The sequence below is a fragment of the Cohnella yongneupensis genome, from assembly GCF_042655785.1.
Lineage (GTDB): Bacteria > Bacillota > Bacilli > Paenibacillales > Paenibacillaceae > Cohnella > Cohnella yongneupensis.
Genome location: NZ_JBHSNC010000024.1, coordinates 1 through 57,671, shown reverse-complemented (window position 1 = coordinate 57,671; position 57,671 = coordinate 1). Strand labels below are relative to the sequence as shown.

Sequence of the window (57,671 nt, the reverse complement as noted above, 5' to 3'; positions counted from 1 at the left end):
ACAATTCAATTCCCACCTGTATATGTACGAAGACGATCGGTCGGTCGAGCATTTGTTCCGCGTCGCTTGCGGGCTGGATTCCATGGTCATCGGCGAGACGCAGATTTTGGGCCAAGTGCGTGACGCGTTCTTGCTCGCGCAAGAAGAACGCGCGACGGGCACGCTGTTCAACAGGTTGTTCAAGCAGGCGATTACGTTGGCCAAACGGGCGCATTCCGACACTTCGATCGGCGAGAGCGCGGTATCCGTCAGCTATGCGGCCGTAGAGCTGGGCAAACGGATCTTCGGACGGTTCGACGATAAGACTGTCATGATCGTCGGCGCCGGGAAGATGAGCGAGCTGACCGCGCAGCACCTGAGCGCGAACGGCGCCAAGGAAGTACTCGTCGTTAACCGCACGATCGAGAACGCGCAAGAGCTTGCGGAGAAGTTCCAAGGCACCGCGCTTGGGCTAGACGAAGCGATGAACCGTCTGAAAGAGGCCGATATCGTCATTAGCAGCACGGGCGCGCAACGGTTCGTACTGAATCGCGAGCAAGTCGAGCAAGCGATGGCGGGGCGCAAGAAGCGGCCGCTATTCTTGATCGATATCGCGGTGCCGCGGGATATCGAGCCGACGTGCGGAGATATTCCGAACGTATTCCTCTACGATATCGACGATCTGGAAGGCATCGTGGAGAACAATTTGGCGAAGCGTCGCAAGGAAGCCGCCATTATCGAAGAGATGATCGAGCTCGAGCAGGAAGCGTACCGGCAATGGTACGCGACGCTAGGCGTGAGTCCGCTGATCCGGGCGTTGCAAGAGAAGGCTGCCGCCATTCAGGAGAATACGCTGGATAGCCTGCTCCGGAAGCTGCCGGAATTGGACGATAGGCAAGTGAAGGTAATTCGCAAGCTTACGAAGAGCATCGTCAACCAAGTGATCCATGACCCGATTTTGCGCATTAAAGAGCTGTCGGCCGTGAAACGAAGCGATGAAGCCATGAAGCTGTTCGTGCAGCTATTCGCGCTCGAGGACGACGTCGCGCAGCTGAAAGCGCAGGAGAAGGCTGAGGAGAAGTCCCGCAAAGAGGCGGTTGCTTCGGCGGCCAAAGCTACGGAAGCGGGAACCGGTTCAGGCTTGGATGTTGACGGCTTGTTGTCTAAGCTCGCGGGAGCCCTTCGATAACGGTAGGGAAGCGGGAGGCGCTGCCCTCATGATGACACAGGATTTGTTAACGGACGCCGTACTTTATATTTATGCCCTGAGCCTGCTATTTTTCGTTTCCGACGCCGCATCCGGCAACCGGAGCGCGAGAAGAGTCGGAACAGGGCTGCTTGTTTTTGTTTGGGTTATCCAAACGGCGTTCCTGCTGTACATATTGGTTCAAAGCTTATCGAACCCGTCGCTCACGATCCGGGAGTTTTTGTTCTACGTGTCGTGGTTGCTCGTGTCCCTTTCTTTTTTGCTGAATCGTTGGTTAAGGGCCGATTTGTTGGTGCTTCTGGTGAATGTCGTGGGCTTCGCGGTGCTGGCCTTGAATTTGCTCGAACATCAGCGGCGGAAGATGGAGCTTGCTACCGAAGAGGTAGCCCGGCGATTGCTCGTCGTTCATATCAGCTTCATTACGCTTGCCTTCGTCGTGCTGACGGTAACCGCGCTGCTGGGCAGCATGTACTTGTTCCTTCATCGCCGACTGAAGACGAAGAAGTGGACGCCGCTCATGAGCCGGATGCCCGGACTGGAATTGATCGATCGCTACGCCTATCGGTCCGGGCTCATCGGCGTGCCGCTCTTGCTCTTATCGTTATCGACGGGGACGGCCGCGCTAATGCTTACGAAGAGCTTGTCCGATTTGCTCGATCTGAAAGTAGTGCTCGCCTATTTGGCGGGAGCGGTGTACGTGGTTTCGCTAGTCCGCAGCAAAATCGCCAGAGACGACGGTGCGGAACTGGCGAGATGGAATTTGATCGGTTACGCGTTGTTGATCGCAGATTTCTTCGCCAGCGCGTTGTCTTCGTTCCATCGCATGTTCTAAGGCAAAGGAGTCGTTAAACCGTGTCCGAGCATGAATGGTATCCGATACTGTTGAGCTTGAAGGATCGAACGTGCGTCGTCATCGGCGGCGGTGAAGTCGCGGAACGCAAAGCGAGAGGTTTATTGAATGCCGGAGCTTCCGTCCGCGTGATTAGTCCTTCTGTGACTCGGGGGTTAAGCGATATGGCGCAGGCGGGGAGCATTCATCTCCTACAGCGCGAATACGCGAAAGGCGATCTTGAAGGCGCGACGCTTGCGTTCGCGGCGACGGATCGGCAAGAGGTGAATGCGTCCGTCGCCGCGGAAGCGCGCGAGCGGGGCATTCCGGTCAACGTGGCGGATGGCGACACCGAAGGAGATTTCATCGTGCCGGCCGTGCTGCGACGAGGAGATTTGGTCTTATCGGCAAGCGCTTCGGGCGCAGGGCCGGCCGTGTCCGCACGTATTATCGGCGAGCTATCGTCGCGTTACGGCCCGGAATACGAAGGTTATCTGAAGGCGTTAAGGCAAATTCGGGCGATCGTAAGAGCGGAAGTGCCCGATCCGGGTCAGAGGCGGCGGTTATTGGCCGCGGCTTCGACGGAAGAGGCGCTAATCGAATGGAGCCGGTCAGATTTCGCGTTGGACAAGCGAGCGTTATTAGATAGATTAGAAGAGAGAGCACTTGACGGGAAGGGATAGAGGATCATGCGCAAAATTATCGTAGGAAGCCGCCAGAGCACGTTGGCGTTGACTCAGACCGAACAGACGATCGAGGCGATCCGCAAGCTGTGCGCGGATGCCGGGCTCGCATATACGTTCGAAGTAAAGCCGATCATTACGCGAGGGGACCGCATACTCGACGTGACGTTATCCAAAGTTGGGGGTAAAGGATTATTCGTAAAAGAGATCGAGCAGGCGCTGTTGGACGGCGAGATCGATTTCGCCGTGCACAGCATGAAGGATATGCCGTTCGAGCTTCCGGAAGGGTTGATCGTCGGCGCTATTCCGGTTAGACAGGATGCGAGAGACTGCTTGATTTCTAACACGGCCGACAGCTTGGAGAGTTTGCCACAAGGCGCTCGCGTCGGCACGAGCAGCCTCAGAAGAGCCGCGCAGTTGCTTGCGAGCAGGCCGGATTTGCGAATCGAGTCGATTCGCGGCAATATCGACACCCGTATCCGCAAGCTGAAAGACGAAGGATTCGACGCGATTTTGCTCGCGGCGGCGGGTCTTCACCGGATGGGCTGGCAACATAAAATTACGGCTTATTTGCCGACGGAAGCCTGCTTGCCTGCAGTCGGGCAAGGCGCGCTCGCAATTGAATGCCGCGGGGACGACGAGGACGTGCTGGGCATGCTGCGTCTATTGAACGATCCGGTAACCGAGCGCACGGTAGCCGCGGAGCGCAGATTGCTCGGCTTGCTCAACGGCGGCTGCCAGGTGCCGATCGGCGCATACGCAGAGGCTGCTACAGCCGATCCGGACGCGCCGCTGACGCTGACGGGCATCGTATCTTCGCCGGACGGCAGCAGGCTTCTTCGGGAGTCCGCTACAGGCACCGATCCGGCGCAAGTCGGATGGGAAGTGGCGCAGGCGCTTATCGGACGAGGCGCGGATCAGCTATTGGCGGAAGCGAGGGAATAGGCGATGACCACGGGGAAAGTGTATTTGGTAGGCGCGGGACCGGGAGATCCTAAGCTGATTACGATTCGCGGCCTTGAGGCGCTGCAGCGTTCCGAAGTCGTCGTATTCGACAGGCTTGCCGGACCTCAGTTGCTTAACCACGCGCGGCCAGACGCGGAGCGGATTTACGTCGGGAAGCTTCCGGACCGCCACACGATGAAGCAAGAAGAGATCAACCAATTGCTCGTCAATCTCGCGTTGCAAGGCAAAACCGTCATCCGGCTTAAAGGCGGCGATCCGACCGTATTCGGACGGGTAGGCGAAGAAGCCGATCTGCTTAGGCAGAACGGCATCGATTTTGAGATCGTGCCGGGCATTACGTCCGCGATTTCGGTACCTGCTTACGCCGGCATTCCGGTAACCCATCGCGATTATGCCTCATCTTTTTCCGTCATCACCGGTCACGAAAGCCCGGATAAGCTCGACCTGTCGATTCATTGGGATAAAGTCACGAACGCGACGGGTACGCTCGTCTTTCTTATGGGCGTTGCCAAAATCGGATATATAAGCGAGCAATTGGTCAAGCATGGCCGTTCGCCGAGCACGCCGGTCGCCCTGGTGCAATGGGGCACGCGCGCCGAGCAACGCACCTTGGTAGGAACGCTGGAGGACATCGAAGCGAAAGTTCGCGAAGCGAATTTCAAGCCGCCAGCGGTTATCATCGTCGGCGACGTCGTTCGTCAGCGAGAGACGCTGGCATGGGTCGAGAAGAAGCCGCTATTCGGACAGCGGGTGCTCGTGACGCGCGCGCGTTCGCAAGCGAGCGAGCTCGTAGCGATGCTTGACGACCAAGGCGCGGAAACTTACGAGTTCCCGGTCATAGAGACTAGGCTGCCGGATTCGCCGGAAGGCGTGCAGGCGATTCAGCGCGCGCTAGAAGTGGCGGACAGCTTCGACTGGGTCATCCTTACGAGCGTTAATGGCGTCGACTATTTTTTCCGCTGGCTCGATCGCGAAGCGGTCGACATTCGTCGGTTCCACTCCGCGAAATTCGCAGCGGTCGGACCGAAAACCGCCGAGGCGCTAGCGCACAGGGGCATTCGGGCGGATCTATTGCCGGAAAGCTATCAGGCCGAAGGATTGCTCGATCGGCTTAACGGCCTGGTCAAGCCAGGACAGAAGGCGCTTTTGCCTAGAGGGGATCTCGCGAGGGAGCTACTGCCTAAGGCGCTTAAGGAACATGGCGTCGAAGCCGTGGAGATTGACGTGTACGAGACGGCGCTGGCCGCTCCTCGGGACATGTGGCTTGCCGAGATGCTCGCGAGCAAAGAAATTCACGTTATTACTTTTACGAGTTCTTCTACGGTCGTTAACTTGCTTGAAGCGCTCAAACAGATCGGCATCGCGGATCCGGTAGCCGCGCTTAACGGCATCGATATCGTCTGCATCGGGCCGGTTACGGCTAAGACGGCTGAGCAGCATGGTCTTCGGGTCGCGGTTATGCCGCAGCACGCGACGATCGACGGCATGGTTACGGCATTAGTGGAACATCGTCGCAATAAGAGAGGAGACTAACTTACAATGGCATACCCGATAGCAAGGCATCGCAGATTAAGGGGTTCGGAAGCGCTTCGCGGATTGGTCAGGGAGACGGGCGTGAGCGTGAACGATCTTATCGCGCCGATCTTCGTGACGGAAGGCGAAGGCGTTCAAGAGGAAATATCGTCCATGCCGGGCGTATATCATTGGTCGCTCGACACGCTTGAGAAGGAATTGGCGGATATCGCGTCGGCCGGCATCAAAGCGGTGCTCGTATTCGGCGTACCGTCGACGAAAGACGCGATCGGCACTTCGGCGTTCGAGGAGAACGGAATCGTGCAGCGCGGTATTCGCAAAATCAAGTCGCTCTATCCGGACATGGTCGTCATCGCGGATACTTGCTTGTGCCAATTCACGGATCACGGACATTGCGGAGTCGTCCATCGGACGGATGGCGGAGCGGTCATCGACAACGACGCCTCGCTTGAAATGCTCGCTAAGACTGCCGTATCGCAAGCGAAGGCGGGAGCGGACATTATCGCTCCGTCGAACATGATGGACGGGTTCGTGGCGGCGATACGCGAAGCGCTCGATCGCGAAGGCTTCGTGAACACGCCGATTATGTCTTACGCGGTAAAATTCGCTTCCGCTTACTACGGGCCGTTCCGCGAGGCGGCGCACTCGACTCCGCAATTCGGAGACCGGAGAACGTACCAGATGGACCCGGCTAACGCTCGCGAAGCGTTGCGAGAAGCGAGCTCGGACGTGGAGGAAGGCGCGGATTTCTTGATGGTGAAGCCGGGACTAGCTTACTTGGACATCGTAAGAATGCTGCGCGATCGGTACGAGCTGCCGATCGTCGTCTATAACGTAAGCGCGGAATACGCCATGGTGAAAGCCGCGGCGATGCAAGGATGGCTAGACGAGCGGGCGATCGTGCTCGAGACGTTGACCGGTATGAAACGCGCCGGCGCCGATCTTATCATCACTTACCATGCGAAGGACGCGGCTCGCTGGCTGCAGGGGAACTAACCGTTACCCGCGCAGCTTGAGCAAGTTAAGCTTGTACTCGTTGATTCCGAACGTGAGCACGCTGCGGGATTCAAGCTCGCGAATTACGTCTGAGAGCACGGCTTTCGTCACGCCGGCCATTTGGGCGAGCTCGTCGTAATTGAGAGCCATGTGGATCGAGATCAGGTTGCCGTCCCGCTTGCCGTTCTGGTTAGCTAGCGTTATTAAGTTTTTGAGAACGCGCGTGCGTCCGTCGAGGAACGTGAGATCGTTCACGTGTTCGTTCGTCTTACGAAGACGCCGGCTCAGCTCGGATAAGATGCCTCTAGTAATATCGAAGTGGGTTTGCAGAAGCTCCATGAATTGATCCGAGGAAAGCTCGAGCACGGTCGTCGGCTCTAGCGTCGTGGCGCTAGCGGAGCGCGGGAGCCCGTCCAGCAGCGACAGCTCGCCGAAGCTCTCTCCGGCGCTAACGAGCGAGAGTACTTTCTCTTCGCCGTTCAAGCTCTTGGTATATAGCTTAAGCGAGCCCGAGAGCACGACGTAGAACGTCACGCCGGGATCCTTCTCTTGGAACATCGTCGTTCCGGCGGTGAAAGTGCGGCGGTGCGCGATACGTAAAATATGCTCTAGCTGTTCGTCGTTAAGATTGTCGAATAAGGACACTTTCTTTAACCATTCGATCATCGTAATTCCTCCTGCAAACCGGTAGAATCAATAATAGTTCAAGTTTACCACAGCTTTTTCCAATCCAGATAGTAGGGTGTGACGATTATGAGCGAAAATCGTCGAATTCGCGACGACGCTAAGTCCAAAGCCGCTTTCGAACGGGCCAAACAAGTTATTCCCGGCGGCGTGAACAGTCCGGTTCGGGCATTCAAATCCGTCGGCTTGACGCCGCTCGTCATCGCGCGGGGAGAAGGAAGCCGCATAACGGACATCGACGGGCAGTCTTATATCGATTACGTGTTGTCTTGGGGTCCGCTCATCGCGGGACATGCCCACCCGGAAGTCGTAGAGGCGATCAAGCGGACGGCAGAGAATGGCACGAGCTTCGGCGCGCCGACGGAAATCGAGACGCTTATGGCCGAGCTGGTGTGCGAGCGCGTTCCGTCCGTGGACATCGTTCGTATGGTCAACTCCGGTACGGAAGCGACGATGAGCGCGCTTCGATTGGCTCGCGGCTATACGAAGCGCAATAAAATTTTGAAGTTCGAGGGCTCTTACCACGGGCACGCGGACAGCTTGCTGATCAAGGCGGGCTCCGGCGTAGCCACGTTAGGTTTGCCCGATAGCCCGGGCGTTCCCGAGAGCGTGGCGTCGCATACGCTGACCGTGCCCTATAACGACTTGGAATCGGTTAAGCTCGCGTTCGAACGTTACGGCGAAGAAATCGCGGCGGTCATCGTAGAACCTGTCGCCGGCAACATGGGCGTTGTTCCTCCGCTGCCCGGCTTCTTGTCCGGTTTGCGAGAAGTGACTAGCCGTTACGGCAGCCTGCTTATTTTCGACGAGGTTATGACGGGGTTCAGGGTTCACCGGAATTGCGCGCAGGGACTGTACGGCATTACGCCGGATTTGACGTGCATGGGCAAAGTAATCGGCGGAGGTCTCCCGGTAGGCGCCTACGGCGGTCGCAGGGAGATCATGGAACAGATGGCGCCCGTCGGTCCGATCTATCAAGCGGGTACGTTGTCCGGCAATCCTCTTGCTATGGCTGCGGGATATACGACGCTTAAGCTGATGACGGAAGAGGCTTACGAACTGCTGGAGTGTCTGGCGGTTCGCCTCCAAACGGGCTTGGAGCGCAACGCGAAGGAAGCGGGCGTCCCGATGACGATCAACCGCGTCGGTTCGATGGTTTGCCCGTTCTTCACGGACAAGCACGTCATTAACTACGAGGTAGCGAAGCAAGCGGACGCGCAAACGTTCCGCGCCGTGTTCCGCAGCTTGTTGGACGGCGGAGTCAATATCGCGCCTTCGGCTTTCGAGGGCTGGTTCGTATCGACCGCGCACTCGGAGCAAGATATCGATCTGACGATCGACGCGCACAGAACGGCGCTGCGCGGTCTTTAACCTTATCCTTGTACGCGATCACAACCTCCCGGTTTTATCGGGAGGTTGTTTGCTTTTTCCTCCGCGAACAGGCATGCTAGGCACTCTGTGGCATATAGATAATTAGTGAGTTGCCTTATGACCCGGTCAACGATCCGGGTGCCGATGCGAAGAAGGAGGAATCCACCGTGACGGAGCCACCGAACGGATTGAGGTTCGATATTTACGAACGGGTGCATTTGCCGGACGACGTAGCCGCGATCGAAGAGCTGGAAGAAATCGAACTCGTGCCCCATATGCAGGTGCTGCCTCAGGAAGACAATGTCCTGCTGAGCGGACATCTGTTGTTGTCCGGCGTATATCGCTCTCAGTTTTCACAGGAAGCGTTGCAATTGCAACATTGGATTCCGGTAGAAATTACGCTGCCGCTGAATCGGATTCAGAACGTGGACGAAATCGCCGTGGAAATCGATAATTTCGACGTCGACTTGCTGTCGACGCGATCGCTTAACGTGACGGGCGTGCTTGCTCTGAGAGGCTTGCAAGTGTCCGCCGCGCAAGTGCCGATCTGGAAAGATGATAGCTTTACCGTCGTGCATCAGGCGCAGCCTGGATTCGAGGCGGATTTCGAACGCGATAGCTTGTCCGAAGAAGCGCAGGGAGCGGACGACTTCCCGCAAATCGGCGGCGGAAACGCGCAAGCGCTGGCCGCGTACGGGGCTTTTGGCGCAGAACTGGCCCTCGAGCCGGATCGCGATGATGCGCAGCCGCAACTACCGCAGCAAGCGGGAGGTCTCTCGAGCGCGCTTGACAACGATGATTGGTTGTCGAAATTCAAAAGTCATGAAGATCTACGCATAAAACAAGAGCAAGCGCGCCAAGCGGAGTCCGCCGCGGCATACCCGGCGGAACGTTGGGGCGACTTAAGCGAGCGGCGGGTCGAGTCCCCGGCTCAACGAGCGAATGCGCCCGCCCCGTCCGCTTCATCCACTCCGGCATCGGCGGCAATATCATCGCAATTGACGAGATCCCAGTCCGAAGCACTGGCGCTATCGGTGGCCGAGGAAGCGAACGAACCGGCCCAATTGTCCGTTAACGTCTCCTCATATGACCAGCAGCGCATACAGTCCGGCGTGGGGCTGCTCTCCCAACTAGGCGATATCGGAGCCAGGCGCGAAAGCGAGCTGAAGCAACTGGAAGCCGTGCTAGCCGAGGAGAAGGCGGCGAGCGGGAAAAACGCCGCGAGCAGCTCGGGGGACGAACTCGAATGGACGCGGTTGTTCCTCTCCAGCGGCAACGAAGCGCAATCGTTCCGCAAAGTACGCATGTGCATCGTTCAGCGCGACGATACGCTCGAAGCGATCGCCGGACGTTACAACGTGCAGCCGCGCGCGTTGCAGCTCCATAACCGGCTGAACGACCCTTACTTATCCGAAGGCCAAGTGCTGTACATCCCTTAAGGTCTAGGCGTATGACGCTTCCCCAGCCCCCTTATTGACTCTCCCTTCAACGACGGGTAAAATAAGGGGAAAGACATGGATAGGGAAGAGTTAGCAGAGAGTCCTACAGAGAGCGGAGCCGCTGTACGCAGCGCTGGAAGGTTCCGCAGGAGAACGGCTGCGACGAGTCGCCCTGGAGTTTCTTGTTCGAACGGACGGCCGCATCGGGTCCTCCTGTAGAACGGGACGGCTGCAGCCGTTATCCTGCATCGAGTGCCGACCCGGCTATGCGCCAGGCGGAACGAAGGTGGTACCACGGAAGATTAACCTTTCGTCCTTTGCGACGGGAGGTTTTTGTGTGTTTATGCGCCGCTTTGCGGAACTAACGTTCCGCGGATAGACGGCTGAAATTGCGTCCTATGGAGGTAACATCGCTCATGTCCGAGACCAAAAGCTTTAACGTCGAAATGCCGACGACTTACGACCCTTCCAGCGCCGAACGCAAATGGTACGACGCTTGGGTTCAGGGCGGATATTTTCAAGCGGGACGACGTCCCGAAGCTCCTAAATATACGATCGTCATTCCGCCGCCGAACGTAACGGGAATGCTTCATATCGGCCATGCGCTCGACTTTACGCTGCAAGATATTATGATCCGCTTCAAGCGGATGCAGGGTTACGACGCGCTGTGGTTGCCGGGTACCGACCACGCGGGAATCGCGACGCAGACGAAGGTAGAGCAAAAGCTGCGCGAAGAAGGCAAATCCCGCTACGATCTCGGCCGCGAGGCGTTCCTGGAGAAGGTTTGGGAATGGAAAGATCACTACGCGGGTACGATTCGGAGCCAATGGTCGAAAATGGGCCTAAGCCTGGACTACTCCCGAGAGCGGTTTACGCTCGACGAGGGGTTGTCTTCGGCCGTGCGCGAAGTATTCGTTCGCCTGTACGAGAAAGGTCTGATCTATCGCGGCAAACGGATCATTAACTGGGATCCGGCCGCTCGTACGGCGCTGTCCGATATCGAAGTCGAATACAAAGAAGTGAACGGCAATTTGTACCATCTGCGCTATCCGCTCGCGGACGGCAGCGGTTCGATTACGGTCGCCACGACGCGTCCGGAGACGATGCTAGGCGATACGGCGGTAGCCGTCCATCCGGCAGACGAGCGCTACAAGAGCCTGATCGGCAAGATGATCCGTCTTCCGATCGTGAACCGCGACATCCCGATCATCGCCGACGAGTACGTCGACAAGGAGTTCGGAAGCGGCGCGGTCAAAATCACGCCTGCGCACGATCCGAACGACTTCGAGGTCGGCGGACGCCACGACTTGCCGCAAATTACGGTCATGGACGAAGGCGGCAAGATGAACGATCAAGCGGGTCCGTACCAAGGCATGGACCGCGCGGAGTGCCGCAAAGCGATCGTGAAGGACTTGCAGGAGCAAGGCGTATGCATCAAGATCGAGGAGCATGTCCACCAAGTCGGGCATAGCGAACGTTCTGGAGCGATCGTAGAGCCGTATTTGTCGACGCAATGGTTCGTGTCGATGAAGCCGCTGGCCGAGCGCGCGATCGATAGCCAAAAATCCGGTCTAGGCGTCAATTTCGTGCCGGACCGGTTCGAGAAAGTTTACTTGCAATGGATCGAGAACGTACGCGACTGGTGCATTTCCCGTCAACTTTGGTGGGGACACCGGATTCCGGCTTGGTACAACGACGCGACGGGCGACATTCACGTCGGCACCTCCGCGCCGGAGGGAGCGGAGGTGCCGGGCTCGCCTTGGAGACAGGACGAAGACGTGCTCGATACGTGGTTCAGCTCCGCGCTCTGGCCGTTCTCTACGCTCGGCTGGCCGTCTGAAACCGACGATCTGAAAAACTATTACCCGACGAGCGTTCTCGTTACCGGCTACGATATTATTTACTTCTGGATCGCCCGGATGATTTTCACCGCGCTCGAGTTCACCGACCGGATTCCGTTCAAGGACGTTCTTATCCACGGTCTCGTTCGCGACGCGGAAGGGCGCAAAATGTCCAAATCGCTCGGAAACGGCGTCGATCCGCTCGACGTTATCGCGCAATACGGCGCCGATGCGATGCGTTACATGATCTCGACCGGTAGCACGCCTGGCCAAGACTTGCGTTTCCGCTTCGAGAAAGTCGAGCAGGCGCGCAACTTCGCGAACAAAATCTGGAACGCCTCGCGGTTCGCGCTTATGAACCTGGAAGGCGTCTCTTACGAGGATATCGACCTGAACGGCAAGCTGTCGACGGCCGACCGCTGGATTTTGCACCGTTTCAACGAGACGGCGCAAGAGATTACCCGTCTCATGGAAAACTATGAGTTCGGCGAAACGGGCCGCTTGCTTTACGACTTCATATGGGACGATCTGTGCGACTGGTATATCGAATTCGCCAAGCTTACGCTTTACGGCACGGATCCGGAAGCAAAGCGCAGCACGCAATCGGTCATCGCCTACGTGCTCGACCGTACGTTGCGTCTGCTGCATCCGTTCATGCCGTATTTGTCCGAAGAGATTTGGCAGCACTTGCCGCACGAGCCGGGCGAGACGATCATGCTGGCCGCGTGGCCGACGTACGATTCGGCGTTCGAAGCGTCGGAATCCGTCAAAGAGATGAAGCTGCTCATGGAAGCGATTCGCGCAGTACGGAACATTCGCGCGGAAGTGAACGTATCCCCGGGCAAGAAGATCGAGTTGCTGCTCAAGCCTACCGGAGCCGAAGAGGACGCTATTTTCCGGAAGAACGAAATTTACGTCCAACGGTTCTGCAACACGTCCGCCCTTACGCTCGACCCGTCGCTCGCGGCGCCGGACAAAGCGATGACGGCGATCATTACGGGAGCGGAGCTCTACTTCCCGCTTGCCGGCTTGATCGATATCGGCCAGGAAATCGCGCGCCTTAACAAGGAGCTCGACGCACTGAACGCCGAAGTCGACCGCGTGGAGAAGAAGCTGAACAACGAAGGCTATATCGCCAAAGCGCCGGCGCACGTCGTCGAACAAGAACGCGCGAAAGGCGAAGATTACAAAGACAAACGCAATAAAGTGCTTGCGCGCATCGCCGAGCTGCAAGCCTAAACGGAGGGGATCGCATCATGATAGACGAACGTCCCTTGCCGGTCGGGAGCTTCCGGACCGCCGAAGAGGCGATGGCCTGGATTATGGGGCTAACCTCTTTCGGCATTCGTCCGGGGCTTGATCGGATCAGGCTGCTTATGGAAGCTTTGGGCCATCCAGAGCGTCGGCTGAAATTCATTCACGTTGCCGGAACGAACGGCAAAGGCTCGGTATGCGCTTATTTAACGAACGTCTTGCACAAGTCGGGTTACGACGTCGGTACGTTCACGTCGCCCTATTTGACTTCGTACGCCAATCGGTTGCAGTATAACGGGCAAGATATAGACGACGAATCGATCCTGAAGCTCGTAAACCGGTTGAAGCCGGAAGCGGATAAGCTTGCGGAAGGCGAATGGGGTTCGCCTACGATGTTCGAGGTAACGACGGCGCTTGCGCTGCTCTATTACGGTACCGTCGTGTACCCGGACTACGTGGTCTGGGAGACGGGATTGGGCGGACGACTGGACGTCACGAACATTGTCAGTCCCGTCGTCACCGTCATCACGAACGTCGGGCACGACCATATGGACGTCTTGGGGCCGACGATTGCGGACATCGCAAGCGAGAAGGCGGGCATCATCAAACCCGGCGTTCCCGTCATTACCGCCGCAGGACATCCGGAAGCGGCAGCGATTATCCGGGAGACGGCCGCGCGAAAACAAGCAACCGTCTACGCGCTTGGCGACCGATTCAACTATGAACCCGTGTCGATTCAAGAAAATGAGCAAATGTTTACTTTCCAAGGACCGTTCCGCCATGTACAATCGTTAGCGGTGACTTTAAACGGCGCGCATCAGCTCGTTAACGCGGCCGTGGCGGTCATGACGCTCGAGGTTCTGCGCCAATATTACGCGCTGATCGTCGACGACGGGGATCTCGAAGCCGGGTTGCGCGAAACCGCGTGGCCGGGAAGACTAGAGATGGTTTCCAAGTCGCCGCGCATTTTGCTTGACGGGGCTCATAATCCCGAAGGGATGGAAGCTTTGGCTGCCGCGCTGCGCGACGTCTATCGCTTCGATCGCTTGAACGTGATGATGGCAATGATGCCGAATAAGAATCACGAACATTCCCTGCGGCATATACTACCAATGGTGGATACGCTTGTGATTACGGAACCGGATTTTCATAAAAAAATGGCCGCCGGAGATTTGGCCGCGGTCGCCGAAAAACTGCAAGCCGAGCTCGGAAGTCCGCGCGACATTATCGTGGAGCCGGATTGGCGGCGTGCACTATCGCTTCTGCGCGAGGCGTCAACGCAAGTGTCGGAGCATGAGAATCCGCTTAGCGTCGTAACCGGCACTTTATATTTGATTGCCGACGTTCGCTCGTGGTTGCTCCATGGAACGAATTCAGAAAAAGGCTGGTGAAGCGTCGTTGCGAACCGCTGAACATGTGCATTTTATCGGTATCGGAGGCTACGGCATGAGTGCCATCGCCCGCGTGATGCTGGAGATGGGATATCAAGTGTCCGGTTCCGATGTGGTCGGCCAGGAACTAACGGAGAAATTGGCGGCCAATGGAGCACAAATTTATATCGGTCATGAGCCGGAGCATGTACGAGGCGCGGATCTCGTCGTGTATTCCACCGCATTATCGAAGGATAACGTAGAACGACAAGCCGCGGAGCAATTGAGGATTCCGACTTTGCATCGGGCTCAAATGCTGGCGCGCTTGCTTAACGCGCGCACGGGTATTGCCGTCGCGGGTGCGCACGGCAAAACGACGACGTCGTCAATGATCGCGCTCGTCATGGAGACGTGCGGACTTGACCCGACTTATATTATCGGCGGAGAAATCGTTAACGTCGGAACGAACGCGAAAGCCGGCAAAAGCGATTTCGTCGTCGCGGAAGCCGACGAGAGCGACGGTTCCTTCTTGCAGTACGAACCCGCTATCGGTGTCGTGCTGAACATCGAGGCCGATCACCTTGAAAATTACGAGGGCGATTTCAATAAACTGAAGGATGCTTACGTATCTTTCCTCGGAAATATCCGTTCGAGCGGCTGCGCGGTCGTCTGCGCGGACGACGAGAACATTCGGGAAGTCGTGCCGAAAGTGGGCGGCGCCCGCATGTTGACGTATGGCGTTCATGCGACCGATGCGGACTTTACGGCTACGGATATTAAGCTTGGTGACCGTTGCGCGACGTTTACCGTCCGCAAAGGTGCCGACGAGCTAGGTTCGATTACGCTTTCCGTGCCAGGGCGGCACAACGTATATAACGCCTTGGCGACGGTCATCGTCTGTCTCGAGGCAGGCGCTTCGTTCTCCGCGATCGCGGAGGCGATCCGCGAATTCCGCGGCGCCAAACGCCGTTTCCAAGTGCTCGGAGAAGTGAAGGACATGCTGGTGATCGACGATTACGCGCATCATCCGACCGAGATTCAAGCGACGATTCAAGCCGCGAAGGCGACGGGCAAGCGCATTATCGCGGTGTTTCAGCCGCAGCGGTACACGCGAACGTTCTTTTTGCTGGATGCGTTCAGTAGAGCGTTCTCGGATGCTGACGAGGTTATCATCACCGACATCTATTCTCCAGCCGGAGAGCAACGGATCGAAGGGGTTAACTCCCGCAAGCTGGTCGAGCTTATCGCCAGCAACAGCAATCCGAACGTTCGGTACGTCCCGACGAAAGAAGAAGTGATGGATTTGCTGGCGAGCGAAATCAAGCCGCACGATCTCGTGCTTACAATGGGAGCGGGCGATATTTGGAAGACGGCTTACGAGCTATCCAAAATCCTGCACGAACGGTATAGCGTATAACGTAACGGAATGAGCCCCCGAGCTCTCGGCAATGCCGAGGCTGCGGGGGCTTATTTGATGTTCCGTTCATATCTTTCTCTCGTCTCTCATATCCTATTGATAGATTGTAGGACAAGGGGAGACGCAGTATGCCATCCAACGCGAGAATGACGTTTCGTTTCGAGCCGCTTCCTGCGCCGAAGCCGGTCAAGCCCGCTCAGGCGTCGCAGCTGTCTCAGACTGCGGAAAAGCAAATCGTAGATGCTTTGCCGATAGAGCCGCAGCCTGTCACCGTAAACGCGCAACAACCGGAACAATCGTATAAGCATACGATTATAGAATCTTATCCGCCAATGAGCGGACCCTATCAAGACGATATTCGCGCGCTGGAGGAAATGATTCGGCGAACCGACTCGGTAGTCGTGCACATCCCGCCTCCGTCCGCGATTCAGGAGCCTTCTGAGCTTAAACCCGAGCGGCAAGGTTCTACCGTTCGCGATCGGCAAGCACCGGTAATCGTCCGTGAGCTGGCACAGATGGAGACGGATTTCGAGCAACCGGAGAGATGGAGCTTGCCGGAAGAGGATGGAGAATATCGTCCGCCAAGCGATTGGTTATCCCATTCCCATGATTACGTTCGTAAGGACAGCCCATCGTGGACGCGAGTGATTTTATCCGTCGCCGCGGCGATCGCGACCGGAGCGTTATTCGGGTATATGGTATTGACTTTGTTCACAGGGGAACCGATGTTCCCGGGTAAGTCCGACAATAGCAGTCAAGCGGCGATCGTGCCAACGTCGTCGGCGAATGCTAATTCGCCGTCTTCATCCGACTTGAAGGAAACCGCGAGCGTCGGCGAGAGCGTACAAACATCGGATCCCAATCCGGCCGATCCTACATCCGCCTTGTCGGAAATCAAAGCTAACGAAGCTTACGTCTTGCAATACGGCGTCTTCCGCAATGCGGACAGCACGCAATTAGCCGCGGCTCAGTTGAAAGACGTCGGCTTGCCCGCTGCGATCGACGATAGCGATGGTTATCGCGTCTACGCCGGGATTGCGCCGACGCGAGCCGAAGCGGAACTGCTGGCGGCTCAAATGCCGAATATCGAAGTATACATTAAGCCGATCGACGTTGCGGCTGCGCTGATCATCGAAGACGGCCAATCGCAAGCGCTTAAGTCGTTTATCGAAGAGAGCTCGGCGCTAAGCCGTCTGATCGCGCAGCTTACCGTTAGCGGGCTGCAAGACGAGTTGCCGCAGCCGTTGTCGCAAGACGATGCTGAGGCACTGCAACAGGCGGCTACGCAGTGGAAAGCGTCGCTAAGCGCGATCGATTCCATGACCGGCAACGCGCAAGCCGCGGGACGTACGCTCGAACAATCGCTTAACGCCGCGCTTGCATCGCTGGCGAGCTATGGCAAGAAGACTTCGCGTTATCATCTGTGGAACGCCCAATCAGCGATCATGCAGGCCGAGCTCGCGGACCGCGGTTTACGCCAAGCGTTGCAGCCAGCGACCGCTGGTTAATCAAACGGGACTTTGGAATGAGACAGCTCTGATTCTACAGGGCTGTCTTCGTTTTTGCGCATTGTATACGTTCTAAGGGAAACGTATAATGAATGTGCAGGTGTCAAAAAATGGTGGTGAATAACGAATCGTGAAGAAAAATGGCTGGATTCTCCTTTTATTCGTCTGGCTCGGCATGCTAGCAGGAACGCTGGTGTCCCGGTGGCTGCAAGACGCCGAAGGCGTTAAGTTTCTGACCCGTTCGCTGCAGGTTCATTGGTCGCCTTCCGCGGACTTGGCGGTATTCAGTTACGACCTCAATTTTCACGCTAATGTTAGCCTGCTCAGCATCATCGGGGCTGCGCTCGCGATCTGGTTATATCGGAAAATGTAATTCGAAAGGATGTATCGCAACATGAGCTCGAACGCAACTTCTCTACATACGCTAGTCCTTGCTTCTACTTCGCCGAGAAGGCAGGAGCTGATCCGGTTACTCGGCTTGCCCGTCGAAATCGTCCCTAGCAACGTCGACGAGGACACTCCCTCGGACTGGACGCCCGAGCAAATCGTCGAAGGTCTTTCTCGGAGAAAAGCGTTCTCCGTTCAAGAGAAAATCGCCGGACAAGCTTCCGGATCTTCTATCGTCGTAGGCAGCGATACGATCGTTGTCTTAGAGAGGGAAGTAATGGGGAAACCTACTGACACGGAAGATGCGATCCGGATGCTGAAGCGTCTGTCCGGGCGAACGCATGAAGTATTTACCGGCGTTACGTGCGTACGCGTATCGGATGGAGAGTCGATCACTTCCCATCGGGTTACCCAAGTGCGCATGCGCGAGCTGACGGACGAGCAAATCAAACGTTACGTCGCCACCGGAGAACCGATGGACAAAGCCGGCGCTTACGGCTTGCAAGGCATCGGGGCGCTTCTCGTAGAATCGATCGACGGAGATTTTTTCAACGTCGTCGGCTTGCCGGTCTCGTTAGTCTCGGTCATGCTTGAAACGTACGGTATTTCGACGCCTTAATCTAAGCCACTCCCGCGGCCGACGCGGCATACGAAGGTTGGACGAAGACGCATGGAACAACGTTCCTTTCGCATTAGGGAAATGCAGACCGAAGAACGGCCGCGGGAAAGAATGCAACGACACGGCTCAAGCGCGCTAAGCCATGCGGAATTGCTAGCTATTTTGCTGCGCACGGGAACGAAAGACGAGTCTTCCATCCACCTCGCCCAGCGTATTCTAACGGAATGCGGCGGATTGCGCAGACTCGCCGAGAGCCAATGGGACGAGCTGACGCATATTCGCGGCATCGGTCCTGCCAAAGCATTGCTGCTGCAAGCTTCCATCGAGCTTGGCCGAAGGGTCGCCAGGTCGCAGTTGCCGGATATGGTAAAGATTACGTGCCCGCAAGACGCCGCAAGCTTGCTGATGGAAGAACTTAGACACTTGAAGGAAGAGCACTTCGTCTGCTTGTTCCTGAATACGAAAAACCAAGTCATCGGCCGCCAGACGTTATCGATCGGCAGCTTGAACGCATCGATCGTACACCCGAGAGAGCTGTTCCGAGCCGCTATTCGGCGCAGCAGCGCCTCTATCCTGTGCGCGCACAACCATCCGAGCGGAGATCCTACTCCGAGTCCGGAAGACATAGCGCTTACGAAACGGCTGGCGGAAGCGGGAGAGCTGCTAGGCATCGAATTGCTCGATCATTTGGTAATCGGTGACAATCGCTATATCAGTTTGAAGGAGACAGGATGCTTGTAGTAAAATAAGAAGGATTGTCCCGACGACTGATACGTCAGAATTGGCGATATTCTAGCAGTCGCGGTAGAAGCAGGAGGTAGCAACATGGCATTTACGCGAGATCTGGGGATTGACCTCGGCACGGCAAACACGCTCGTCTACGTTAAAGGTAAAGGAATCGTCGTTAGGGAACCCTCGGTGGTCGCCCTGCGTACCGATACGAAGAAAATCGAAGCCGTGGGCACGGAAGCGAAGAAGATGATCGGCCGTACGCCCGGCAACATTGTCGCGATTCGTCCGATGAAGGACGGAGTCATCGCGGACTTCGAAACTACGGCAACGATGATTAAATATTTCATTCGCCGCGCGCAGAAGCCGCGCACGTTGTTCCCGCGCCATCCGAACGTCATGGTGTGCGTCCCGTCGGGCATTACCGCCGTCGAGAAACGCGCCGTGGAAGACGCGACGAAGCAAGCGGGCGCGCGCGAAGCATTCATCATCGAGGAACCGTTCGCGGCTGCGATCGGCGCCGATCTGCCCGTATGGGAGCCGACCGGCAGCATGGTCGTCGATATCGGCGGAGGCACGACGGAAGTCGCGGTCATCTCGCTTGGCGGCATCGTGACGAGCCGTTCGATCCGCATCGCGGGCGACGAGATGGACGATGCGATCATCGCTTACGTTAAGCGCTTGTACAACCTCATGATCGGGGAACGTACGGCAGAGCAATTAAAGATGGAAATCGGATCCGCGATGCCTCTGGACAAAGTCGAATCGATCGAGATTCGCGGCCGCGACCTCGTGTCCGGTTTGCCGAAGACGCTCGCCATTACTTCTGACGAAGTAACGGATGCGTTGTCGGATACGGTCAACTCGATTATCGACGCGGTCAAGATTACGCTCGAGAAGTGTCCGCCGGAACTGTCCGCCGACATCATGGACCGGGGAATCGTCCTGACGGGCGGCGGCGCGCTGTTGCGCCATCTGGACAAGATGCTGGCCCGCGAGACGGGCATGCCTGTACTAGTCGCGGAAAATCCGCTGGATTGCGTCGTCATCGGCACGGGCCGCGCGCTCGATAACATCCATTTGTTCAAATCTAAAGGCGGATCACGCTAAAATTATTGCAGCTTAGCCCATGGGACGGAAAAGCAGGTGAGCGGATATCTTTAAATTAATGCGCAACAAAAGATTGTTCATTCTTATGATCGGGTTGATCGTTTTCATTGCGCTCATGGGATTCACGCTCGGACGCAAAAGGTTGACTTGGCCCGAGAAGTTCATCAACGATGCCGTCGGGACTGCACAAGGCGTATTATACCGGCCGGTCGGAGCGGTCGCGGATTTCTTCCGCGACATCGGCCGGCTTTCCGACGTGTATAAGGAGAACGAGCTGCTGCGGCAGACCGTAGCCCAGTACACGCAGGATCAAATTCGGTTTAATTCCCTCGAAGCGGAGAACAAGCGTCTGCAAGAGGCGCTTAATTTTACCGACAGGCAAAAACAATTGGATAATTATCGTTACTTGATCGCGCAAGTCGTAGGAACGACATCGAATCCGTACGAGAAGACGATCAAGATCAATCTAGGTTCCCGCGACGGCGTGAAGGCGGAGATGGCGGTCACGACGACCGACGGTCTCGTCGGCATCGTTAGCCACGTATCGACGTTCACGTCTACCGTCAAGCTCGTCACGGACTTGGACGAAAGCTCGTCCAAAGGGATGCCGGTATCGGCAACGGTTCTCGGCAAAGAGACGCAATCGTTCGGCATTATCCAATACGACGAGGAATCGGGAACGTTGCAGATGACGAAAATCGACGAGCGGGATCCGCTTGCCGTGGGAGACAAAGTCATCACTTCGGGGCTCGGCAACGTATTTCCTAAAGGCATCGTCATCGGTACGGTCGAAAGCCGGCAAGTCGGCGACTTCGGCTTGACCCATACCGCCATCATTACGCCATCGGCCAAATTCGACCACCTGCGCGAAGTGTTCGTGGTCGTCGTGCCCGACGTGGACGGTCCTTGACGATGAAGATCAATAAAGTCATCTTATGGACGCTCCTGTTGCTGCTTGTCGAGAATGCGATCGTTCCGTGGATTATCCCGCCCGAGTGGGCCGACAGGCTGCTTCCGCACTTTGCCTTTCTCATGACGTTATTCGTTTCGGGCTTCGCGGGGCGCCATCGCGCGTTTCTGTTCGGGCTCGGCTTCGGATTGCTGCAGGACTTATTGTTTTACGGCCATCTCATCGGACCTTACGGCTTCGGCATGGGCTTGCTCGGTTACGCGGCAGGTTTGGCGGCGGAACGTCGCGCGTTTACGCTTCCTTTTTTCATCTGGATCGTCGTCTTCGGGGGCGGCTTGCTAGATACGGTCGTCTACTTGATTTATAAGCTGTTCCGGCTTACGGACTTGCCTTATAGCTTCGTATTCTACTGGCAGATCGCTCCGACGACGTTGCTGCAGCTTCTGATCGCCCTACTCATGTACGTTCCGGTTCGTCGCTACTTGGTGAAACCTTCCTTATCTTCGGGAGAAGACAATTCGGAGTAAGCAGGAATTCGGCTTATCTTGGCAGAATTTCATTAACCGTAGGGAGGAACGGAAAAATGGCCGGCAAATCGCACATTACGATCAAGGGGATCAAAGAAGGGCTCGTTTTTCTGCTGGACGACGGTTGCGAATTCGAAGTGCTCTTAGACGAGCTGAACACGAAGCTCGACAAGCATGTGCAGCAATTCACCGGTCCGATCATTCATGTGTTCGTTAAGCTCGGAGAGAGGCATCTGGACGAGAACGACCAGGAGCGTATTCGCGCCGTTCTTCGGAAGCAGGGAAATCTATTAGTTCAATCGATCGAGAGTAATCCGCCTGCTAGCGAAGCTAAACCGCTAAGCGGGCCGAGCATACATACGATTGCCGCAATCGTACGTTCCGGACAGACGTTGGAGTACGAAGGACATTTGCTTCTTCTGGGCGACGTGAATCCCGGCGGGGTCATACGTTGCACGGGGGATGTCTATATTCTGGGCGCGCTTCGGGGAATGGTTCACGCAGGATCGGCGGGAGACGAGAAGGCGATTATCGCGGCCTCCTCCATGACGCCGACGCAGCTTAGAATCGCGGATGTCATTAGTCGGCCGCCGGATGAATGGACTTCTGCCGAGCCTTGGATGGAATATGCGTTCTTGAAGGACGGAACGATGTCGATAGACAAAATGACGAGCCTTAGCCGTCACCGCAAGGAAGTCATGCAGTTCAAAGGAGTGTAAGCCATGGGAGAAGCGATAGTAGTCACCTCGGGCAAGGGCGGCGTCGGCAAGACGACGACATCAGCCAATTTAGGAACGGCGCTTGCGTTGCTAGGCAAAAAAGTGTGCATGGTAGATACCGATATCGGATTGCGCAACTTGGATGTCGTGATGGGTTTGGAAAATCGGATCGTCTACGATCTCATTGACGTTGCCGAAGGTCGGTGCCGGGTTAACCAGGCTCTGATTAAAGACAAGCGCTTCGATGAGCTTTATATGCTTCCGGCCGCGCAGACGAAAGACAAGAACGACGTATCGCCGGAGCAAGTGAAACAAATCATCGAAAGTCTAAAGCCGGATTTCGATTACGTTATCATCGATTGCCCCGCGGGAATCGAGCAAGGCTTCCGCAACGCGATTGCAGGCGCTACGCAGGCGATCGTCGTCACGACGCCGGAGAACGCGGCCGTTCGCGACGCGGACCGCGTAATCGGCCTGCTCGAGAAAAGCCACATCTCGTCTCCTAAGCTCGTCATTAACCGCATTCGTCCGAACATGATGAGAAGCGGCGATATGCTCGAGATCGACGACATTTGCCAGGTATTAGCCATTGACCTAATCGGCATCGTGCCCGATGATGAAGCTGTAATCAAAGCCGCGAACCAAGGGGAACCGACGGTTATGAATCCTACGTCCCGCGCGTCTATCGCCTATCGCAATATCGCCAGGCGCATACTCGGCGAAACCGTCCCGCTATCGCAGCTGGAGGAGAAAGCGGGTATGTTCCGCAAAGTAAAGAAGTTCTTGGGAATGGGTTGATCGGAGCTTGCTTAACCGATTGAAGAAGATGGATTGGATGATGCTGCTCATCCTGATGCTGTTCATGGGCATAAGCACCATATTGATCAGGAGCGCGACGCACGGCAATCCGAGTTACTCGCATTACGACTTAAAGACGGTCATCTATTACGGGGTCGGCTTCGTCGTTATAATGTTGTCGACGTTGATCGATTATAGGCTCATCCTGAAAACTTGGATGGCTTGGTACGTCATAGGGTTAATTTTGCTCGTCATGGTGTTTATGTTCGCGCCCGAGATTAACGGCGCAAGAAGCTGGTTTATTTTGCCGGGAGGCATGCTGTTCCAGCCCGCCGAAATCATGAAGATTTTCTTGATCGTTTCGATAGCCGCGCTGCTCGGCAGACGTCTCGGCGATCCGCTCAGAATGCGTACCGACGTCGTGTTAGTGGCGGCTACGGCCCTCGTCCCGTTCATGCTCGTAATGATCCAGCCGGATTTGGGCAACGCGATCATTTACATTTTCATCGTGCTTGGCATGCTCTGGATCGGAAATATCCGTTACACGTACGTTATGATAGGTCTCACGACGGTTATCGGCGGGTTGATGCTGTTCGTTACGTTGTTCAATACGTACAACACGGAAATCAAGACGTACCTGGAAGACCATCATAAGGCGCACTGGTACCAACGGATCAACACGTATATTCATCCGGAGGAAGCTTCCGCGGACGACCGACGTCAGTCGGAATACGCGCAGATCGCCATCGGATCCGGCGGACTAGCGGGCGACGGATATATGCAAGGCGAATCCAAAAACCGCAAGTTCATTCCGTACACGTATTCCGATTCGATCTTCGTCGTTATCGCCGAGGAGTTCGGCTTCCAGGGCGCGGCCGTGCTGTTGCTGTTGTACTTCCTGTTCATATACAGGATGATACTGATCGCCTACCAGTGCATCGATTTGCGAGGGTCGTTCATGATTATCGGGATCGCCTCGATGATGGTGTTCCAGATTTTCGAGAACATCGGGATGATGATCGGAATTATGCCGCTGACGGGCATTACGTTGCCGTTCATCAGTTATGGCGGGACGTCGCTTCTGCTTAACATGCTGTCGATCGGTCTCGTGTTCAGCATTCGGGCGCATCAAGAAAAGTATGAGATGGATTTATAGCGGACAACAAGGGCTATCCTCTTTCGGGGATGGCTCTTTTCTATTTTGTCGAGTCTATTCCACCCTTGTCCGCCATAAGGTGGTAGTAGACGAGAAGGACAAGGAGGGCTTGCCGTGCCAATTCGGAATAGCGTGCGCGATCGCAGGCGTGAGCGGATACAGCAGTTGCTGGACGATATGCAGGCGAATGAGGACCCGGTCGAAGCACGACCGGAGGCGCGGGAACGGGCGTCGATCCCGCCGGAGCCGCCGATCACGGAGGACGTCCTTCCCCCGGTTATTCAGCCCTCTTATCCTTCCCATGGGCTTGTCCCGATGTCGCCGATTATGCCGAGCGACGAGCCGGATCCGGAGCTGTGGTGGAAAGAGAAGCAGCGAACGATGAAGTACGATACAAACAATTGGGCAGGGATGAAGGGGTTGTCGCCGACTTCTCGCGCCCCTGATCGGAATAGGGCGCCTGGCAGGTCGGGACTGTCGCCATGGGCGCGCGGGATGGCGGTAAGAATATTCATCGCAGGGCTGCTCTTCGCGGGCGCGTGGGGCTGGTTGAAGTATGAGCTCCCCGGAAGCGCCGAAGCCCGCGCGTGGATGACCGATTCGGTATCGAACGATATGGATTTCCAAGCGATAGAAGCATGGTATAGCGATACTTTCGGCGGCTCGCCATCGTTTTTGCCGTTTTTGCGCGAAGGCGATGATACGAAGGAAGTCGCGGTTACATTAAACCCGGAAGATACGGTCGTTCCCGTGCAAGGCAGAATCGTTCAAAGCTACGCCCAGAGCGGAAGCGGCGTGAAGTTGGCTGCTCCCGCAGGCAGCGATATAGTCGCGGTGTACGCCGGGCGCGTACTGCAGGTTCAAGCGGAAGAAGCAGGCGGACTGACGATTCTGGTGCAGCATCCCGACAGCATCTTGTCGGTTTACGGCAATTTGCAGCGCGCAACGGTCAAGGAGAACGACTGGGTAGAGGCCGGCGAGAAGCTGGGAGAGCTCAAGTCCGCTAACGGAGCTGACGGGGAGAGCACGCTCTATTTCGCCGTGCAGCAGAACGGAAAGAAGCTAGATCCGGCGGAAGTGGTTCCTTTTGATTAAATGGCGAGGCATTGCGTTCAGGCTTCATCCGCTATTCGTGCTTGTTATGATGGCCTCGATCGCAACCGGGCGATTCCTGGAGCTGGCGACGTTGTTCGTCATCGTCTTGTGGCATGAACTCGGGCATTTGCTTGCGGCGCTTCGCTTCGGGTGGACGGTGCGCGAAATAAAGCTGCTTCCGTTCGGAGGCGTCGTCGAAGTCGAGGAAGCGGGGACGTTGCCGGTACGGGAGGAAGTATGGGTGGCGCTGGCCGGCCCGATGCAGAACGCGATTCTCGCTGCCGCCGGCTGGATGCTCGGACAAGCAGGATGGATCGACGGCGGATGGGCGGAAGCGTTCGTGCGTGCCAATCTGCTGATTGGCGCCTTTAATCTGTTGCCGGTATTGCCGCTTGACGGCGGCCGAATGCTTCAGGCTTGGATTAGCTTACAAGCGCCTTATCATCGCACGCTCCTCTGGAGCGCGAGAATCAGTCTCGTCTTCAGCTTTCTTATCGTGTTGGCCTCGCTCTTTCCGCTTCTTGCAGGCGGACTCGTTCAGCTCAACCTGCTCGCGGTCGGGCTCTTCTTGTGCGCGTCCAATTGGACTTATTTACGCAACGTGCCGTTCGTTTTTTTGCGTTTTCTCGTCCATCGCAGCGAAAAATCGGATAGCCGCATGAAGCACGGCGTGCTCTCCCGTCCGATCGTCATCGAGGAAGACCGGCCGCTCATCCATATCATTCGCCTCTTCATGAAAGAGCAGTACCACCTCGTGTACATCATGAAACGCGGAAAAATCGCCAAAGTCGTCCCGGAGAAGACGATTATCGAAGGGTTCCTCGGACGATTGACATCAGGGAATGCGGATTTGCGTTTTTTCATGTAAAATGGAGAAAAGCATATCCGTGGGAGGTTTGCATGAAGCAGCTGTTCATCCATTGCTCGCAAAACGTTACCCAATCGGCCCTATTGGAAAACGGAAGGTTAACCGAATTCAGCGTGGAAAAAATCGAAGGTACTTCGTTGATCGGCAACCTGTACAAGGGCAAAGTGGTCAACGTGCTGCCCGGCATGCAGGCTGCTTTCGTCGATATCGGATTATCCAAGAACGCTTTTTTATACGTGGACGACGCGCTACACCCCCATTTGGACAAACAGCCGAAGGACAAGCCCTCCATCTCGGAATTGCTTAAGCCCGGAGACGAGGTGCTCGTGCAGGTTATGAAGGATCCGCTCGGCGGAAAGGGTGCGAGGGTGACGACTCACTTCTCCCTTCCCGGACGCTGGCTAGTCTATATGCCGGGAGCCGATTACATCGGCATTTCCAAGAAGATCGACCAAGAGACGGAACGATTGCGCCTGAAGAGCTTGGCCGAAGACATTCGCGCCGAAGGCGAAGGGCTCATTATGCGAACGAACGCCGAAGGCGAAAGCCGTTCTTCGTTAGAAGGCGATTTGAACGGATTGCGCACCATTTGGCGCAACGTCATGGCCTTAAACGCGCAATCGGACGCGCCGAAGCAGCTTCACAAAGATTCGGGTCTCGTGCATCGGATCATTCGGGACGTCATAACGCCCGACACCGAAGAGTTGATCATCGATAACGAACAATGCCTGCACGATGCCCAGGATTACATGCGCCAGGCGGCGCCCGCGATGTCGGACAAAATCCGCCTATATAGCGAGACGCTACCGATGTTCGAGAAATTCGGCATTAAAGACCAGATCGACAAGGCGTTCCAATCGCGCGTTTGGCTGAAGAGCGGCGGATATTTGGTTTGGGACCAGACCGAAGCGCTTACCGTCATCGACGTGAATACGGGCAAATATACCGGCTCCGCTTCGCTTGAGGAGACCGTATTCCAGACGAACTTGGAAGCGGCGGAACAGATCGCGCGGCTTTTGCGCGTAAGGGACGTCGGCGGCATCATCATCGTCGATTTCATCGATATGGAGACGGAGGAGCATCGCCATCAAGTCGTGCATCTGCTGGAAACGACGATCAAGCGGGATCGCACCAAGTGTCAGGTCGTCGGTTGGACGAGGCTCGGATTGCTCGAGATTACGCGCAAAAAAGCCCGGGAGAACGCCATGAACTATTTTTACGAGACGTGCGCGGCCTGCAAAGGAAGCGGGAAAATATACATAAGGTAACTCGATTCATGCCTTATTCGGTGCATATTAAAGTTGTGGTTGAATTCGCTTAGGCGATATGATAAACTACGTTAGTGCGTGCAATCTGAACATTTTGCAGGCTACAACCGCACTCCACCGGGTCGACAAGTCCGAGATGCCTTCACGGCAACCGGCACCCCATGAGGCGAGTCTTAGACATGAGGAGGTGCAACAGAATGTACGCGATTATCGAAACAGGCGGCAAGCAATACAAAGTACAAGCCGGCGACGTAATCTTCGTCGAGAAGCTTTCGGCGAACGCAGGCGACAGCATCACGTTTGACCGTGTATTGGCAGTGTCCAACGACAAAGGTCTTACGACGGGTGCTCCACTTGTATCCGGCGCGTCCGTAACGGGCAAAGTCGAGCAACAAGTTAAAGGCGAGAAAATCATCGTCTTCAAGTACAAACCGAAGAAGAACTACAAGCGTAAGCAAGGTCATCGTCAACCGTACACGAAAGTGACGATCGAAAGCATCAAGGCGTAAGAGGTAGCCGGATGATTAAGATCTCGCTAGTGCGGAATAGACGAGGCCACATAACGCGGTTTACCGTATCCGGTCACGCTTATTACGACGATCCGGGCAAAGATATTGTCTGTGCCGGCGTATCTGCGGTTGCAACAGGGGCGGTTAACGCGATCGAGAAATTGACGGGGCTCGTGCCCGATGCCGAAGTATCCGAGAAAGACGGGTTGCTCAAGGTGGTAACGCCTAGCAGCGACGACGAAGCTCGGAACGCTCAAGTCCAGCTTTTGCTGGAAGGCATGCTCGTTTCTCTGGAATCCATTGCGGATGAATACGGTAAGTACGTGAAAATAAAAGTAACATTTGCGGAAAAAGGAGGTTGAAACCATGTTGAAGCTGAATCTTCAGTTGTTCGCCTCGAAAAAAGGGGTCGGATCTACGAAGAACGGACGTGACTCCCACTCGAAGCGCCTTGGCGCAAAACGTGCGGACGGTCAGAACGTACCTGCAGGAAGCATCTTGTATCGCCAACGCGGTACTAAGGTTCACCCAGGTAACAACGTAGGCATCGGCAAAGACGATACGCTGTTCGCGCTAGTGACCGGCGTCGTCAAATTCGAGCGTTGGGGACGCGATCGCAAGAAAGTTAGCGTGTACCCGCTGGAGCAAGCGCCAGTCGCTGCTGCGCTTGAAGTTTAATACTTCACACAAGCATAAACGGCTTACGCCGTCCTTGGGATGGCGCAATTACGTTTATGTCGGAGGTATCAGAGAAGTTATAGTAGGTTGAAACTTATACTTATCTGATACTACGAGAACACCCGGCCATCGCATTATTGGCCGGGGTTTTTGCGTAATTAGGACATTTCGTTCAAGCTCAAGGCATGGTTAAACGGCTCTTGGCCATGCTATACTGGGATTGTATGGGATGCACGCCGAATGAATGGATGGCTGAAGGAGACGGGGACGCAACAATGAGGATAAGGAAAATCACGCCTTTGCATATCGTCGCGGCATCCTCGCTCGCGTTTCCTATCGCGGCCGTATTCGGTTGGCCGGATGCTTGGTGGCCTCTAATCTTGTTCATGCTTTGGAGCCTGGCGCTTGGAGTGGCACTTGCGACCGCGGGCTCCCGCGAGGATCGCGAACGCATCGATCGGTTGTTGGACCATGCGCACGGTTCGGCGATTCAGACGTTAAGCCATCATCGTCACGACTGGATGAACGAACTTCAGGTGCTGTACGGATATTTACGTTTGAACAAGCCCGATAAAGCCGTCGACGTGGTGGACAGAATAAGGGTACGCATGGACCATGACAGCCGGTTGTCCCACATCGGCAATCCGAAGCTGTCGATTTATTTGCTGTCGTTCCGGACGATTTGCGATTCGTTGCGGCTGGACGTAGAAGTCCAGGACGGGCTTCAGTTCGGAACAACGCCTCGCGAAGCGGATAGACTTGCCCAAGCGGTCATCGGAATGATTAACGTCATTCGCGTTAGATCCGGTAACACTTCGGCGTACGATAGCACGTTGAAGCTTGCGATAGCCCAATCGGCTGTCGGTTATCAGGTCGACCTGACTTATGCGGGGGAATTGGCTGCCGCCGACAGCGTGGATGCGGACTTGGCGCGTTGTTTGGATGGCGTAGGGGATTTGGTTAATGTCGAGCCCATCGACGAAACACAGCATGCGCGGACGATGAGCGTTCGTTTTCCGTTGCACGCTTAAATATTCGTGACGACGACGCGAGGACGTGAACAGCCCGTCCGGTCGTTGCACTTGGAGTGAATTCATCATGTTCGTAGACAAAGCGAAAATATTCGTTAAAGGCGGAGACGGTGGCGACGGACTAGTCGCGTTCCGCAGAGAACTGTACGTACCGGAAGGCGGACCTGCGGGCGGAGACGGCGGAGATGGCGGAGACGTCATCTTCCGTGTGGACGAAGGACTAAGGACGCTCATGGATTTCCGCTATCAGAAGCATTTTAAGGCAACGCGCGGCGAGAAGGGGCGCAACAAAACCCAGCACGGCGCGAACGCGGATGACATGATCGTACGCGTGCCTCCAGGTACGATCGTCGTCGATGACGACACCGGTGAACTGATCGCCGATCTGACCCGTCACGACCAGCAGGTCGTCATTGCCAGGGGCGGACGTGGTGGACGCGGCAATACCCGGTTCAAGAGCCCGGCGAACACCGCGCCGGCGATCGCGGAGAACGGGGAAGAAGGACAGGAACGTTGGGTTACGCTGGAGCTGAAGGTAATGGCGGACGTCGGTCTGGTCGGCTTCCCGAGCGTAGGCAAGTCGACGTTGCTGTCCGTCGTGTCCGGAGCGCAACCGAAGATCGGGGCGTACCACTTCACGACGTTGACGCCTAACCTCGGCGTCGTCGATCTTGGGGACGAGCGTAGCTTCGTCATGGCGGATTTGCCGGGGCTGATCGAAGGCGCGCATACCGGTATCGGTCTAGGTCACGAATTCCTACGCCACGTCGAACGTACGCGCATCATCGTGCACGTCGTGGACATGTCGGGCATGGAAGGCCGCGATCCTTTCGACGATTGGGAGAAAATCAACGACGAGCTTAAGCAGTACAATGTTAAGCTTGCGGATCGCCCGCAAATCGTCGCCGCGAACAAGATGGACATGCCGGAGTCCGAGGACAACTTGACGGCGTTCCGTGAGAAGGTAAGCGAAGTGAAGCCGGACATTTTGATTATGCCGATTTCTTCGCTCACGAGACAGGGCGTTCAAGAGCTGCTCTACAAGGTTGCGGATCTGCTCGATTCGTTGCCTGAATTCGTGGAAGTAGAAGATACGGCAGCGAAAGAAGCCGAAGAGGGAATCGTGTACCGGTTCGAGCCGGGCAACGATACTTCGTTCTCGATAACGCGGGATAACGAAGCGTTCGTCGTGCATAGCGAAGCGATCGAGAAGCTTATGCGCCGCACGCAGTTCGGCTCCCATGAAGCTATCGTTCGTTTCGGGCGCATCCTGCGCGGCGTAGGCGTCGATGCCGAGCTGCGCAAGCGCGGAGCGAAAGACGGCAGCACCATCCGGATCGGCAAGTTCGAGTTCGAGTTTTTCGAAGGCGGCTCGGACGACTATATTTTCGAAGACGCATAACGGCAAGAAGCCCCCGTCGCCATGGATTAACAATGGCTGCGGGGGCTTCGTTTTATTTTCAGGAGATATTATCCTACGATCTGCTCCATATGGACGTTCGATTCTTTGCTTAAATCGATGAACGTATCTCCGGATTGAATGAGCGGGCGAGTCGGATCCATCGGCGGAATGAGCACGACGCGTCCGATTCGTCCGTCCGTCAACTCGACCTCGCATCCGATAAGGCCGTCCATTAGGCGGCGCGTGAACATCGTGAGAATGCCCGTATCGAAGTTGCCGAGCGTTCCCGTGTACATCTGATGCAAAATCTCGTAGAAGGGCGAAGCGTCACGGTATACCCGATCGCTGGTGAGAGCATGGAAGACGTCCGCAATGGCTACGATTTTGCTAAGCGGATCGATGCGAGCGCCTTCGACGCCAAAAGGATAACCCATGCCGTCTTCTCTTTCGTGGTGCTGCAACGCGATTAATGCCGATCGCCAGTTCAACCCGTTGCATTCCTGAATCAATTGGTACCCGAACACGGTATGTTGTTTCATAATTTCGAATTCTTCTTCGGTAAGCCGTTCCCTCTTGTTCAAGATGTGCTCGGGAACGCGCATTTTTCCCACGTCGTGCAAGATAGCACCCATCGTAAGAATAGCCAACTCTTTCTCCGGAAGGTTCATCCAACGCCCGATCAACGATGAGATCGCCCCGACTGCTATGTTGTGCCGATAAGTGTAATCGTCCTTGGAATACATGGAGATAAGAAGCGGATACACTTGGAGCTGCTCCGATGATTGCACGATAGCCGGCAGGACGTCTTTGCGAATGTCCATGATCGGAATTTGGCCGGTGAAGCGGATGTCCTCGAACAACCGTTGAATGGAGATCACGGATTCCTCGAGCGCTTGGAGCGCCTGCTCCTGTTTGGAGAGAGGCTCTAGATCCCTCTCGGATAAAGAGATGCGATGAAGGGACAGCTTGACGAGATCCTCTTCGGAGAGCGGATGCGCCGTGGGGAGCAGGACGATGCCCCTAGCGTTATGTACATCGTGTTTCAGACGCCGTCCGATCCAAGAGCGTTGACTCGCAGTCAAGTATGATTCCACCCCGCAACCTCCGATGCTAGCATGTGCTTCCTAAATAATACCAGCACCTGACCGCGAATAAAACAAATAATTACAAATGTCGAACACCCCTAACAAGCCTATTGCCTCGGTCGAGCGATTTCGATATAATGTCCACTATGAGCATACATTCGTCTTTTGTGGGAGGACGCAAGATGACGGAGCGGTATTATGTCGTCCGGGAAGATTTGTTGCCCGAAGGCATTCTCAAGACGGAGCAGGTGAAAGAGCTGCTGCGCCGGGGAGAAGCCGCGACGGTGCACGAAGCGGCGGAGAGAATAGGGTTGAGCCGCAGCGCTTTTTACAAATATAAAGACGGCGTATATGCGCTGGAGCAAACGTCTAGGGAACGCATCGTGACGCTGTCGATGGACTTGGAGCACCGTTCCGGGGTTCTGTCCAAAGTACTCGGTACGCTGGCGGCAAGCGAGGGCAACGTGCTTACGATCTCGCAATCGATTCCGCTGCAGGGTCTGGCCAACGTCGTCGTGTCCGTGGACACCGCCATAATGAGCGGCGAGCTGGCGGAGCTGGTGGACAAACTGCGCGCCATAGACGGCGTGAAGCGGGCGATCGTCGTAGGAAGAGGCTAAGCGGTACGATCGCAACAAAGAAAGAAGCGATAGAAGCGGAGGAGTTAGGATGAAGCCGGTTAAAGTAGGTTTGCTTGGATTAGGCACGGTAGGCACGGGAGTCGTTCGCATCGTCGAAGGACATCAAGAGGATTTGCAAAGTCAGGTCGGTTCCCCGATCTTGATTTCTAAAATATTGGTGAAGGACCGCGCGAAGAGCCGCAACGTGGCCGTCGACGCGAGCAAGCTGACGGAGGACCCATGGGAAATTGTCCGTGATCCGGAGATCGACGTCATCGTGGAAGTGATGGGCGGAGTAGCCCACTCTCGCGACGTCATTCTGGAAGCGTTAGAGCGTGGGAAACACGTCGTCACGGCCAATAAAGACTTGATGGCGATGCACGGTCCGGAAATATTGGCGAAGGCGCGCGAGAAAGGCTGCGACGTCCTGTACGAAGCGAGCGTCGCGGGCGGCATCCCGATTATCCGGACGCTGATCGAAGGTTTTTCCTCCGATCGCATTACGAAGATCATGGGTATCGTCAACGGAACGACGAACTATATCCTTACGAAAATGAGCCGAGAAGGCGCGGCGTACGCCGACGTGCTGAAGGAAGCGCAAGCGCTCGGCTACGCGGAATCCGATCCGACGTCCGACGTGGAAGGCTTGGACGCCGCGCGCAAAATGACGATTTTGTCGACGCTAGGCTTCCGTGCGAACGTAGCTTTGGAAGACGTTAGCGCGAAAGGGATCAGCAACGTCACTCAAGAAGATATCGGATACGCGAAACGTCTCGGTTACGAAGTGAAGCTGCTAGGTATCGCCGAGCGGCAGGACGACACGATCAGCGTGAGCGTGCAGCCGACTATGGTCAAAACAAGCCATCCGATCGCCTCGGTCAACGGGGTGTTCAATGCGGTATACGTGCATGGCGAAGCGGTCGGAGAGACAATGTTCTACGGACCCGGCGCGGGCGAGATGCCGACGGCGACTTCGGTCGTTGCGGACTTGGTCGCGGTCGTCAAAAACATGAAGCTCGGAGTGAACGGCCGTCAGGCGCAACTGAGCTATAAAGTGATGAAGCTGAAAACCGACGAGCAGATTTCCTCGAAATACTTCCTGCTATTACACGTCGACGACAAGGCAGGCGTATTGGCGCAAATCGCGCAAGTGTTCTCTAATTTAGACGTCAGCATCGAATCGGTTATGCAGCCTTCGGCGCCGCATAAGTCCGGAGCGGAGCTTATCATCATTACGCATAACGCAAGCAAAGCAGCAATGAACAAAGTGCTGCAAGCATTCGAAGCGCTGCCTGCCGTGCAACAAATCAAAAGCGTCTACCGTGTCGAAGGGTGAAGGAGTCCGCATGAGCCAGCATAAAGCAACGATTATCGCCGATCGCGTCGTGGTGAAAGTACCGGCCAGCACGGCAAATCTCGGTCCGGGCTTCGATTCGCTCGGCATGGCCTTATCTTTATTCGCTTGGGTAAGTCTCTCTCCGTCTTCCGCAACGCGCATCACGCTGCACGGAGACAATCTTGACGGCGTCCCGCAGGACAAGTCGAATTTGGTGTACGAGGTCGCTCAAGCGGTGTTCGAACGCGCGGGCGTTTCCATTCCCGAGCTGGACATCGCGATCCGCTCCGACATCCCCCTAACGAGAGGGCTTGGCAGCAGCGCCGCGGCGATTATCGGCGCGCTCGTCGCTGCCAACGCGCTTGTCGGAGATCCGTTGTCCAAAGACGAGCTGTTCCAGATGGCAACCGCGCTCGAGAAACATCCGGATAACGTCGGCGCTTCCCTGTTCGGAGGCATCATCGTCTCTGCATGGGACGGAACAAGAGCGGAATATGTCCGGTTCGACCCGCCTGAAGGCATGGATGTGCTTGCCGCAATTCCGCAGTTCGAATTGTCGACCAAGAAGGCGCGCAACGTGCTGCCGGAGAGCCTGTCGTTTACGGATGCCGTCTTTAACGTCAGCCATAGCTCGCTGCTTACGGCCGCGCTTGCGAGCGGCCGATTGGATCTGCTTCGCTTCGCGATGAGAGACCGGCTGCATCAGCCATATCGGGCGCCGCTAATTCCGGGCATGGAGACCATTCTAAGCGAGGCAGGCGATCACGGGGCGCTCGCCGCGGTATTGTCAGGCGCCGGACCGACGCTGCTTTTGTTAACGGAATCGGGTTCGGAGTCTTCGCAAGAGCTCGAAGATTTCGTGAAACGCACGATGAAGAACGAAGGAATAGACGTCGTCACGAGCTGGCTTGCGCCGTGCCTGCACGGGCCGCAAGTACGATGCTTGAGCAAGCAACAGCCCGGGTTCGACGATGCGCCCCATCATATTATTAAGGCAGCCGAAGCGGAGGTGGGCGCATGACGAAGCGCAAAGTGGCTTTATTGCCGAAGAGCACCGTGTCGGACGAAGCGACCCGGTATTTGTTCCGGGGGCAAGACGTGGAGTTCGTCTATTGCAAAATGATTCAGGACGTCTTCCAATCGACGGCCAAAGGGCTGACGGATTGGAGCGTCATCCCGATCGAGAATACGATTGACGGCTCCGTGAGCCTGCATATGGATTGGCTCGTTCACGAAGTCGATCTGCCGATCCGCGCGGAATGGGTATTCCCTTCGATTCAGAACCTGATAGGCAGACGTGACGAGCTTGCCGGCGATGACGGACAATGGGATCCCGGCAAGATTACGAAAGTGATGAGCCATCCGGTAGCGATGGCCCAATGCCTGCAGTTCGTGCGCGCCAATCTGCCGCATGCCGAGCTGGAGACGCTCAGCAGCACGACCGAATCCGTGCGCATGGTCAAACAAAATCCAGGCGTAGGATGGGCCGCGATCGGAACGAAGCTGGCGGCGGAAGACTTAGAGCTTGACGTGCTGGAAGCGGGCGTAACCGATCACGATAACAATTTCACGCGGTTTTTGCTCGTCGGCAACGCGCCGTTCGAACGTCCGCAAGCTCCGCTGCAGAAGACTAGCATATTGATCACGTTGCCGGAAGATTATCCGGGAGCGCTGCACCAGGTGTTGTCGGCGTTCGCATGGAGACGGATAAACTTGTCCAAGATCGAGTCGCGTCCGACGAAGAAGAAGCTGGGCAATTATTATTTCTATATCGATATCGAGCTGTCTCTCGATACGGTGCTTCTGCCGGCCGCGATCTCCGAGATCGAAGCGATCGGATGCCAAGTCCGTCTGTTAGGGTCGTATCCAAGCTTGCCATACGAAGAGTAACGCGTTTCGCGATAAGCGATCGATCATGAATCCGGCATCCCGGTAAAGGGGTGCCGGATTTTTATGTGCCGAACGGATGTCAAATGCCCATTGTCTGCATAGGATGTAGGGATTGCGCGAGGGCGTTCGCCCGCTCGTAGAAGACGTCAATCGATCAGGAGGGAACGGCGTGAAAATCCATATGGTAAAGCAAGGGGATACGTTGTATTTGATCGCGAAGAAATACGGCGTACCGTTAGAAGACCTTATTAAGGCCAATCCGGAGATCAGCAATCCCGACGAACTTGCCATCGGTATGAAAGTTAAAATCCATTCGCAACCGAAGTCGGCGTTCGAAGTGATGCACCAGCACATCGTTCAGCAAGGCGACAGCTTGTGGAAGCTGTCCAAATCTTGGGGCATTCATTTGTCCGACATGATCAAAGCGAACCCGCAGCTGAAAAATCCGAACGCGTTGTTGACGGGGGAAGTCGTGAACATTCCTAAGGTGGGCACTGATCAAGAGACGGCAAACGGAATGAACATGCATGGCGGCATGCATGGCAATAAAAAACCGACCGGCGTTAAGCCGAGCACGGAGACGAAGCCGGAGACGGCTCCGATGCCGTTGCCGATGCCAATGCCTACGCCGTTGCCGGCACCCGTCGCGCCAGTCGTCATGCCTCCGGCGCCCGTATATCCGGTCCAGGAAATTAAACCGATCTACGGCGGCCATGTCGCGCCTGCGGAACATCCGTTCATGCAATATCCGGTGCCGGCCGTACAAGCGGGAGCAATGGAGCCAGAATGTCCGCCTGAGTACGCGGAGTACGGGTACGGAAACCAAGCGATATCGCCAGCATCGACAGCGCCTGGTTATGGCGGTTTCGGCCAACTGCCTGGAATCGGCTCGATCGGCGGTCAGTTAGGCGGGCTGGGCGGTTTTTACGATGATAAGCATTACGGAGGTTACGGAGTCCACGACATGAATCCGGCGGGATTCCCCGGAGTTGCGTCGCCTGCCATGAACGCACCCGGAATGGTGTCTCCCGCGACTATGAACATGAACGCACCCGGAATGGTATCTCCTGCAATGATGGGGATGCAACCGCATTATGGCTGCAAATCATGCGGAGGTCCTACCGGCTGGGCAAGCGCTTCCGGCGTGTATCCGGGCATGGGATATCCAAACGCGGTTCAACCGATAGCCAACGCGGCATCGCCATATGACGGATATTCCTACTCGTTCGGTCCGTCCGGTCCGCAAGTCGGCGGCGTTCAGCAAGGCGGCAACCCATACGGGGGATATCCTAGCTATTACGGCTCTTATCCGGATTCGCAGGTAGCGGGGGTATCGTCTGCGCCAACCCAATACGAGCATGGATTTGCTAATGCCGGCGCCGAGCCTTACTCGTATGGAGGAGGATTAGGCGGATTCCCTCCGACACCTTCTTTTCCGCCGATGCCCGCGATGCCGCCGTTAGGTTCGCTGGATGACAGGTTAGAGGATCGATCCGGCTATCCGGAGGACGACGATACGCAAGTCGCAGCACCGGTTAAGCAGCGTGCGACAGCCAAGCCGAAGCCTAAGCAAGCGGTTGCCAGAAAGAGCAAGCCAAAACGTAAAGAAAGCCTTCCATGGATTAATTGGTAACCTAAGCGCATAGTACCGGAATTCCCAGGCAACAATAGAGAAAAAGGCAGAGAAGGGGATTCCGGTGTTACTCTTTCGCGTCCTCAAGGAAATTAAGAAAAAGTTAAAGAGAAAACGTCGCCACGTTTGGTCGCTCGGCATTGGCGCGGCCGTGTTCGCGCTGGCAACGCTAGCGGGGTCCATGGGGGCGTACGCGATCGTGAAAAGCTGGTCCAACGCGGTTCAGGGCGACGCGATCGCCGTCTTTTCCGCATCGGACAAGCTCGGCTTCGGCCCTGGCTACGGGGACGCGAACCGAGACAAGACGATCGCCGTCTTGCGCGAGCGGAAAGAAGACGTGGAGCTCGTCTTGCATCGCACCTACTTGTGCGGGGAAGAGACGAGAAAGCTCGGCACGCATTCCGCGGAAGAAGCATATAACTTGTTGCTCGCGCATCGGGAGTGGGATGCCTCGCTGACGGTTGGCGGGAAAGTAACGCTTACGGAAGACGTGGACGATCTATCGCCGCAATGCCGCAAGACGGCTTATATCGGCGTCGATCAAGAAGGCAATTTATCGCTGTTCAACGGACCGCCACAGAAAGACAAAGTCGTGCGGACTTTTTTTCAATTGGACGTCAAAACGTTGCAGACAAGCTTAACGCAGGAGAAGCTCGAGGAATTAATGCGGGGTATACGCGTATCGGATAAGGATGAATACAACAGCGTCATTTCCACATTCAGCGATTACGCGCGGATGAAGTCGCAGGGGGTTTTGAGTCCGGCGGAATAACATAGGGAATAACGGGCACCGGTCTATGGCCGGTGTTTTTTGTTGTCGGTCAATCCGGTTACTTTGCAACTTTTGTTCTTTTGCGCAGTCTAACTGTTTAGAAAATAATGGAAGGACGATCCGCTTGCGAATTGTTCATGCTGCGCTTTGTGTTTTACTGCTTCTAGGAGGAGTGGCTTGCGCCCATACGAATAAAGGAACCGATGTCCGAAACGCACAAGCATCTTCGAATGAGAGCGTTGCACGCGAGACGATCCCCGCACCAACCAGCATGCCCGAACTGCCCGTCGAATCGGCAACAGTAGCTCCCACTTTGGATGAGGAATCGACCCCTGACGACTCGGATAGAGGGCTGCAAATAAAAGAGGAAGTTACGTCCGACGGTTTTCGATTGGCAAATTCCGATGGATCAGATTATTTTGTTATGCAGTCGTTGGTCTCTGAAGCGATCGAAGGCGTTATTTATGGTGTGCATATTATTAGAACCGATCATGGAGATACAATTGGAAAAAGCGCGGTTGTGGTCAATCCCGAAACGATGGAATTCCGCGTGTATTCCCTTTTCGAAGCGGTATTGGAGGACGATTACAGTAGCGATGCGATCACGATGGCGTACGGTTTTCTAGATGATCGAAAGCTTCTGTACGTTGCGGTCGTCAATGACGCAAACCGGAAGGGCGGGTATTATTACAGTGCGCAAACATTGGATATTCTGAATGGGCAACGCGAGACGGTGCTCGATCTCGATATCGATGCGACATCTATCTCTTATTTTGCGGCAAGGTGGCTAAACGAATCTAAAGATAGGTTGATTCTGAACAGCAACAGTGGACCATTGTGGATCATCGATCTTGCAAAACGCGAAATGAAGCAGCATCCCCGTTCCTTTGAAACTTCTTGGCCGTTTCTATTCAACGGGATATCCCCGGACGGAGAGCGATTCTGGCATGACCGTTTATACGATGCATCAGGAAGGGCGTTGGCGGACGGACCTTCCACCGATGGTGATGTACAGTATCCAGAATTTCGATGGAGCCCGGACAGCCGTTATTCGATTTTTCAAGATACGAGGGATCATAGCGACGAGCACGAAATGGAAGACAACGGCGAATATATCGAAATCGCTACGGAGAGAATCCGCTTTTTCGATAAGCAAGGAAACCTGCTGCGTACCGTACAGACGAAGGCCGGGTCGGGACGTTACATCGAGGTTGCCGGTTGGCTGGACGTCGATGGCTTTGTATTGCTTCGCGAGTACCGGTTGGAGCCAAGTCCGGAATATGAGAATGTAAAAGTGAAAGGCGATATACACTATCGTCTGCTAAACCTTGCTTCGGGAAAATCCACGGAATTGAAAGTGACGGATGACATCGCGAAGCTTACGAGTCCGGTGCCGGTTCGCGAGAAGGGCTCGCTTTCGATTTTAGCGATGGTGGACGTGGATCATTTGCTAGTAGAAGGTGTGGGGAGATTCGGTTATTGGCTGTCGAAGCCGGGCGATAAAAAGCTGGCGTGGGTTGCCGCTTACAGTGATCGCGACGATATCGGCGATTATCGAACGTTCGACTTGAGTTCGGGTAAGTTGACGAAGCAGCCGATTGTTCTTAACTATGACAAAATGCTGAAATTGGGAGAGGGATGGCTCATCAGCGGAGCGAACTACACGCGGCTAATCCCTCAAGATTAATTAGTCGTTCTGTTCTCCTTCTGTTCTCATTGCGGCGAACATTTGCTATAATCATAGGATAGTTCGCTAGGTTTTAAGCAGAACGGGGGAACCGTAACGATGAGAGTGCTCGGCATAGACCCCGGAATCGCGATAATGGGCTTCGGGTTTATCGATAAATCGGGGCATAAATTAACGCCCGTGCAATACGGATGCATCGAGACCGCGGCGGGAACGCCTCAAGAAATCCGTCTTAAGCAAATCTATGAGTCCGCATGCAGTCTTTTGGATCAATATAAGCCGGATACGGTTGCCGTGGAGAAGCTGTTTTTCAATAAAAACGTAACGAACGCGTTCAGCGTAGGCCAGGCGCGCGGCGTCTTCATGTTAGCGGCGGCGCAGCGCGGGCTTCCGATATCGGAATATACCCCGATGCAGGTCAAGCAGGCGGTCGTTGGCTATGGAGCGGCGGAGAAGAAGCAGGTGCAGGAGATGGTTCGCATGCTGCTTAAGCTGCAGACCGTTCCGAAGCCGGACGACGTCGCCGATGCGCTCGCCGTGGCGATCTGCCATGCGCACTCCGTTTTGATGAACGATAGAATGAATGGAGTGACGCTGAGATGATCGATTTTTTGCGGGGCAAGGTAGTACATACGGAGCTTGAATACGTCGTGCTCGACGTAAGGGATGTCGGTTATCGGGTATTCACGCCGAATCCGTACGCGCTGGCGGCCAAGGAAGAAGCGGTGCAGCTTTTCATCCATCACCACGTTCGAGAGGACGCGATCCAGCTGTTCGGTTTCGTGACGCGCGACGAACAATGGATGTTCCGCAGGCTGCTCGAGGTGTCCGGCATCGGGCCTAAGGTCGCCCTCGGCATTATGGCCGGCGGCAAGCCGGAGACGATCGCGGCGGCGATCCAGCAAGAAAACCTTACGTTCCTGACGAAGCTGCCCGGCATCGGAAAGAAGACGGCGCAGCGCATGATTCTAGATTTGAAGGATAAGCTCGGAGGCACGGACGGCCTATGGACGGCTTCCGCGATCGAGGAAGTCAGCTCGCCCGCGGTCATGGGAGGCGGAACGTCGTGGGCGGCTGCGCGCGAAGCGCTAGGCGGACTAGGCTATCGGGAAGCGGAATTGGATCGCGCATGGCACGGGATCAAAGACAAAGTAACCGGCCAAGAATCGCCGGACGCACTGATGAAGCTGGCGCTCCAGCAGCTATTCCAAGGGTAATCGCAGTTTAAGCGGGAGAGGAGGCCGAAACAATGGATGACCGCATCGTCACCGCGCATTTGATGATGGAAGACCAGGCGGTGGAGTATAGCCTGCGACCGCGTTATTTGGCGGAATATATCGGCCAAGCGCAAGTAAAGGACAATCTGAAGATTTATATAGAAGCGGCGAAGATGCGCCGCGAGCCGCTCGACCACGTACTACTGTACGGCCCTCCGGGGCTTGGGAAGACGACGCTGTCGAACATTATCGCTAACGAGCTTGGCGTCAGCATCCGTACGACGAGCGGACCGGCGATCGAGAGACCCGGCGATCTGGCGGCGATCTTGACGAACCTGCAAGAGAACGACGTCTTGTTCATCGACGAGATTCATCGGTTGCACCGCACCGTCGAAGAAGTGCTATATCCCGCGATGGAAGACTTCGCGCTCGATTTCATCATCGGCAAAGGGCCAAGCGCCAGGTCGGTGAGGCTGGACCTTCCGAAGTTCACGCTGATCGGCGCGACGACCCGCGCGGGTCTGCTGTCGGCGCCGCTGCGAGACCGGTTCGGCGTCGTCAGCCGGCTTGAATTTTACACCGAGGACGAGCTGTCGTTCATCGTAACCCGTACGTCCGAAATTTTCGGCGTCGGCATCATCGGCGAAGCGTCGCGCGAAATCGCGCGGCGGTCCCGCGGAACGCCGCGTATCGCGAACAGGCTGCTGAAGCGGGTCCGCGACCATGCGCAAGTGAGAGGCGACGGCATCATTACGGATGCGGTCGCGCACGACGCGTTGGAGCGAATCCAAGTCGATCCGATGGGACTCGACAGCATCGACCATAAGATGCTTAGGGCGATGATCTTGAATTACGGCGGCCGCCCCGTCGGACTCGATACGATCGCGGCGTCGATCGGGGAAGAGAGCCAGACGATCGAGGACGTGTACGAGCCGTACTTAATGCAAATCGGCTTCCTTCAGCGCACGCCGAGAGGAAGAATCGTAACCGCGGCGGGCTACAAGCATCTAGGGCTTCCCCTGCCGGAAAGAGAGGCTTAGCGCATGAAGCACGGCATCAGGCATCATAGATCGCGCTCCCGGCTAGTCTTGCTCGTACTTCTGCTCGCGGCTATTCTGTCGGCTTCCACTCGCATTGTCGCTCATGCGGACGTTACGATTCCGAACACGATACGCGTCGCGCTATTCATTAATACCGGAGCTAGCGTGTCCACTACGCTAACTTCATCGGCAACGCTACAGTCGGCGGGCGGAATGAATATCGTCTGGAAGGATCCGGCTTTCAGCGCGATCGTCGGCACCGCCGCGTCGAAACAGACGGTTCGATTCGGACTCGACGGCTATCGGGCGCTTCTGCTCGAAACGCCGGATTTGAACGCGGCGCTAGCCGTGCTCAAGAGCGTTCAGACGCAATCGTCCGCGGCATACGTCACCCAGTTGAACAAATCCGGAAGAGCCGTCTACCAGGTGTCGGAAGGAGCATATACGAGCGCGGCTCAGGCCGCTACTGCGTTGACGAAATGGACGATCGCCGGCATCGGTTCCGGCGTACAATCGCAGTTGAGCCCGCGGATCGCCGGACCATGGGCGATCGAGGCGGGACCCTATGCGAGCGCAGCGGAAGCTGCAGCGGCAGCAGACGTAATCGGCAATATCGGGCTCGATGCTTTCGTTGCGATGAAACCGATGAACGGCGCGGTCGTATATACGGTACGGGTAGGACAAGAGAAAGACGCTTCGACGCTAGGAGCGATGCAGCAAGCGGTACTCGCTGCCGGCGTCGCTAACGTAATCCTACCGGCGCCGGGCGATCCGTACGCGCTAATACGCAACGATATGTCCTTGAGCGGAACGACGGTCGTTCCGGTCTCGTTCTACGCGATTCCGGCTTCTTCGGGCGTCGTGCTTCGCGCGGATCCGGCCGGCACCGAATATATTCAGCTAACGGAACGCGCCAAGCAAACGTATCGCGGCAGCATGGAAATGAGCATTTATAATAACGCGCTAGCGGTCGTTAACGACGTGAATCTGGAGCATTACTTGTATTCTGTCGTCGCAGCCGAAGTCGGGGCCGGATGGCCCCCGGAAGGGCAGAAAGCGCAAGCGGTGGCAGCAAGGTCATATGCTCTCGCGAGCGGCATGGCCTTCAAAATCGCGAACGTCGTCGATACGACCGTAAGCCAGGCATACGCCGGAACGGGAATCGAGAATAAAAATTCGACGGCCGGAGTCGATGCGACTAAGGGCGAAGTGCTCGTTAACGCAAGCGGCAAAATCATCAGCGCCTTGTTCTCCTCGAATTCCGGAGGCATTACGGCGGATTCGACGGAAGCCTGGGGGAACGTCGATCCGACCTACGCAAGCGCGGCGATTAGTCCGGACGCAGGTCCGAACACGGGCAAGAAGATGTGGGTGAGAATCGCGAGCGCAGCCGGATTGACCGGATACGTGCGCGAGGATCTGCTGGTAGACAGCGGACAGAAGAATACGGTCGGACTTGCGCAGATGCAGGTGACGGCGGATAATACGATCATACGGTCTAAGCCTACGACGACGGATGGCGAAGAGATAGGCCGACTTATGTTGGGCGATTCGGTCGTTCCGCTTTCGAAAGTGCCGGAAATGACGAAAGCTTACAGCTGGGTCGCTAACTTCACGCCGGAGCAACTGCAAGCGTCGTTATCGAAGCGGGATCCGAGTATTGCCGGACCGCTTTACTCGCTTGAAGTAACGGCTCGCGGGCCTTCAGGACGGGTGACGGAGGTTAAAGCGAACGGCGTTCGGGTCAACATCGGTTATCCGGACAATTTCCGGAGCGCGCTCGGAGGCATTAATAGCACGCTGTTCCAGATCGAGGAGACCGGCAGAATGACGGTGCTGGACGGACAAGGCGGAACGCGCGAAATGCCGATGCAAGCGGGACCGCTTGCGATAATCGGCGACGGACAAGTACAGACGGTAAGCGACGGCAACTTGTTCATTATGGACGGCAGCGGCCAATTGCGGGCGGCTACGGCCAAACCGAAGTTCATCATTACCGGACTAGGCTGGGGCCATGGCATCGGCATGTCCCAATGGGGCGCGAGAGGGTTCGCCGAACAAGGGTATGACTATCAATACATCCTGCTATACTATTACAAGAACGTGACGATCGAAAAAGGTGCAGTGTAAATGAACGTTAGCGATTACGACTTCGAATTACCGGAAAATTTAATAGCGCAAACGCCGCTAGCGGATCGGACCTCTTCTAGGCTGCTCGTGCTTCATAAAGACAGCGGCCGCGCGGAGCATGGTACGTTCACCGATTTGGCGGATTACTTGAAGCCGGGGGACACGCTCGTGTTGAACAACACGAGAGTGCTCCCCGCGCGTCTGTTCGGCGTGAAAGCCGAAACCGGCGCCAAAGTCGAGTTATTGCTGCTTAGGCGAATCGACGGAGATCGGTGGGAAGCGTTAGCCCGGCCCGGCAAGAGGATTACGACAGGAACGAGACTTCACTTCGGGCAGGACGAGAACAATAATGGCGCCCCATTGCTTTCCGCGATCGTAGAGGAAGAAAGAGAGATGGGTGCGCGAATCGTTCGATTCGAATACTCAGGCATTTTCAACGAATTGCTCGATCGTCTTGGTCAAATGCCATTGCCTCCGTACATAAAAGAGACTTTGGACGACCGCGAGAGGTATCAAACCGTATACGCCAAGCATGAAGGATCGGCCGCGGCTCCGACCGCGGGGTTGCACTTTACGGATGAATTCCTGAGCCGGTTGAAAGCGTCCGGCGTCAAAGTGTGCCCGATTACGCTGCACGTCGGACTAGGGACGTTCCGTCCGGTCTCAGTCGAGTCGATAGAAGAGCACGAGATGCATGCGGAGTGGTATTCAGTCAGCGAAGAGAGCGCGACAATGCTACGCGAGGCCAAAGCTAGCGGTGGCCGAATTGTCGCGGTCGGAACGACTTCGGCGCGAACGCTCGAGACGCTCGGCAATCGCTTCGGCGACGAACCGGTGCAAGCTTGCGACGGCTGGACGGACATTTTCATCTATCCCGGTTATAAATTCCGTATGGTGGACGCGTTGCTTACCAACTTCCATCTGCCTAAGTCGACGCTCGTCATGCTCGTGAGCGCGCTTGCGGGACGTGATGCGACGCTGGCTGCTTACAGGGAAGCCATCGACAAGCAATATCGGTTTTTCAGCTTCGGAGACGCGATGTTCATTACTTAGGCACACCTTAGGCCTCTTAGGCGATAACGCCTAAGCAGAGAGGAAATCCATTCATGGCAATCAGATACGAATTTATTAAAGCCTGCAAACAAACAGGCGCCCGATTGGGACGGGTTCATACCCCTCATGGCGTTATCGATACGCCGACATTTATGCCCGTAGGCACGCAGGCAACGGTCAAAGGGATGAGTCCCGAAGAGCTGAAGACGCTCGGCGCGCAAATCATTTTGAGCAACACGTATCATCTGTTCCTGCGTCCCGGTCATGAACTCGTCGAGCAAGCTGGCGGCTTGCATAAGTTCATGAATTGGGATCGCCCGATCTTGACGGACAGCGGCGGATTCCAAGTGTTCTCCTTAAGCGAAATGAGGAAGATTACGGAAGAAGGCGTCCAGTTCCGCTCGCATATTAACGGAGATAGGCTATCCCTCACTCCGGAAAGCGCGACGCATGTTCAAAATGCGCTCGGCGCGGACATTATGATGGCGTTCGACGAATGTCCGCCGTATCCGGCCGAGTACGAATACGTGAAGCAATCGACGCAGCGGACAAGCCGTTGGGCGGAGCGTTGCTTGCAGGCGCATCGCCGTCCGCACGACCAAGCGTTGTTTGCTATCGTGCAAGGGGGCATGCACGCGGATTTGCGCAAGCAAAGCGCGCTGGATTTGACTTCCCTTGATTTTCCGGGGTATGCTATGGGTGGACTGAGCGTTGGCGAGCCTAAGCATATGATGTACGAGATGCTAGAGGAAACCGTACCTTTGCTCCCTAGCGACAAACCTCGTTATCTAATGGGAGTCGGGTCTCCGGATGCGCTGATTGAAGGCAGCATTCGCGGAGTCGATATGTTCGATTGCGTATTACCAACGCGTATCGCTCGCAACGGCGCGCTCATGACCAGCCAAGGACGGTTAGTCGTGCGCAACGCCAAGTACGCTAGCGACTTCGGTCCGCTCGATCCGGAATGCGATTGCTACGCTTGCCGGAATTACTCTCGTGCATACATACGTCATCTTATTAAAGCCGACGAGATGTTCGGGCTTCGTCTTACGACCGTACATAACCTTCATTTCTTGGTTAATCTTATGGCGAACGTACGCGAGGCGATTCGGGAAGATCGGCTAGGCGATTTCCGAGATCAATTTTTCGAAGCTTACGGCATGGCCGGCAATGAAAGCGGATTTTAATGAAGGGGGGGACTACAAATGTGGTTATCCGATAGCTCAGGTGGCGGCAGCAACTTGCTCGTGACGTTGCTTCCGTTCGTCCTTATGTTCGCCATCTTTTATTTCCTGCTGATTCGTCCGCAACAGAAGAAGCAGCGTAATCGCGGCTCCATGCTTAACGCCTTGAAGAAAGGCGATAAAGTCACAACGATCGGCGGCTTGCACGGAACGATCTCGGAAATTACCGATGATACGATCGTGCTTAAAGTGAACGACGTGACGAAGCTGACGTTCGACCGTTCTGCGATCAACAACGTGACTGCGCGTTCGGAAGCGAAGGAAGAAAGCAAAGCTTAATCGCTTAACGCAAAGCGCCATTAAAGAAGCCTCTGCCGCGGAGTAAAATCCGCAGGCAGAGGCTTTTTTGGTTGGGTTAGGATTCGAGCGAACGGGACGCTTTGAGCTTGGCGCGAAGTCGCAAAGGCCAACTGACGTCGCGCAGGGAGCCTTCGGCCCACGTTCCCACTTTAAGACCTACCGTTGCGGCCACGACGGCGAGCAAGATGCCGGCGATCATGTCGGTAAACCAATGGATGCCAAGGTAAAAGATCGAGAAAATGATAACCGCCGCATGGCACCAAGTGAATATAGCCCACCGCTTAATGCCGGAATAGCTCGCGACCAACGCCATCGTAACGGAAATCGACGTGTGCAGACTCGGGAAGCAGTTGTTCAGCCCGGATAAGCTCCGATAACTCGTCTCGAACGAAGGAAACGCGTCGAGCATCAGAAATTTAACGTCCGGATGCGTGAACCATACTTCATTGACCGGCACGAACAGGAAGAACGGAACGGCGATCAAGTAGTTGAGCAATAACGCGACGCAAAAGGCGTAATACATTTTCTTATTGTTATAGTAAGTATAAATGCCCACGGAGGCAATCATCACCGACTGGAAGACGACGAGATAAAAGGTCGCGCAAAATCCGGTAAGCAAATCGGACTGGAACGCCGACTGGAAAGTGCTTATCCAATGGCCTTCCCACCCGCTCATGATAGGCGTAAGGTCGTAAGGGACTTGGAGCCATCGCTCCAAGCGGAGCTCGTTCTTGTTAAGCAGGAGGATGACGAACATCGCGACGAAAAACAATAAGTAATTGCGCGACATGGCGAGCGATTTAAGGAACATCCATGCTGTGATAAACGGCTGTCGTCCGGTGCCGAACATAATCAAAACGGCAACGACGACGATCGAGCTGACCGTCAGCGACGACATGCTTTCGAACAAAATCATGATGTGCCTCCCGCGTAACCTGCCTAGTGATCGAAATGTACCGAATTATTATAGCACAAATCGTTCGATATTATCGATTCATCGGGGACGGGAGCCACAATTAGTTGTTCGAGCCTGTATTAACGCCGAGCATGCCTCCGAACGCGCCCGTGAGGGACGTGATCAGAAGCAATGTTGGCACCGTTATCGTCCAATTCGCATCCGTTGCGAGGAAGCTGATAATCAAGATGAGCAGCGTATACATCAATCCGTTAGCGAGACCGAAATACCATCCTTTGCGACCCGCGCGCCTTGCGGAAACGAATCCTCCGGCGAATGAAGAAAATCCGTGCACGCCGAACACCCACGGAAGCAAGTTCGTTTCGTCGACGGACGAGCCCGTAAGCATAATGGAGAGGATGACCGCGCCGATCGCAAGCCAAATACTGGACCAATACAGACCGGAGGCGACCGGCGACGCGATCCGGAAGCCTAAAGCGCCAGTTATAGATTTCAAAGCATATCACTCCTTATAAAGGATGTTTGTATCAGCTTATGGCGTACATCGGCGGGCTAGTACAGCTTGTTCCTCACGGACGAGGTTTGCCATTTTTTCCGCCGCGTGCAATTGAATGAGCCCCAAGGCATACGGTGACACTACAACGGCAACCTTGCTCTGTGGCATTCGGCTACCGAGATGAGAAGGAGAGAGGCGCATGGAAATTACGGCGATATTGCTTCGGACGTCGTTCATGTATATCTTCATCTTCATCATCATGCGAATGATGGGGAAGCGCGAGATCGGCAAGCTGTCCGTATTCGATCTTGTCATCTCCATAATGATCGCGGAAATCGCGGTGATCGTCATCGAAAGCACGGAAAATTCATTGTGGACCGCCATTTCGCCGATTTTGTTGTTGGCGCTAATCCAAATCGGCATTGCTTTCCTTACTTTGAAAAATAACAAGCTTCGCGCCTTGATCGACGGCAGGCCGAGCGTGCTTGTCCGGCATGGACGTTTGAACCGCCGGGAGATGAGCAAACAGCGGTATAATTTGGACGATTTGATGAGCCAGCTTCGCGAGAGCGGAGTGATCGACCTAACGCAGGTGGAGCTTGCGGTTCTTGAGTCCACGGGTAAATTGTCGGTCATTACGAAAGAAGACACGCCATACGGCGAAGCCACGGCCAAACGCGGGGGCGAGATCGACTCCCCTTCGGGCGCCGACGGCTTTCCGAAAGTCCGGTTCGAGCTGTTGCCGATAGCGCTTATCCTCGACGGACAAGTGCAGGACGACACTTTGGAGGAGATAGGTAAAAATCGGTTTTGGCTGAAAAAAGAATTGCACGGCTACGGCGTCGATAGCTTCAAGGACGTATTCTTTTGCAGCATCGATCACCGGGGCAAGTTATACGTGGACAAAAAAACGCGGCTTTAAGTCGGCTTTGTAGGACCGAATAACTTGCCGACGATAGGGATACGCGCAACGTCGTGACGATCGATGAGCTTCAGCGCGATCAACAACAGTAAATAGACGATTACCGATGCGATGGATGCGGTAAGCATATCCGCCGCTCCGACGTTCAGCCAATGGCGGTTCCAAATCCATAAAGCGACCGCGCTCATGATGATCATCGCAACCGTAACTTTAAGGAAATCGAGCGACTGCATGCGGAAGCCCGTCAGCCTGGCGACGCTGATCCAATGAAGCAGCGTGACGAGCGCCATATTAACCGCGATCGCGATTACCGCCCCATAGATGCCGAACTCCGGCCGCGTCGCCAATTGAATGATGAGAATGATTTTGATCGCGGCTCCGGCGAACGTGTTGAACAAGGCGGTGCCTGGCCGATTAAGCGCCTGCAACGCCGCTTGAAGCGGAGCTTGCATATAGAGGAAGACGGCGATCGGAGCCATCCAACGCAACATGCCGGCCATTGAGCCGTCACCGTACAGCAAAGTACAGAGAGGTTCAGCCAATAAGCCCATCAATACGATGAAAGGTGCTCCGCTTACGACCGCCAGTCGCATGGATTGGTGAAGCCGAACGTGAATCGTCGCCCAGTCTCCGCGGGAAGCAGCTTCGGACAAAGCCGGGACAAGCGAGACGGCAAGGGAATACGTAAGCGCGCCTGGCAGAAGCAGAAGCGGAATGACCATGCCTTGTAACGCGCCATATTGGGCGGTTGCTATCGCGGGCACGATTCCGGCGATCGCCAAGCTGCGCGCCGTTAATATCGATTCCAACAAATAAGACAAGGAGCCGATCATTTTACTGCCGGTAACGGGGGCGGCTATCGCAAGCATTTGGCGCATAAGCTTCTTGTCTTGCGATCTAGATAGGTTTGGGTTTGCTTCGGCGTAACTTGGCGGACGCGAGGGACGTTCCCGGATTAGCTGTATCCACAATACGAGCAAACCCGCCACCTCGCCTGCGACCATCCCGAGCACGGCTCCGGCCGCAGCCCATTCCAGGCCGTTCGGCAAAAGCATCCAAGCGAATATTAGCGACAGCGCGATTCGGACCAGCGTTTCCGCGGTCTGGGAAAAGGCGGTAGGGATCATATTCATCTTGCCTTGGAAGTAACCGCGCCACACGGAGGAGACGGCAACGAGCGGAAGTATAGGGAGCATCGCAAGGAAAGCCGTTTGCACGCGGGGATCCGTCATCACGTACGAAGCAATCCATTTCGCCAGTCCGAGACATGCGGCGACCGCGATCAAGCTCATCGATAACGCAAGGGATACGGATCCGCGTACGATACGCCGAATAGCGACTTGATCCCCTTTGGCTTCCGACTCGGCGACGAGTTTGGCGACGGCTAGAGGGATGCCGCCCGCTATGAGCGTCAACAGAACGATCATGAACGGATAGACGAGCTGGATCAATCCTACACCTTCCGCGCCGATCATTCGGGGCAATACGATACGCGGAACGAAGCCGAGAAGCCGGTTGAGCAGGCCCGCGGCGAGTAAAATCATCGCGCCTTGGATGAACGTCTGTTTGCGCAAAGCCAACTTAAATCCCTCATTCCTTCGGGATGTCCCTGAATCATATGTATGCGATGGTTGTCCTTCTTCATGCCACAGGCAGGAATTTCGTTCCGCGCGGAGAACGTATATAGACTAGGACGTTGCATCACGTATGAGGAGGGACTGCCGAAGTGGATGACGCAAGCGAATACGCGCCGGCTCGCGCGAGCGAACCAGAAGAGCCGCTAAAGGAAACGGAATTGAACGAAATGATAGAGGGGCTTTGCGAGAGCAAGGCGGAAGAATTTCGTATGATCGGGTACGATCAAGTGACCGGACCCGACATTTGGGAGTGCGTTAGCGACAAGTATCACAAGAAGGGCACGCCGAGCATCCACGAGGTCGTAAACGACGTTTTGTCCCTCAAGGTGACGCAATTCATGAATTACATTACGCTGAATATGTACCGCGGAGAGCTGCGCGGCCGATAATTCGACAATAGAAGCCTTTCTCCGAAGTCGGGGAAAGGCTTTCTTTTTGACTTCTTTTCGGACACGTAGGTATAATAGGAACATTGAGAATCGAAAGGGGCCGCATACAGAGATGAACCGATTAGTAACTTTCGTGCTTATTATTGTGGTAGCTTTCGCGGTGATGGGCGCAACTACGCCGGGATTGTTAAACAATACGAAGCTCGGGCTCGATTTGAAAGGCGGAATCGAGATTTTGTACGAAGCATCGCCGCTCACGGAAGGCGGCACGGTGACGAAGGAATCATTGGTTCAGACGGCTAAGAGCCTCGAAGAACGGGCAAATCAAAGCGGCGTCGCGGAGCCGGAAATTACGACCGAAGGCAAAACCCGCATCCGCGTGAAAATCGCGATCGACACGGGTACTTCGGAGCAAGAACGCGAAGCGGCTATCACCAAAATTCGCGATTTGATGCAAAAGCCGGCGGAGCTCCAATTCCGCAGCGCATCGGGTTGTACAGACGGTAGCTTCTGTAAGGTCGAACTCGTTGGAAGCGACTTCAAATCGGGCGCAGCCAAAGTAGAACCAGGCGACTTGGGCGCGCTGAACGTTCGTATCGAAGTTAAGGAGAAATCCAAGCTCGCGGAAGTATCGGAAAGATTGGTCAACCAACAATTGGCTATCTTTTTGAACGACGAGCTCATGTCCGCTCCGGTAGTAAGATCCGCGCTAACGCAAGGAACCGCGGTTATCGAAGGGCAGAAGACGCGCGCGGAAGCGCAACAGCTTGCAGACGTCATTAACTTGGGCGCCTTGCCGCTTAAGCTGACGGACAAATACACGCAGAGCGTAGGCGCTACGCTCGGCAAGAAATCGCTGCATGATACGCTGTTCGCGGGCGGGCTCGCGTCGGTATTGATTTTGATCTTCATGATCGTATTTTATCGCGTGCCGGGTGGCGTTGCGGCCATCTGTCTCATTATATTCGTATGGTTGCTTCTCGCCGTATTCTGGATGATGAACGCGACGCTTACGCTACCGGGAATCGCGGCGTTCGTGCTCGGTATCGGTATCGCCGTCGACTCGAACATCATTTCCGCAGAGCGGATCAAAGATGAAATCCGCAGCGGCAAGACGGTGGCGTCGTCGCTTCGCGCAGGGGCTAAAAACAGCTTCCGGACGATCATCGACGCGCATATTACGACGATTATCGCCGCAGGCGTTCTGTACTTCATGGGACAAGGCGTCGTTAAGAGCTTCGCGATCGTCTTGATGGCGAGTATCGTCGCCAACATCTTGACGAACGTGTTCCTCCCGCGTTTGTTGCTTCAACTGCTCATTAAGAGCGGGAAATTCAACAAACCGAGCTATTACGGCGTGAAGGAGAGTGAAATCCATGCACTTTAACCGAAATTTCGATTTCGCTCGTTCCGCGAAAAAATTCTTGATCATCTCGGCGATCATTACGTTGCTCGGTATCGTCGCCACCAGCGTGTTCGGTCTCAATTACGGCATCGATTTCAGCGCGGGTACATCGATGGACATCAAGTCGACGAAAACGATCGAGGAATCCAAGATGGATGCGTTCGTCGATAGCCAGAAAATCGGCGAGTACACGCTCACGATAGCTACTTCGGATAACCGCGTATCCATTCGCTTCAAGGATGCGTTAACGCAAGACCAAGAGAAAAAGTTCAAAACCGACTACTTCGCGCAGCTCGATCCCGACGCCTCGTTCGAGGTAAACGTCGTCGATCCGGAGATCGCTAAGGAACAGCAACGTAGCGCGCTATTCGGGATGTCGATCGCCTGTATCGGCATCGTGCTTTACATCAGTATCCGCTTCGAATGGCGCTTCGCTTTGGCGGCGGTCATCTCGCTCATCTACGATGCGTTCTTCGTTATCGCGGTATTCTCGATTTTCCGCCTCGAGGTGAACTTGCCGTTCATTCTCGCCGTGCTTACGATTATCGGTTACTCGATCAACGATACGGTCGTTATTTTCGACCGGATCCGCGAGAATTTACGCTTCGCGAAGCTGAAGAACCCTTCGGATATCGACGATGTCGTCAACAAAAGCATTTGGCAGACGTTGTCGCGTTCGATCAATACCGTCATTACCGTATTGATCGCGGCCATATGCTTGTTCATCTTCGGCAGCGTGTCCATTAAACTGTTCTCCTTGGCTATGATCGTCGGCTTGGCAAGCGGCGCGTACTCTTCGATCTTCATCGCGAGCCAAGTGTGGCTGTACCTTAAGAAAAAGCAGCCTTTGAAGAAGATTCCTGCGAAAGCAGCAAGCAATCCGTAAGAAGCGTGCATAGGGAGTGGCTCTGATGAGAATGGATCAACGCTCCGCCGCCTGCGAACGCGGCGCCATCGTTTCTTTGTGGGGGCTGCTCGGCTTGTTTTTAATGAAAGGCACGGTCGGATGGCTGACCGGAAGCAAGGCGTTGATCGCCGATGCTTGCCAGTCGGCCGCCGATCTCGTGGGGACGGCGACGTCGTACTTCGGACTTCGCAAAGGGAGGTTGTCCCAATCGGCGGCTCCCCAGTCCCAAGCGCAGCCGGGCTCGTCGCTAGCGATAGTCATGTCGGCGATTCTCATAGTCGTCGGATTGGAAGCAGGCATCTCCTCCATCCGCGCGGTCGCCGAGGGCGTCGACGAGGCGCCGGGATGGGGAGCGGTCGTCGTGATCGCGGCAAGCATAGGCATTCGCGAAGGTTTGGTTCGTTACAAACGCAAACGCGACAACGAGTGCGGCATTCGCGAAGATCGCCACGGCGATAATCGCTCCGATATTTTCGCCTCGCTGACGGCGCTTGTCGGTACTTCGGGAGCGGTAGCCGGAGAAATGTTCGACATGCCGTTCCTGTACGTGCTCGACCCGGCAGCGGGACTTGTCATTTCGGTATTCGTGGTTCGGATGGGGTATCGGTTAACGGCAGGCGTGCTCAGGAAATCGACCGTATGCGCGATAGACGAGGTCGATTCGCAGACGCTCTTGGAATCGGTGCAGCGCATCGACGGCGTAGTCGCCGTAGAAGATTTGAAGGCTCGCGAGCATGGTCACTATATCGTGCTCGACGTCACCGTTCGGGTGAATCCGAGAATTACGGTGGCCGAAGGGCAAGAAATCGGATTGCGCGTAAAACGACACTTGACCAAACGGTTCCAGCACATTATCGATGCGAATATCCACATTCAGCCTTACGATCCGGGTTATCCTTACAAATCCAATCATCAAGATGAAGAGTTGTCGACGTTCCTACAATGACGACTTGAGACTTAAGCCCTTATTCGCCGCCGGTTAATCTCGGCGGCTTTGTTATTTAACCGAGTATGATTCGAGTTATCGAGGCAATGGAGGCATTATTCCGTGAAATTATCCAAGTATAGATGGTCGTTGCCGGTCAAGAACGATCCGCTTGAAGCGGAACTGGCGGAGCGTCTCGGCGTTAGCCGGCTCGTCTCCGGCGTGCTTGTGGCTAGGCAATGGCATTCCGCCGAAGAAGCGGAGACGTTCCTCAACGCGAGCGAACAACAACTGCACGATCCGTTCCTGTTGAAAGGAATGAGCGTCGCGGTATCGCGAATTACCCAGGCAATCGAAGCCGGCGAACACATTCGCGTATACGGGGATTACGATGTGGACGGCGTTACTTCGACCGCGCTCATGACGCGGCTTTTGACGACGCTCGGCGCGCGGTTCGATACGTATATTCCTCATCGGCATAAGGAAGGGTACGGAATGAACGAAGCGGCGATCGACCTTGCCGCGGACGCCGGCGTATCTTTGATCGTCACGGTAGATAACGGAATCAGCGCCGTTCGGCAAATCGCGTATGCCGCGGAGAGAGGCATTCAAGTCGTCGTCACCGACCATCATGAGCCTCCGGCCTCCGGCGAATTGCCGGACGCTGTAGCGATTGTTAATCCGAAACAGGAGGACTGCCCCTATCCGTTCAAGGGGCTATGCGGAGCGGGCGTCGTATTCAAGCTTGCCCATGCGATGCTAGGACGTCCGGTGCTTGAATACGCGGATTTGGCGGCCATCGGCACGATCGCGGATCTTATGCCTCTTATCGGAGAGAACCGGGTCATCGCGAGACTAGGGTTGGCCCAGCTTCGGCGCGATCCCGTGCCGGGCATTCGGGCGCTGGCGAAAGCTAGCGGGACGAAGCCGGAGGAGCTGACGAGCGGGCGGATCGGCTTTGGCTTGGCGCCGCGGCTTAACGCGGGAGGCAGATTGGCCCATGCCAGCGGCGCGGTGCAGCTGCTTATCGCCGCCGATGAAGCCGAAGCGATGTCGTTGGCTACGGAGCTCGACGAGCTTAACCTGGAGCGTCAGGCTTTAGTCGAGACGACGGTAGCCGAAGCCGATGCGATGTGGAAGACGTTGAACGCGGATGGAAGAAACCGCAACGTGATCGTGCTGGCCGGCGAAGGCTGGAACGCGGGTATCGCGGGTCTCGTCGCCTCCAAGCTGGTCGAACGCTATTATCGCCCGGCGATCATATTGGCGATCGATCCGGACACCGGGAAGTGCAAAGGCTCCGCGAGGTCGATCGATGGGTTTAATCTATTCGAGGCGCTGTCCGAATGCGCAGAGCTTATGGACCATTTCGGAGGCCATACGGCGGCGGCGGGACTGACCATTTCCTGGGAAAACGTAGAATCATTATCCGAACGGCTGCATGCGCTGGCGGGAGAGTGGCTGACCGAAGAAGACTGGCAACCCAAAAAGCGGGCCGATCTCGTCTGTACGCTCGCCCAGGCCACCCTCGATGCCGTCGATCAGCTCGCGCGGCTCGAGCCTTTCGGCAACGGGAACCCTACGCCGCGCGTCGTTATTCAGGGCTTGACGGTTCGCGAGAGCCGTACACTCGGCAAAGAGAACACCCATTTGAAGCTATCGGTGGAGCAAGACGGCAAAGCGTTGGAAGCGATCGCCTTCGGGATGGGCGCCGACCAGGCTAAGCTGGTGCCGGGCATGCGGATCGACGTCCTCGGCGAACTGTCGGTTAACGAATGGAACGGCTCGCGAAAGGTTCAGCTCATCTTCCAGGATTGGCGCACCAACGAGCTGCGTCTGGTCGATCGGCGCAAAGACAAGGACGTCTGGCGTTCTTTAAGCGAGCTAACTGCCGAGCCTGTCGCCGGAACGGCAATCTTATGCGGTTCCGCCAGACATTATCAAGAAGCGGTAGACAAGGTCGGACATACGGAAGCGGAAGTTCGATCCTATGCGGACGGCCGGCCTGTCACGGAGCGGTGGACCCGATTGATACTGCTTGGCATTCCCGACAACGAGAAGGATGTCGAGCATCTATCGGATTGGTTGTCGCCCGTAAGATGCGGGGAGCATGTCGTCGTTCTCGATCAGAGCCACATCGGGAGCGGGAATGTCGGCGCGAAGGAATCATTCCCTGACCGCAGTCAATTCGGAGCGGTATACGGGTTGTTCAAACGGCAGGGAACATGGTTGGATGCGCCCGAAGGGTTCCTGCAGTCCGTTGCGCACGAGACGGGGTGGCCGCTCGCGACGGTGCGGATGATGCAGGATGTGTTCATCGAGCTCGGCTTCATTACAGCGCAGGGAAGCACACGCCAAGTCGTAGCGCAACCCCCGCGGAGCGAATTGGATCGTTCGGCGCGTTACCGGCGCGCGCTGCAATCGGCCGAAACGTCACGGCTTCGCCACATGTCGGCGGACGAGCTCAGAAGCTGGATGCATCGCTGGCATTTGGCGTAGGATTGCTCTAGCCAGACCCTGTTCGAAAGTGTATAATGCTTAACGGATAACGAAACGGCAACAATATAGCCGACGATGATTAAAGGAGAGCTACTACTTGGACTTCAAACCTTATATTCGGGTCATTCCCGACTTTCCGCAACCGGGCATTCGGTTCAAAGATATTACGACGCTGCTCAAAAATCCTACCGTATACCAAGCGGCGATCGATGAGCTTAAGGCGCTAGTCAAACACTTGGAGATCGATTTGATCGCAGGACCGGAAGCGCGCGGCTTCGTAGTCGGGGCTCCGCTCGCGCTGGCGCTTGGCGTAGGCTTCGTGCCGATCCGCAAGAGCGGCAAGCTTCCCGGCGAGACCGTGGAAGCGGCGTACGATCTCGAGTACGGCAAAGATCGTCTGGCAGTCCATAAGGATGCCATCTCGCCAGGACAAAAAGTGCTGATCGCGGACGATTTGCTCGCTACGGGCGGAACGATCGCGACGACGATCAACTTGATCAACCAACTGGGCGGCGAAGTAATCGGCGCGGCGTTCTTGATCGAGCTCGGCTATTTGGACGGCCGCGAGAAGCTGGGCGACATCGAAATCGCATCCCTCGTCACTTACTAATAGGAATATGGGGCTGTCCCAAAAGGTCATTTAGCTCGCTAAAAGACAGCTCGCATGGAAGAAGATAGATCCAAT

General features: G+C 55.7%; 55 protein-coding genes and 1 other annotated feature (1 of these 56 running past the window's edge). Of the genes, 50 read left to right on the top strand and 5 right to left on the bottom strand.

Going from position 1 to position 57,671, the window contains the following annotated elements:
- The 6 genes in view from hemA to hemB are tightly spaced (at most 28 nt apart) and all read left to right on the top strand, a layout consistent with a single transcriptional unit that may run on beyond the window.
- Window positions 1–1,168: the 3' portion of a glutamyl-tRNA reductase gene (gene hemA, locus ACFPQ4_RS07535; protein ID WP_378111389.1), read on the top strand. 245 nt of this gene lie to the left of the window's left edge; the window shows 1,168 of its 1,413 coding nt (coding positions 246–1,413); its start codon lies off the left edge, out of view; it ends in the stop codon at window positions 1,166–1,168.
- Between the two features lie 28 nt (window positions 1,169–1,196).
- Window positions 1,197–2,018: a cytochrome c biogenesis protein CcsA gene (gene ccsA / locus ACFPQ4_RS07530; RefSeq protein WP_378111170.1), complete on the top strand. Its 822-nt coding sequence runs from the start codon at window positions 1,197–1,199 to the stop codon at window positions 2,016–2,018.
- A gap of 20 nt (window positions 2,019–2,038) precedes the next feature.
- Window positions 2,039–2,698, top strand: coding sequence for a precorrin-2 dehydrogenase/sirohydrochlorin ferrochelatase family protein (locus tag ACFPQ4_RS07525; RefSeq protein WP_378111169.1), 660 nt, complete (start codon window positions 2,039–2,041; stop codon window positions 2,696–2,698).
- A gap of 6 nt (window positions 2,699–2,704) precedes the next feature.
- On the top strand, window positions 2,705–3,643 hold the full coding sequence (gene hemC, locus ACFPQ4_RS07520) for a hydroxymethylbilane synthase (protein ID WP_378111168.1): 939 nt from the start codon (window positions 2,705–2,707) through the stop codon (window positions 3,641–3,643).
- Between the two features lie 3 nt (window positions 3,644–3,646).
- Window positions 3,647–5,197, top strand: coding sequence for a uroporphyrinogen-III C-methyltransferase (gene cobA, locus ACFPQ4_RS07515; protein WP_378111167.1), 1,551 nt, complete (start codon window positions 3,647–3,649; stop codon window positions 5,195–5,197).
- Window positions 5,198–5,203: 6 nt separating this feature from the next.
- A complete protein-coding gene (hemB, locus tag ACFPQ4_RS07510) occupies window positions 5,204–6,193 on the top strand; it encodes a porphobilinogen synthase (RefSeq protein ID WP_378111166.1) in 990 nt (329 codons plus the stop codon).
- A gap of 3 nt (window positions 6,194–6,196) precedes the next feature.
- On the opposite strand, the gene ACFPQ4_RS07505 is transcribed toward hemB, so the two are convergent.
- On the bottom strand, window positions 6,197–6,859 hold the full coding sequence (locus ACFPQ4_RS07505) for a Crp/Fnr family transcriptional regulator (RefSeq protein ID WP_378111165.1): 663 nt from the start codon (window positions 6,857–6,859) through the stop codon (window positions 6,197–6,199).
- Window positions 6,860–6,946: 87 nt separating this feature from the next.
- On the opposite strand from ACFPQ4_RS07505, the gene hemL reads away from it, so the two are divergent.
- From hemL to obgE, 23 genes are all read left to right on the top strand, one after another.
- On the top strand, window positions 6,947–8,248 hold the full coding sequence (hemL, locus tag ACFPQ4_RS07500; RefSeq protein ID WP_378111164.1) for a glutamate-1-semialdehyde 2,1-aminomutase: 1,302 nt from the start codon (window positions 6,947–6,949) through the stop codon (window positions 8,246–8,248).
- A 167-nt stretch (window positions 8,249–8,415) separates the two neighbouring features.
- Window positions 8,416–9,687: a LysM peptidoglycan-binding domain-containing protein gene (locus ACFPQ4_RS07495; RefSeq protein WP_378111163.1), complete on the top strand. Its 1,272-nt coding sequence runs from the start codon at window positions 8,416–8,418 to the stop codon at window positions 9,685–9,687.
- 416 nt (window positions 9,688–10,103) lie between these two features.
- Window positions 10,104–12,767, top strand: a complete 2,664-nt coding sequence (locus tag ACFPQ4_RS07490; RefSeq protein WP_378111162.1) for a valine--tRNA ligase — start codon at window positions 10,104–10,106, stop codon at window positions 12,765–12,767.
- 17 nt (window positions 12,768–12,784) lie between these two features.
- Complete coding sequence (locus ACFPQ4_RS07485) at window positions 12,785–14,173, top strand: bifunctional folylpolyglutamate synthase/dihydrofolate synthase (RefSeq protein WP_378111161.1); 1,389 nt, start codon at window positions 12,785–12,787, stop codon at window positions 14,171–14,173.
- 55 nt (window positions 14,174–14,228) lie between these two features.
- On the top strand, window positions 14,229–15,569 hold the full coding sequence (gene murC, locus ACFPQ4_RS07480) for a UDP-N-acetylmuramate--L-alanine ligase (RefSeq protein WP_378111160.1): 1,341 nt from the start codon (window positions 14,229–14,231) through the stop codon (window positions 15,567–15,569).
- 128 nt (window positions 15,570–15,697) lie between these two features.
- Window positions 15,698–17,077 (top strand): SPOR domain-containing protein, encoded by a 1,380-nt coding sequence (locus ACFPQ4_RS07475; protein WP_378111159.1) that lies wholly within the window; start codon window positions 15,698–15,700, stop codon window positions 17,075–17,077.
- 130 nt (window positions 17,078–17,207) lie between these two features.
- Entirely contained in the window at window positions 17,208–17,450 is a 243-nt protein-coding gene (locus tag ACFPQ4_RS07470) for a DUF4321 domain-containing protein (RefSeq protein WP_378111158.1), read from the top strand.
- Window positions 17,451–17,471: 21 nt separating this feature from the next.
- Window positions 17,472–18,083 (top strand): Maf family protein, encoded by a 612-nt coding sequence (locus tag ACFPQ4_RS07465; RefSeq protein WP_378111157.1) that lies wholly within the window; start codon window positions 17,472–17,474, stop codon window positions 18,081–18,083.
- 51 nt (window positions 18,084–18,134) lie between these two features.
- Window positions 18,135–18,824, top strand: a complete 690-nt coding sequence (gene radC / locus ACFPQ4_RS07460; protein WP_378111156.1) for a RadC family protein — start codon at window positions 18,135–18,137, stop codon at window positions 18,822–18,824.
- A gap of 84 nt (window positions 18,825–18,908) precedes the next feature.
- Complete coding sequence (locus ACFPQ4_RS07455) at window positions 18,909–19,922, top strand: rod shape-determining protein (RefSeq protein ID WP_378111155.1); 1,014 nt, start codon at window positions 18,909–18,911, stop codon at window positions 19,920–19,922.
- Window positions 19,923–19,980: 58 nt separating this feature from the next.
- The gene (mreC, locus tag ACFPQ4_RS07450; protein WP_378111154.1) at window positions 19,981–20,832 is read left to right on the top strand and encodes a rod shape-determining protein MreC; all 852 of its coding nucleotides are present in this window, start codon (window positions 19,981–19,983) and stop codon (window positions 20,830–20,832) included.
- 2 nt (window positions 20,833–20,834) lie between these two features.
- Window positions 20,835–21,359, top strand: a complete 525-nt coding sequence (mreD, locus tag ACFPQ4_RS07445) for a rod shape-determining protein MreD (protein ID WP_378111153.1) — start codon at window positions 20,835–20,837, stop codon at window positions 21,357–21,359.
- 56 nt (window positions 21,360–21,415) lie between these two features.
- Entirely contained in the window at window positions 21,416–22,078 is a 663-nt protein-coding gene (locus ACFPQ4_RS07440) for a septum site-determining protein MinC (RefSeq protein WP_378111152.1), read from the top strand.
- Between the two features lie 3 nt (window positions 22,079–22,081).
- Window positions 22,082–22,876 carry a septum site-determining protein MinD gene (gene minD / locus ACFPQ4_RS07435; protein ID WP_378111151.1) on the top strand — a complete coding sequence of 265 codons (795 nt, stop codon included), beginning with the start codon at window positions 22,082–22,084 and terminating at the stop codon, window positions 22,874–22,876.
- A 7-nt stretch (window positions 22,877–22,883) separates the two neighbouring features.
- Window positions 22,884–24,032, top strand: a complete 1,149-nt coding sequence (locus ACFPQ4_RS07430) for an FtsW/RodA/SpoVE family cell cycle protein (RefSeq protein ID WP_378111150.1) — start codon at window positions 22,884–22,886, stop codon at window positions 24,030–24,032.
- Window positions 24,033–24,146: 114 nt separating this feature from the next.
- Window positions 24,147–25,127, top strand: a complete 981-nt coding sequence (locus tag ACFPQ4_RS07425; protein ID WP_378111149.1) for a peptidoglycan DD-metalloendopeptidase family protein — start codon at window positions 24,147–24,149, stop codon at window positions 25,125–25,127.
- Entirely contained in the window at window positions 25,120–25,995 is an 876-nt protein-coding gene (locus ACFPQ4_RS07420) for a M50 family metallopeptidase (RefSeq protein ID WP_378111148.1), read from the top strand. Before ACFPQ4_RS07425 ends, ACFPQ4_RS07420 begins: the two co-directional genes overlap by 8 nt.
- A gap of 32 nt (window positions 25,996–26,027) precedes the next feature.
- On the top strand, window positions 26,028–27,263 hold the full coding sequence (locus ACFPQ4_RS07415; RefSeq protein ID WP_378111147.1) for an Rne/Rng family ribonuclease: 1,236 nt from the start codon (window positions 26,028–26,030) through the stop codon (window positions 27,261–27,263).
- 95 nt (window positions 27,264–27,358) lie between these two features.
- Window positions 27,359–27,447 (top strand) — a sequence feature (ribosomal protein L21 leader region).
- A gap of 13 nt (window positions 27,448–27,460) precedes the next feature.
- The gene (gene rplU / locus ACFPQ4_RS07410) at window positions 27,461–27,772 is read left to right on the top strand and encodes a 50S ribosomal protein L21 (RefSeq protein WP_378111146.1); all 312 of its coding nucleotides are present in this window, start codon (window positions 27,461–27,463) and stop codon (window positions 27,770–27,772) included.
- An 11-nt stretch (window positions 27,773–27,783) separates the two neighbouring features.
- Entirely contained in the window at window positions 27,784–28,134 is a 351-nt protein-coding gene (locus ACFPQ4_RS07405) for a ribosomal-processing cysteine protease Prp (RefSeq protein ID WP_378111145.1), read from the top strand.
- Window positions 28,135–28,138: 4 nt separating this feature from the next.
- Window positions 28,139–28,450, top strand: a complete 312-nt coding sequence (gene rpmA / locus ACFPQ4_RS07400; RefSeq protein ID WP_378111144.1) for a 50S ribosomal protein L27 — start codon at window positions 28,139–28,141, stop codon at window positions 28,448–28,450.
- Window positions 28,451–28,725: 275 nt separating this feature from the next.
- On the top strand, window positions 28,726–29,481 hold the full coding sequence (locus tag ACFPQ4_RS07395) for a Spo0B domain-containing protein (protein ID WP_378111143.1): 756 nt from the start codon (window positions 28,726–28,728) through the stop codon (window positions 29,479–29,481).
- A gap of 67 nt (window positions 29,482–29,548) precedes the next feature.
- Entirely contained in the window at window positions 29,549–30,883 is a 1,335-nt protein-coding gene (obgE, locus tag ACFPQ4_RS07390) for a GTPase ObgE (protein WP_378111142.1), read from the top strand.
- A 68-nt stretch (window positions 30,884–30,951) separates the two neighbouring features.
- On the opposite strand, the gene ACFPQ4_RS07385 is transcribed toward obgE, so the two are convergent.
- Entirely contained in the window at window positions 30,952–31,965 is a 1,014-nt protein-coding gene (locus ACFPQ4_RS07385) for an HD-GYP domain-containing protein (RefSeq protein ID WP_378111141.1), read from the bottom strand.
- A gap of 185 nt (window positions 31,966–32,150) precedes the next feature.
- On the opposite strand from ACFPQ4_RS07385, the gene ACFPQ4_RS07380 reads away from it, so the two are divergent.
- The 14 genes from ACFPQ4_RS07380 to yajC all read left to right on the top strand — a co-directional run bounded on the left by ACFPQ4_RS07380 (window position 32,151) and on the right by yajC (window position 46,869).
- Window positions 32,151–32,588 carry an ACT domain-containing protein gene (locus tag ACFPQ4_RS07380; protein WP_378111140.1) on the top strand — a complete coding sequence of 146 codons (438 nt, stop codon included), beginning with the start codon at window positions 32,151–32,153 and terminating at the stop codon, window positions 32,586–32,588.
- A 49-nt stretch (window positions 32,589–32,637) separates the two neighbouring features.
- On the top strand, window positions 32,638–33,924 hold the full coding sequence (locus tag ACFPQ4_RS07375) for a homoserine dehydrogenase (RefSeq protein WP_378111139.1): 1,287 nt from the start codon (window positions 32,638–32,640) through the stop codon (window positions 33,922–33,924).
- A 10-nt stretch (window positions 33,925–33,934) separates the two neighbouring features.
- A complete protein-coding gene (gene thrB / locus ACFPQ4_RS07370; RefSeq protein WP_378111138.1) occupies window positions 33,935–34,945 on the top strand; it encodes a homoserine kinase in 1,011 nt (336 codons plus the stop codon).
- A complete protein-coding gene (gene pheA, locus ACFPQ4_RS07365) occupies window positions 34,942–35,814 on the top strand; it encodes a prephenate dehydratase (protein WP_378111137.1) in 873 nt (290 codons plus the stop codon). The genes thrB and pheA overlap by 4 nt, the downstream gene beginning before the upstream one ends.
- 169 nt (window positions 35,815–35,983) lie before the next feature.
- Window positions 35,984–37,447 carry a LysM peptidoglycan-binding domain-containing protein gene (locus ACFPQ4_RS07360; protein WP_378111136.1) on the top strand — a complete coding sequence of 488 codons (1,464 nt, stop codon included), beginning with the start codon at window positions 35,984–35,986 and terminating at the stop codon, window positions 37,445–37,447.
- A gap of 64 nt (window positions 37,448–37,511) precedes the next feature.
- Window positions 37,512–38,219, top strand: a complete 708-nt coding sequence (locus ACFPQ4_RS07355) for a BofC C-terminal domain-containing protein (protein ID WP_378111135.1) — start codon at window positions 37,512–37,514, stop codon at window positions 38,217–38,219.
- Between the two features lie 520 nt (window positions 38,220–38,739).
- Window positions 38,740–39,906 carry a hypothetical protein gene (locus tag ACFPQ4_RS07350; RefSeq protein ID WP_378111134.1) on the top strand — a complete coding sequence of 389 codons (1,167 nt, stop codon included), beginning with the start codon at window positions 38,740–38,742 and terminating at the stop codon, window positions 39,904–39,906.
- A gap of 99 nt (window positions 39,907–40,005) precedes the next feature.
- Entirely contained in the window at window positions 40,006–40,509 is a 504-nt protein-coding gene (ruvC, locus tag ACFPQ4_RS07345) for a crossover junction endodeoxyribonuclease RuvC (protein ID WP_378111133.1), read from the top strand.
- Window positions 40,506–41,123, top strand: coding sequence for a Holliday junction branch migration protein RuvA (ruvA, locus tag ACFPQ4_RS07340; RefSeq protein WP_378111132.1), 618 nt, complete (start codon window positions 40,506–40,508; stop codon window positions 41,121–41,123). Before ruvC ends, ruvA begins: the two co-directional genes overlap by 4 nt.
- 32 nt (window positions 41,124–41,155) lie before the next feature.
- Entirely contained in the window at window positions 41,156–42,163 is a 1,008-nt protein-coding gene (ruvB, locus tag ACFPQ4_RS07335; protein WP_378111131.1) for a Holliday junction branch migration DNA helicase RuvB, read from the top strand.
- Window positions 42,164–42,166: 3 nt separating this feature from the next.
- A complete protein-coding gene (locus ACFPQ4_RS07330; protein WP_378111130.1) occupies window positions 42,167–44,293 on the top strand; it encodes a SpoIID/LytB domain-containing protein in 2,127 nt (708 codons plus the stop codon).
- Window positions 44,294–45,346 carry a tRNA preQ1(34) S-adenosylmethionine ribosyltransferase-isomerase QueA gene (gene queA / locus ACFPQ4_RS07325; protein ID WP_378111129.1) on the top strand — a complete coding sequence of 351 codons (1,053 nt, stop codon included), beginning with the start codon at window positions 44,294–44,296 and terminating at the stop codon, window positions 45,344–45,346. It abuts the gene before it with no gap.
- 53 nt (window positions 45,347–45,399) lie between these two features.
- Entirely contained in the window at window positions 45,400–46,533 is a 1,134-nt protein-coding gene (gene tgt, locus ACFPQ4_RS07320) for a tRNA guanosine(34) transglycosylase Tgt (protein WP_378111128.1), read from the top strand.
- A gap of 18 nt (window positions 46,534–46,551) precedes the next feature.
- On the top strand, window positions 46,552–46,869 hold the full coding sequence (yajC, locus tag ACFPQ4_RS07315; RefSeq protein ID WP_378111127.1) for a preprotein translocase subunit YajC: 318 nt from the start codon (window positions 46,552–46,554) through the stop codon (window positions 46,867–46,869).
- Between the two features lie 76 nt (window positions 46,870–46,945).
- Here the strand turns inward: yajC and ACFPQ4_RS07310 are convergent, their stop codons facing one another.
- A complete protein-coding gene (locus ACFPQ4_RS07310) occupies window positions 46,946–47,806 on the bottom strand; it encodes a phosphatase PAP2 family protein (protein ID WP_378111126.1) in 861 nt (286 codons plus the stop codon).
- A gap of 100 nt (window positions 47,807–47,906) precedes the next feature.
- Entirely contained in the window at window positions 47,907–48,302 is a 396-nt protein-coding gene (locus tag ACFPQ4_RS07305) for a TIGR04086 family membrane protein (RefSeq protein ID WP_378111125.1), read from the bottom strand.
- A gap of 199 nt (window positions 48,303–48,501) precedes the next feature.
- Here ACFPQ4_RS07305 and ACFPQ4_RS07300 point away from each other — a divergent pair, with 199 nt between their 5' ends.
- Window positions 48,502–49,224: a YetF domain-containing protein gene (locus tag ACFPQ4_RS07300; RefSeq protein ID WP_378111124.1), complete on the top strand. Its 723-nt coding sequence runs from the start codon at window positions 48,502–48,504 to the stop codon at window positions 49,222–49,224.
- Here the strand turns inward: ACFPQ4_RS07300 and spoVB are convergent.
- Entirely contained in the window at window positions 49,221–50,804 is a 1,584-nt protein-coding gene (spoVB, locus tag ACFPQ4_RS07295) for a stage V sporulation protein B (protein ID WP_378111123.1), read from the bottom strand. The genes ACFPQ4_RS07300 and spoVB overlap by 4 nt on opposite strands.
- A gap of 146 nt (window positions 50,805–50,950) precedes the next feature.
- Here spoVB and ACFPQ4_RS07290 point away from each other — a divergent pair, with 146 nt between their 5' ends.
- From ACFPQ4_RS07290 to ACFPQ4_RS07265, 6 genes are all read left to right on the top strand, one after another.
- A complete protein-coding gene (locus tag ACFPQ4_RS07290) occupies window positions 50,951–51,250 on the top strand; it encodes a post-transcriptional regulator (RefSeq protein ID WP_378111122.1) in 300 nt (99 codons plus the stop codon).
- A gap of 112 nt (window positions 51,251–51,362) precedes the next feature.
- Window positions 51,363–52,637 carry a protein translocase subunit SecD gene (gene secD, locus ACFPQ4_RS07285; RefSeq protein WP_378111121.1) on the top strand — a complete coding sequence of 425 codons (1,275 nt, stop codon included), beginning with the start codon at window positions 51,363–51,365 and terminating at the stop codon, window positions 52,635–52,637.
- The gene (gene secF, locus ACFPQ4_RS07280) at window positions 52,627–53,541 is read left to right on the top strand and encodes a protein translocase subunit SecF (protein WP_378111120.1); all 915 of its coding nucleotides are present in this window, start codon (window positions 52,627–52,629) and stop codon (window positions 53,539–53,541) included. The genes secD and secF overlap by 11 nt, the downstream gene beginning before the upstream one ends.
- A 25-nt stretch (window positions 53,542–53,566) precedes the next feature.
- Window positions 53,567–54,508 carry a cation diffusion facilitator family transporter gene (locus ACFPQ4_RS07275; protein WP_378111119.1) on the top strand — a complete coding sequence of 314 codons (942 nt, stop codon included), beginning with the start codon at window positions 53,567–53,569 and terminating at the stop codon, window positions 54,506–54,508.
- A 102-nt stretch (window positions 54,509–54,610) separates the two neighbouring features.
- Window positions 54,611–56,986, top strand: a complete 2,376-nt coding sequence (gene recJ / locus ACFPQ4_RS07270) for a single-stranded-DNA-specific exonuclease RecJ (RefSeq protein ID WP_378111118.1) — start codon at window positions 54,611–54,613, stop codon at window positions 56,984–56,986.
- 97 nt (window positions 56,987–57,083) lie between these two features.
- Window positions 57,084–57,596: an adenine phosphoribosyltransferase gene (locus tag ACFPQ4_RS07265; RefSeq protein WP_378111117.1), complete on the top strand. Its 513-nt coding sequence runs from the start codon at window positions 57,084–57,086 to the stop codon at window positions 57,594–57,596.
- Window positions 57,597–57,671 lie beyond the last annotated feature (75 nt).

Coding starts and splice junctions, on each gene's coding strand:
- ccsA (WP_378111170.1), top strand. CDS start 1,197: ATGATGACACAGGATTTGTTAACGGACGCCGTACTTTATATTTATGCC.
- hemC (WP_378111168.1), top strand. CDS start 2,705: ATGCGCAAAATTATCGTAGGAAGCCGCCAGAGCACGTTGGCGTTGACT.
- cobA (WP_378111167.1), top strand. CDS start 3,647: ATGACCACGGGGAAAGTGTATTTGGTAGGCGCGGGACCGGGAGATCCT.
- hemB (WP_378111166.1), top strand. CDS start 5,204: ATGGCATACCCGATAGCAAGGCATCGCAGATTAAGGGGTTCGGAAGCG.
- ACFPQ4_RS07505 (WP_378111165.1), bottom strand. CDS start 6,859: ATGATCGAATGGTTAAAGAAAGTGTCCTTATTCGACAATCTTAACGAC.
- hemL (WP_378111164.1), top strand. CDS start 6,947: ATGAGCGAAAATCGTCGAATTCGCGACGACGCTAAGTCCAAAGCCGCT.
- ACFPQ4_RS07490 (WP_378111162.1), top strand. CDS start 10,104: ATGTCCGAGACCAAAAGCTTTAACGTCGAAATGCCGACGACTTACGAC.
- ACFPQ4_RS07485 (WP_378111161.1), top strand. CDS start 12,785: ATGATAGACGAACGTCCCTTGCCGGTCGGGAGCTTCCGGACCGCCGAA.
- murC (WP_378111160.1), top strand. CDS start 14,229: ATGAGTGCCATCGCCCGCGTGATGCTGGAGATGGGATATCAAGTGTCC.
- ACFPQ4_RS07475 (WP_378111159.1), top strand. CDS start 15,698: ATGCCATCCAACGCGAGAATGACGTTTCGTTTCGAGCCGCTTCCTGCG.
- ACFPQ4_RS07465 (WP_378111157.1), top strand. CDS start 17,472: ATGAGCTCGAACGCAACTTCTCTACATACGCTAGTCCTTGCTTCTACT.
- radC (WP_378111156.1), top strand. CDS start 18,135: ATGGAACAACGTTCCTTTCGCATTAGGGAAATGCAGACCGAAGAACGG.
- ACFPQ4_RS07455 (WP_378111155.1), top strand. CDS start 18,909: ATGGCATTTACGCGAGATCTGGGGATTGACCTCGGCACGGCAAACACG.
- mreC (WP_378111154.1), top strand. CDS start 19,981: ATGCGCAACAAAAGATTGTTCATTCTTATGATCGGGTTGATCGTTTTC.
- mreD (WP_378111153.1), top strand. CDS start 20,835: ATGAAGATCAATAAAGTCATCTTATGGACGCTCCTGTTGCTGCTTGTC.
- ACFPQ4_RS07440 (WP_378111152.1), top strand. CDS start 21,416: ATGGCCGGCAAATCGCACATTACGATCAAGGGGATCAAAGAAGGGCTC.
- minD (WP_378111151.1), top strand. CDS start 22,082: ATGGGAGAAGCGATAGTAGTCACCTCGGGCAAGGGCGGCGTCGGCAAG.
- ACFPQ4_RS07415 (WP_378111147.1), top strand. CDS start 26,028: ATGAAGCAGCTGTTCATCCATTGCTCGCAAAACGTTACCCAATCGGCC.
- rplU (WP_378111146.1), top strand. CDS start 27,461: ATGTACGCGATTATCGAAACAGGCGGCAAGCAATACAAAGTACAAGCC.
- ACFPQ4_RS07405 (WP_378111145.1), top strand. CDS start 27,784: ATGATTAAGATCTCGCTAGTGCGGAATAGACGAGGCCACATAACGCGG.
- rpmA (WP_378111144.1), top strand. CDS start 28,139: ATGTTGAAGCTGAATCTTCAGTTGTTCGCCTCGAAAAAAGGGGTCGGA.
- ACFPQ4_RS07395 (WP_378111143.1), top strand. CDS start 28,726: ATGAGGATAAGGAAAATCACGCCTTTGCATATCGTCGCGGCATCCTCG.
- obgE (WP_378111142.1), top strand. CDS start 29,549: ATGTTCGTAGACAAAGCGAAAATATTCGTTAAAGGCGGAGACGGTGGC.
- ACFPQ4_RS07380 (WP_378111140.1), top strand. CDS start 32,151: ATGACGGAGCGGTATTATGTCGTCCGGGAAGATTTGTTGCCCGAAGGC.
- ACFPQ4_RS07375 (WP_378111139.1), top strand. CDS start 32,638: ATGAAGCCGGTTAAAGTAGGTTTGCTTGGATTAGGCACGGTAGGCACG.
- thrB (WP_378111138.1), top strand. CDS start 33,935: ATGAGCCAGCATAAAGCAACGATTATCGCCGATCGCGTCGTGGTGAAA.
- pheA (WP_378111137.1), top strand. CDS start 34,942: ATGACGAAGCGCAAAGTGGCTTTATTGCCGAAGAGCACCGTGTCGGAC.
- ruvC (WP_378111133.1), top strand. CDS start 40,006: ATGAGAGTGCTCGGCATAGACCCCGGAATCGCGATAATGGGCTTCGGG.
- ruvA (WP_378111132.1), top strand. CDS start 40,506: ATGATCGATTTTTTGCGGGGCAAGGTAGTACATACGGAGCTTGAATAC.
- ruvB (WP_378111131.1), top strand. CDS start 41,156: ATGGATGACCGCATCGTCACCGCGCATTTGATGATGGAAGACCAGGCG.
- ACFPQ4_RS07330 (WP_378111130.1), top strand. CDS start 42,167: ATGAAGCACGGCATCAGGCATCATAGATCGCGCTCCCGGCTAGTCTTG.
- queA (WP_378111129.1), top strand. CDS start 44,294: ATGAACGTTAGCGATTACGACTTCGAATTACCGGAAAATTTAATAGCG.
- tgt (WP_378111128.1), top strand. CDS start 45,400: ATGGCAATCAGATACGAATTTATTAAAGCCTGCAAACAAACAGGCGCC.
- yajC (WP_378111127.1), top strand. CDS start 46,552: ATGTGGTTATCCGATAGCTCAGGTGGCGGCAGCAACTTGCTCGTGACG.
- ACFPQ4_RS07310 (WP_378111126.1), bottom strand. CDS start 47,806: ATGATTTTGTTCGAAAGCATGTCGTCGCTGACGGTCAGCTCGATCGTC.
- ACFPQ4_RS07300 (WP_378111124.1), top strand. CDS start 48,502: ATGGAAATTACGGCGATATTGCTTCGGACGTCGTTCATGTATATCTTC.
- secD (WP_378111121.1), top strand. CDS start 51,363: ATGAACCGATTAGTAACTTTCGTGCTTATTATTGTGGTAGCTTTCGCG.
- secF (WP_378111120.1), top strand. CDS start 52,627: ATGCACTTTAACCGAAATTTCGATTTCGCTCGTTCCGCGAAAAAATTC.
- ACFPQ4_RS07275 (WP_378111119.1), top strand. CDS start 53,567: ATGAGAATGGATCAACGCTCCGCCGCCTGCGAACGCGGCGCCATCGTT.